This is a genomic window from Parviterribacter kavangonensis, from assembly GCF_056863335.1.
The window spans coordinates 2,099,841-2,153,572 of the sequence record NZ_JBXPJA010000001.1 but is presented as its reverse complement, the minus strand read 5'-3'; the positions used below and the strand labels follow the sequence as shown (position 1 = coordinate 2,153,572).

Sequence of the window (53,732 nt, the reverse complement as noted above, 5' to 3'; positions counted from 1 at the left end):
CACCTCGCGCTTGCCGTCGCCGAGGACAAGGGCTGGGAGCGCGCCGGCCTCGAGGCCGCCGCCCGCGACGCATACGCCGCCCGCCACGGCGCGACGCCCACGCGGCTCACCCTCGTGAAGGTCATCGACCGCCCCGGCGTCGACGAGGACGAAGCGGTCTTCGACGCCGACGGCAGCGAGATCGTCCTCGCGCGCCGCGGCGGCGCCTGGGCCGCCGTCTAGACGGCCCCGCGCGTATCCGACGCGCGTCTTCGCGCCCGCCGTCCAGCGCCGCCGCGCGACCCGACGCACGCTTTCGCGCCCGCCGCCGTGACCGAAGCCGGTCTCCCGGGAAGGCCCTCCCCATGGTTCGTCCCTTCACGCGCGCCGGCCAAGCGGCGGCAGGCCTCGTCTTCGGCACGCTCGCGCACGCGTTCGGCACGCGGCCGCTGCACCCGGCGGGCGTCGCGTTCGAGGCGGAGCTCGTGGTCGAGCAGCCGCGGCTGCGCGGCGCGCGGCTCTTCTCGCGGCCGGGCCGGCGGCCCGCGACCGTCCGGTTCTCCCGCGGTTTCGGCGTGCCGCGCCCCGCTCCCGATCTCGTCGCGATGGCGATCAAGGTGCCCGACGCCTACGGGCCCGGCCGCGACCAGGACCTGCTGCTTGCCGCGGCGGGGGAGCGGCCGGTGCTGCGCCACGTCTTCGCCTTCGGCGGCACGCACGGCGAGCGCTCGTACTCGACCGTCCTGCCCTTCGGCGTCGGCGGCCGGACGATGCTGATCGGCGCCGTCCCCGCGCCGGGCGTGCGCGGGCGGCACGTCGACCTCGACGAGCTGCCGGATCTCGCCGCCGCCGGCGAGCTGACGTTCTTCCTGCGCGTCGCCACGCCGCTCGGCCGCTGGCACGACGTCGCGCGGCTCGAGATCGGCGCACGCCTCGCCCCCGAGCGCGCCGAGCAGCTCGACTTCAACTCGAGCCGGACCGGCGGCGGCATCGAGGCGATCGGCCTGATCAACCGGATCCGGGACGCCGCCTACGAGGCGGCGGCCACCGGCCGGGACGCCCGACAGGACGCCGTCGCGCCGCAGCGCCGCGTCGCCTGAACCGGTCCCGGCCCGCCCAGCGTCGTCGCGCCGCGCACGACCGTCTCCGCGGGCCGCCCCGCCGGGCGCCGTCTCGCCGCGCACTACCGTCTCCGCGCGTGGAGTGGCAGGAGGCCATCGGGGTGCTCATCGACTGGGAAGGACGCGAGGTCGTCGTCGTGCCGTTCCTCGGCCCGGGCATCTCGCTCGAGCCGCAGCGCGGCCCGTTGACGCTCGAGCACCCGCGACGCGGCGTCGTCCGGCTCGTCTTCCCCGACATGGCGATCGCGCTGCCGAAGGCGACGTTCATCGAGGCTGACTGGGTCACCGGCCGCACCGAGCGCGGGCTCTCGATCGTCCAGGGCGGCGCGCGGATCGACGTCTTCGTCGATGGTGACCACCCATGATCCTCGTCATCGGCGCGGGCGGCCTGACCGGCGGGTTCGTGCTGCGCGAACTGCTTGAGCGGGGGACGCAGGTGCGGGCGCTCGCGCACACGGAGGAGTCGGCCGAGGCCCTTCGAGCGCTGGGAGCGGACGTCGCGGTCGGCGATCTCGGCGATCCGGCTTCGATGATCCGGGCGATGCGCGGCGTCATGCGCGTCTACCTCGCGCAGCCTCCATCGGACCACCAGCTGCAGGACGAGCTCAACGCGATCGCTCTCGCCGAGCAGTCGGGCGCCTACCACGTGGTCAAGCTCGGCGTGGCCGGCCAGTCGGAGCTCGCGCCCGACCGCCACGCGCGCGTCCACGCGGAGATCACGACCGCGCTGCAGGCCAGCTCCCTGCGCTGGACGATCCTCAAGGCGGCGGGCTTCATGCAGGACCTCCTCGGCCCGCTGGCCACCACGCGCGCCGACGTCCCCGTCGCCCGCGTCGACGCCCGCGACGTCGCCGCCGTCGCGGTGCGCGCGCTGACCGAAGAGGGCCACGAGGGAGCCAGCTACACGCTCACCGGCCCCGAGGCCCTCACGGACCGAGAGGCGCTCGCGATGCTCGCCGAGGTGACAGGCACCCCGGTGCCTGGTACCGAGGGGGGAGACGACCGCGTCGAGGGGTCAGGCACCCCGGTGCCTGGTACCGAGGGGGGAGACGACCGCACAAGGGGGTCAGGCACCCCGGTGCCTGGTACCGAGGGGGAGGCGACCGCGTCGACGACGATCTCGATGCGCTGTGGCACGCGGGGCCGGAGGTCACGCAGGACGTCGAGGCGCTGCTCGGGCGGCCCGCGACGTCGTTGCGGGCGTTCGCGGAGTCGCTGCGCTAGCGCGCCGCGAAGCGGCGGTGGCGCAGGCCGGCCCGCAGGGCGCGGGACGCGGCGGGGTAGTGGCGCAGGCGGAACGGGCCGTCGGTGCGCTTGCCCTGGTTGTAGATGAGCATCCGCGTGCGCGGGTGCGCCGCCGTCCACGACAGGAGCGACCGGACGAAGCCGGGGTCGCCGTTCACCCACATGCCCCATTCGGCGAACATGAAGGGAAGCCGCGTCCGCGCCGAGAAGCGCTGGTAGAACGGCGTCAGGAACCGGAAGTTCGGGAACTTCGAGTAGAAGCTCGTCGCGACCCAGTCCGTCCACGAGCGGCCCGGCCAGAAACGGCCCGGGTCCAACGCGCTGACCATCGGCGAGCCGCCGGTCATCGGCGACCACACCATCGCGATCGGCGCACGCGGGAGCGACTCGTCGCGGACCCCGCGCAGCACCGGCAGGTGCAGCGCGCGCAGGCGGCGGTCGATCGCCGCGACCGACCCGCCGCGCATGATCAGCGTGGTCCGGCGGAACGCGGCGACGAACGCGGCCGCGCTGTACGCCGAGCCGCGCGAGGCGCCCGAGCACGACAGCGGCGCGTACGCGTTGTGGCAGTTGTTCATCTCGCCGAGGAAGCGCACGTACGACGCCCGCCCGAAGCCGGCGAGCGACGAGCGCAGCGACAGCAGCCACCGGTCCGCCCGGCCTGAGGCGATCGCGCGCGGCGTGATCGACCCCGCGCGGTCCTGGCCCGGCGCCGTCGAGACGTGCAGCACGAGCCGCGTCCCCGCGCCGCGAGCCAGCCGGATCGCCCACTCGTACGACCCGTTCACCGCGACGAAGTGCTCCCACACCGCCGGCTTGCGGCCGACCCGGCGCGTGAAGTCGCCGAGCTCGTAGCCCATGGCGACGCCCGTCAGCACCTGGCCGCGCGCGGGCAGCAGCGGCTTGGCCGACGCGGCGGTGGGCGCGGCGCAGCAGGCGACGAGCAGGAGAAGGACGAGGCGGCGGAGCACTGCGCCTCATGCATCGGCTCTTCGGCGCCGATGTTGAACGGGTCCGCATCGGCCGTTCGACCCTTTCCCGGTCACATGTACGGTTCTCCGCGCGACTGTCCCCGCACGTTCAGAACGGAAGCCCCTGCCCGCATGAAGCTCCGCCTCACCGCATCCCTCGTCGCTGCCGCCGCGCTGCTCGCGCTGCCGGCCGCGTCGAGCGCCGCGATCCCCAACGCGATCCCGCACGTCGAGTACGCGGGGATGCAGAAGCTCCACTACTCGATGGGGCCGTTCAAGATCGAGCCGGGGCAGAACAAGATCGCGTTCCGGGGGATGCCGGACCGGTTCAAGCCGGGCGTGCCGGGCTACATCACCCGCTTCGAGCCGAACATCGAGCGCCCCGACGGCACCGTCCCCGGCGTCGACGTCATCCATCTGCACCACGCGGTGTGGCTCATGCGCGGGCTGCCGAACTTCGCCGCCGGCGAGGAGAAGACGATCTTCCAGGCGCCGCAGGGCTACGGGTACAAGTACGACCCGTCGGACAACTGGGGCATGACGGACATGATCCACAACCTCATGCCCAACGAAGACGCGATCTCGATCACGTGGGACATCGACTTCGTGCCGCTCGACGCGCCCGGCGCGCAGGGCATGGTCCCGATCGAGCAGCAGTGGATGGACGTCGCGGGCATGAAGGCGTACCCCGTGTTCGACGTCAAGCGCGGCCGCGGGACCAACGGCGAGTACACGTTCCCCGACGACGCGAAGGGCAAGGAGCGCACGAAGATCGGCCCGGCGCAGTCGTGGACGGTGCCGGAGGACATGACGCTCGTCGGCACCGCCGGCCACCTGCATCCGGGCGGCCTGTGGACCGACCTGAAGGTGACGCGCAACGGGCAGACGCGCGACCTCTTCCGATCCGAGGCGAAGTACTGGGAGCCGGCCGGCGCCGTCTCCTGGGACGTCGCGATGACGGTGACCAAGCCGGAGTGGCGCGTGCTGCTGCGCAAGGGCGACGTCGTCACGGTCCACGCCACCTACGACGCCAAGCGCGCCTCCTGGTACGAGTCGATGGGGATCATGAACGTGTGGTGGGCGGCGGGCGAGCGGCCCGGCGCGGTCGACCCGTTCGCCGGCACCGTCGACGCGCGCGGGATCATCTCCCACGGCCACCTGGCCGAGAACGACAACCACGGCGGCAAGCGCGCGATCCTGCCGAACCCGGTGAAGCTCCTCTCGGGCCGCACCGCGACGAACGTCGCGATCAAGGACTTCATCTACGCGCGCGGCGACCTCAGCGGCGCCGGCGCCGCGGGCCGCCCGCCGGTGGTCCGGCCCGGCCAGGCGCTGAAGTTCAAGAACGTCGACGCGAGCGCGGACATCTACCACACGATCACCGCGTGCCGGGCGCCCTGCAACCGCGAGACGGGCATCGCGTACCCGCTCGCCGACGGGCCGGTGGACTTCGACTCGGGGGAGCTCGGCTACGGCCCGTCGTTCGCGACGCCGACCGAGAACACCGACACGTGGCAGACGCCGAAGACGCTGAAGGCGGGCACGTACACGTACTTCTGCCGCGTCCACCCGTTCATGCGCGGCGCGTTCCGCGTCGCGGGGGCGAAGGACGCGAAGAAGCGGGCCAAGCGGCGCGCCTGAGGCGCGCCGCCGGGCGGCCGGGTTCAGCAGCCGAAGCGCGGGTTGTACTGCGCGAAGACCCCGCGCGGGTTCGTCTTGAAGACCCACACGTGGAGGTCGAAGTGCGACGGCGCCGTGCCCTCGTGCGTCATCGGGCCGTCGAAGCGCTCGCCGAAGAGCCTCGGCGCCCGCTGGCCGTTCTCGAGCTGGAACCACTCGATGCCGGCGAGCTCGACCCCGCCGCTCTTCTTCGGGGCGTAGAGCAGGATCTCCGGCTTGGCCGGATCGAGCTTCGGGTCGACGATGAGGTCGAGGTTGATCCAGTGCTGGCCCATCGCGCCGTCCTTCGTCTCGACGCACTCGTCGGTCGGCTTGTAGCCGGCGGCCTCGGCGGCCTTCGGGTCCTTGAACTTCACCGCTGCGAGCTTCGCCTGCTTCAGCTGCTTGGCGACCTTCTTGGAGACCGGCTTCGGGTGGGCCGAGCCGGTGTGGTGGACCTGGTCCTTCATCAGCGCCGCCGCGGCGCCGGTGAACGCGAGGATCAGCAGGAGGGGGAGGAGGCTCATGATCCGCTTCATGGCCGGGACCCTCGCCGACGGCGCTTGCCGCGGCCACGGGGGAACCCCTCGCGGATCCCCCGATCCTGTCGGCCGGCGCCGCTAGGGTCGCTGCGCGATGACCGACGTCGAGCTGTGGACCGACGGCGCCTGCTCCGGCAACCCCGGGCCGGGCGGCTGGGCGTGCCTCTTGCTGAGCGGGTCGCATGAGCGCGAGCTCTCCGGCCACGACCCCGCCACCACGAACAACCGGATGGAGCTGATGGCGGTCATCGAGGGCCTTGCCGCGCTGAACCGCCCGTGCCGCGTGACCGTGAACATCGACTCGACCTACGTCATGCACGCCGTGACGAAGGGATGGATCCCGGCGTGGGAGAAGCGCGGCTGGAAGACGGCCGCGAAGACGCCAGTGGCGAATCGCGACCTGTGGGAGCGGCTCGTCGCCGAGCTCGCCCGCCACGAGGTCGCGTGGAAGAAAGTCCGCGGGCACGCCGGCGTCGAGCTCAACGAGCGCGTCGACCGGCTCGCCGTCGCCGCGTGCCGCGGAGGGATGGCGGCCTAGAGACCGCCGCGGAGGCCCTCCCGGCCGCTGCGCTCAGCAGGCCTTGAAGCGGCGGGTGACGGAGACGGTGCGGGCCGGCTTGCCGCTCGTCTTCATCACGAGCCGGATCCGCTTCGCGCGGGTGGTCTTGACCGACTTGAGGTCGCGGCCGCGGACGCGCTTGACGACCTTTCCGCCGCGCACGACGCGCACCTCGACGATCCTTCGGCCGCGGACGCGCGGCAGCTTCACGCCGACGGTCCGCGCGCATGCCTTCTTCGGCTGCGAGCACGCGATGCGCAGGTCGAGCGGACCGTCGCTCTGCAGGTCGACCACCGGTGCGCAGCTGAGGCCGGCGCGCGCGGCGTCGACGGTCGCGCTCGCGACGTTCGTCGCCTTGACGACGAGCGCGTCGCGCTTCGCGGTCGCCGGCTCCTTGCCCCACGCCTGCTCGCGGCGGTGGTAGGGCAGCGGCCCGCGCACGCCGCCATCGACCGTCCCGTCCGACGACGCAACCGGCTGCACGTCGGCGTCGCCAGTCCCGAACGCCTCGGACCGCGCGTCGATCGTCCCGGTTCCCTTCGCGCCGTCGCGCACGCGCAGGCCCGAGACCCAGTACGCGTGGTCGCCGATCGCCTGCGCCGCCGCGTTGTCCTCGGTCGGGTCGACGACGTACGTGACGTGCGGCGGGTTGCGGTCGGCGCGCGCGTCGCCGAGGAACTCCGCGCCGGGGCCGTACTCGTCGTTCGTCGCGATCGTCAGGTGGTCGGCCGCCGGGAAGAGGTCCTCGATGAAGCGCACGCCGGCCTTCGTCAGGTCGGCGACGGCCTGCTCGCTCTCGTCGATGCGGACGAGCTCGTCCGCCGCCGCGTTCCACGCGAGGATCGGCGTGTTGCGCAGCGACGCGAGCTGGTCGTCGACGCTGCCCGGGATGCCGACGACGGAGAAGCCGCGGCCGAAGAGGTCCGGCCAGCGGGCGAGCAGCCGGTACGTGCCGAAGCCGCCCATCGAGTAGCCGGAGACCGCGGCCCACGACGGGTCCAGGTCGTAGTGGCGCGCGACGTCGGCCCACACCTCGAACGTGTCGGCCTCGGCGATGCCCTTGTAGAAGCCGTCGGGTCCGCGGCCGGCGGGCGTGGCGACGAGCGAGCCGCTCGCCCGCTCGCCCAGCTGCGACTGGTTCTTGCTGGCCGCGTACTGGTTGTAGTTGGCGCTCAGCGAGTGGAGCAGGAGCGTCATGCCCCAGCCGGCGGCCGGCTTCGGCTTGTCGGGGAGGTACAGCGCGTACGGCTGCAGCTGGCCGACGAAGCGGCCCTCGCACTTCGCGCCGAGGTCGAGGCTCGAGGCGATGTCGAAGCAGACCTTCGACGGGTCGATGCCCTGGCCGAGCACGTGGCGGCTGGCGAGGATCCGGTCGATCGGGCCCTTGCTCGGCACGCCGGACTCGTCGCCGGTCCCGCGCGCGAGCTTGCCGAAGTCGACCTCCGCCGCGAACGGCGTCACGTCGCCGAGGCGCAGCTGGTCGGCCTGCTTGCGCTCGCGCCACCACGCGCCGTCGACGGCCGCGCCGGCCGCCGCGTCGCCGATCGTCACGCCGCCGCCGAACTGGGTGACGTCCGGGTTCGGCTCGTCGAAGCGCGGGCCGACGTTGAAGAGCGCCGCGCGCGACGGCGCGGCGCCACCGGGCTGCGTCTCGCTCGCCTGCGCGCCGGGCACGAGGTACGAGCCGGCCTCCTTGTCCCACAGCCCGACGCCGATGCTGACGCGGACCTTGCGCTCGCCCGGGTCGAACGCCGCGTGCGGGACGCGGACGTCGACCTGCCGGCGCTCGAGGTCGACGGTCGCCGTCGCGCCGCCCGGCTGCGGGGCACCGGTCGCGGCGTCAGTCAGCTCCGCCGTGGTCCCGTGGACGGTCACGAACTTCTGCGCGGGCGAGGACACGCCGGCGCCGTGCGGCCACGCCTGCGCCGCGTCGCTCGCGCCGAGCGCGATCGTGAACGCCGTCCGCTCCGGGTCCTTCAGCGTGTTGAGCGTCACCCGGAACGCCGTCGCGTCCGCGAGCGGCTTGATCCGCAGCTCGACGAGGTCGGCGGCGTTGTACGCGAAGACCGGATCGGTCGGGTACGTCAGCGTGCCGGTCGTCGGGGAGAAGAGGTACGAGCCGACGTCATGCGGATCGCCCGGGTCCTTGACCCCGCCGGCGCCGTGGTCGTCGTAGAGGAAGTCCTGGTACAGCCACTCGCCGCCGCGGTACGCCTGCGCGCCGGAGACGAGGATCGGCTCGGCCTTCCACGGGGCGCGGTTCTCCAGCTGCGGAGCCCGGGGCGCATCGCCGTACAACGCGTCGGGCCCGGGGAGGGCGCCGGACGAGACGGTCGGAAGGCCGGGCGCCGGAGCGGCGGGCGCGAGCGAAGGAAGCAGCAGCGCGGCCAGGGTGGCCGCGGGCAGCACGAAGCGACGGGACACGAACATCCCAACGCACCGGGAGCCGGAGACTTGCGCGCGGTCCTACAAGTTCAGGCTGCAGAAGAGCGCGAGCTTCGCGTCAACGTCGCGGTTGCCGGTCGCCGCGAGCGATCGCCCGAGCATCGCCGGCTTCGCCGTCGCCTCGGACGGAACGAACGTGCGCGCCGCGCTGCTCGCCTTCGCCGCGATCACGCGCCGCATCGCAGCGCGGACGGCCTTGCGGCTGGACGCGAGCTTCGCGGTCGTCACGCCGAGCGCGCGGACCCGCCCGGCGCGCGTGGCGAACACGAACGCGCGCGTCCCGACGCGCCGCACGACGAGGCCGCCGCCGATCCGGCGTCCGGCGCCGATCAGGCGAGCGCTGTCGCCGATCGTCGCGCCGTGGTCGCCGAGCGTCCGGCCGGGGACCCACCGGCCTTCCGCCGACGAACCCACGAAGGTGACCTTCCCGGCTCGGCTCAGCAGCGCGACGTCGGCCTTCGTGCCGTTGCGCTTGCCCTTCACGCACCAGGTCCACGTCGTGTCGCGGCGCTGCGGCTGGCCGGCGCGCCGGAGCACCGCCGTCCAGTCGTCGCCGAGGCGGATGGGACCGCGGCCATTGCGGGAGAAGCCCTGCTCGCGCGCGAAGCAGCGCTTGTTCGGCACCCCGCTCGCGCGCTCCCACATCTCGAGGTACGCCTCGGCGCCGTGCCACATGTCGTCGGCGAGCTGCCGGCCGCCGACGCGCCGCAGGTCGGCGAGCCAGTCGGCGTACAGCCCGTAGTGCGACACGCCCTCCTTCGTGAAGTCGAACGTCCGGGTGCCGGTCTTCTGCTTGCCGAACGTGACCCTGCCGTCGTAGCTCTCGAACGGGTAGCTGATCGACCCCTTCGCCGACTTGTCCGGCTGGTGCGAGAGGCCGCCGAGGTCGGCGCCATAGCCCCACCCGAAGGCGTACGGCGTCTTGCGCGGGCGGTACTCCTGCCAGTCCTTCACGTACTCGTCGGTGGCCGAGTGGCCGGGGAACGCGAGGCCGCCGAGCTTCCAGATGCGCGGCCAGTTGCCGGGGTCCATCCAGCCATGCGGCGAGATCACGCCCGAGTAGCGCGCCGACTCGAGCAGCGTGAGGGTGTCGTCGACCGCGGCCTGGCTCATGTGGTCGGGGTTGACGATCCAGCCGAGCTGCATCATCCGGCGGATCGCGTGGCGGCCGAGCTCGGTCAGCCCGCGCGTGTTGCAGTGCGGCTTGGGGGGATACGTGGGGAACGTCCCGGCGGTGAACCCGACCGTCGTCAGCAGGCTGTTGGCGAAGGCCTGCGACTGCGGCTCGCCGATGTCGATGTTGTTGTCCTTGAGCTCGCCGGGCTTGCAGGTCCGCGCGCTCCAGAACGAGCCCGCGCTCTGCTTGTTGCCGGCGTTGATGAGGTAGCTCGCGGCGCCCGAGTCGAACCGCACGCCCGTGAGCGGGTTGTCGAACTTGTTGAGCAGCAGCGACGAGCGCACACCGATCTTGTGCATCTCGTCGATCTGGCGGTCGATCTGCGCCTCGTCGCAGGAGACCTGCTCCCACCCGCGGCAGTCGAACGGCTCGGACGTCTCGATCTCGAGCATGACCGCCAACCGCCCCTGGTTGATGACGCGGCGCGCCTCGAACGGATCGGTGACGACCTGGAAGAAGCCCTTGCCGGGGCCGCCCGCCTGGGCGTCGACGTAGTCCTCGAGGTCCTTGATCGCCTGGAACCCGCGCCGCATCGTGTCCATCTCGTTGCAGCTCTCGGTGCGGTTGGCCTGCAGCTCGCACAGGACGCGGTTCTCGTTGACGCCCATCACCATCAGGCGCAGGCCCATCTTCCAGACGCGCTCGACCCAGCGGTAGTACATCCCCTCGTAGTTGAGGTTGTCCTTGGACTGGTTCGGGAACCCGGGCCAGTTCTCCGTGCTGTGCGCCTGCGCCGGGTTGCCGTAGTTCAACGTGTTCTGCAGCGGCGCCGCCGTGCCCTGCGGACCCTCGTTGTCCGCGCAGTCCGGCAGCGCGTAGGTGATGCCGTACGGGTGCCACGGCGCGCCGCAGCGGAAGTGCCCGCCGAAGTACTGGTACGCCATCCAGTGCATGTGGCCCTCGAGGATCCCGCCGACCCGCCCGAACGGGATCGCGCCGCCGGAGGGCGTGCCGTCCGCGTCCAGGCTCGCCTCGGGGAACTCGGCACAGCCCTGCGCGGGGGTGAACCGCACGGTCGCGACCGGCGCCTTCGTCGACTGCGGCACGAGGCGGAACGTGTCGCCGCCCGCGTCCTCGACCGCGAAGTCGGCGGCGGGGCTCGGCGCGTCAGCCGGGGCGAGCTTCCCGTCGGCGCCGGCGGCGAGGAACTTCGCGTCCTTCGTGTAGAGCAGGTACCGCCCGAGCGCCGACGCCTTCAACCGCAGCTGCTCGCCGACGGTCGCGCCGGACGCATCGGTGGCGGAGTAGCACCCGTTCGCCAGCGCGTACCGATCCGCACCCTGCGCAGCGGCGGGCGCCGCGATCACGATGGCGCTGACGCACAGCGCGAGAAGTCCCCGGGACCACATGGCGCGCGAAAGTACACGCGCGCGGCGGCGCCCGCGCCGGCAGGCGAGTCCGGCGCGAAGCCGGCGAGGGGACTCGAACCCCTGACCTACGCTTTACAAGAGCGTTGCTCTACCAGCTGAGCTACACCGGCACCGGTGGCCGGAGTCTAGGCCGGTGACTAGTTGGAGGTGCCCTGCAGCGCCTTCTCGAGGTCGCCGTGGCCGTTGGTGGACACGACGTGCTCGTAGGCGGGGAGGTCGGTGTCGTCGGGAGCGTTGAGGCGGCGCTCGAGCTCGCCGAGGACGACTCCGAAGAGGAGGTGGCGCCACGTCGCCTGCGCGATCGCGCGGGGGTTGGCGAAGAGCGGCGGGAAGTCCTTGCCGGCCGGGTGGGCCGTGCCGATCGCGACGGTGAGCGGCCAGGTGGAGGCGTGCTCGGCGAGCGCGGCGGCCGGGCCCTTGGCCCACGAGGGGAGCGGGAGGCGCGGGGCGATCTGGCTGTAGAGGGCGCCGAAGAGCGCGCCGTTGGCGAGGTGCATCGCGATCCCGACGGGGCGCCAGGCGGGCCCGCGGGTCACGGACTTGCCGAGCAGCTCGGTGTCGTCGTACGCGACGCCGAAGACCCGGATGTCGAGTGGCTGCTGGGCGGCCCAGACGCCTGCCGCGACGGCGCCGGCGAGGGCGCCCCGTGTGGTCTTCGCTCGGTCGATCGCCATCAGGAGGCGCACTGTAACGCCGCGCACAGCGCGGAGTACCCGAAGGTGACCCATGGACGCCCACGCTCTCCATCACCGCGCCCGCACGAGCGGCGTCAACCCGTTCGTGTACTGGCCGGTCAGGTTCGCCCTGATCCCGTTCTTCCTCGTCTACTTCCGCATGAACCGGATCGGGCGTGAGCACATCCCCGCGAAGGGGCCGCTGCTGCTGGCGTCGAACCACCGCTCGTTCCTCGACCCGTTCGTGCTCGGGACGATGCTCGGCCGCCCCGTGTACTACGTCGCCAAGCGCGAGCTGTTCAAGAACCCGGTCTGCGCCTGGTTCCTCAACGCGCTCGGCGCCTTCCCCGTCGACCGCGGCGCCGGCGACCAGGAGATGCTCATCACCGCCAAGGCGATCATCGAGCGCGGCGACTGCGTCCTCATCTTCCCCGAGGGCACGCGCGTGCGCCCGGGCGGGCTGGGCAGCGCCAAGCGCGGCGTCGGCCGGCTCGCGCTCGAGACCGGCGCGCCGGTCGTGCCGCTCGCCATCATCGGGACCGAGCGCGTCCGGCGCGGCTGGCGCATCCGCCCGCACAAGGTGACGATCCGCGCCGGCCGCCCGCTCACGTTCCCGCGGGCCGAGCAGCCGACCAAGCAGCTCGCCCAGGCCGTCACCGACCGCATCTGGCCGTGCGTGCAGCTGCAGTGGGAGTGGCTCGGCGGCCTGCCTCCGCTGCGCCGCGCGACGATCATCGGCGCGGGTGCCCACGGGACGCGCATGGCCACCGCGCTGCGCGACGCGGGACTCGAGGTGCAGCTCGGCACGCGCACCGCCGAGCAGGCCGACCGCCTGCGCGCGCTGAACGAGAGCCCCCACCTGCCCGGCGCCTCGCTCGAGGGCCTGACGATCGCTCGCAGCGCCGACCTCGACTTCACGCGCACCGACGTCGTCCTGCTCGCCGTCCCGAGCCGCGCGCTGCCGCACGTCCTCGCCGCCCACGGGGAGCGGATCCCCGCGTCGGCCGGCCTCGTCGTGACGGGCAAGGGGCTCGTGGCGCCGCTCGGCGCGCTGCCCACCGCGTTCGCGGCCGAGCGCGTGCCCTGCCGCGCGATCGCGCACCTCGGCGGCCCCGACGAGGCGATGGTGGTCGCCAGCACCGACCGCGCGTTCGCCGCCCAGCTCGTCCAGACGCTGGCCGCGGCGGGCATCGACGCCCGCCGCACCGACGACCTCACCGGCGCGGAGCTCGCGGGGCTCGCGACGACCGCCGCGTCGCTGGCCGCCCGCGCCGCCCGCCGGGCCGGCCCGCAGGCCGCCGGCGCCGCCGCCGGGAAGGTCTTCGCCGAGGTCGGCGCCTACGCGCTGACCGCCGGCGCGCGCCCCACGACGCTCGACGGGCTCGCCGGTGTCGGCGACCTCGTGGCGAGCGTGCTGCGCGAGGGCGACGAGACGCTCGGCCGGCACGTCGAGGCGCTCGACACCCTGCCGCTGCTCGCCGAGCGATTGCGCGCCGAGCGCGCCGAGCGCCGCGCCGTCGAGGGCCTCGCCGCGCTCGTCAGCGGCGACAAGACGGAGGACGAGTGGCTCGCCGACATCACGACCCCGGCCGGGAGGCCTCACGCGGCGGCGGCGTAGCGCCTACGCTGCGGAACGTGGCCGCGACGAAGCCGAAGGAGCAGCTCGACCGTGACTTCGAGGAGCTCTACCAGGCGCATCTGCGCGACGTGTACTCGTACGCGTACTACCGCGTCGGCAACCACCACGACGCCGAGGACCTCACGACGCAGACGTTCCTGCAGGCCTACCGGCACTTCGAGCGCGCGCAGCGGGAGAGCAAGGGCCGCCCGCTGCGCCCGTGGCTGATCCGCATCGCCCACAACCTCGCCGCGAACCTCTACCGAGACCGCTCCCGCAAGCCGCAGACGAACCTCGACCTCCACACGCCAGTGCTGAGCGCCACCCACACCACCGAGGACCTCGTCGAGGGACGCGACGAGCTCGCGCGCATCCTCGCCGGCGTGCAGGAGCTGCCCGGCGACCGCCGCGAGGCGCTGATCATGCGGTTCGCGCTCGGCATGGACAACCGCGAGATCGCCCGCGCGCTCGGCCGCACCGACGGCGCGACGAAGGTGCTGCTGCACCGCGCGGTCAAGCAGCTGGAGGAGATCGTGCGCCCGGAGGGGAAGGAGGGGGACGGATGAGCGAAGCCGCGGACTTCGAGACCCTGCTGAAGGAGGCGTTCGCCCCGATCGAGCCGCCGGCCGACCTGGCCGTCGAGCTCGAGACCCGGCTGCAGCGCCTCAGCGACCTGGCGCGCGACGAGCTCGAGTCGTGGGAGCTCGAGGCGCTGCGCGACCCGCGCAACTGGACCCGCATCGCGCGGCCGGTCGTCGCGGGCGTCGTCGCCGGTGGCGCGGGCGCCGCGCTCGTCGTGCTGCGCATGCGCCGCGACGCGAAGCGCAGCGGCCTGAGGAAGCTGCTGCCGAAGCGCTGATCCGATCGCCGCGGCACGGCGTAAGCAGGTGCGATGGCCCCCTTCCGCCGCTCCCACAAGGATCGCAGCGTCGCCGTGCGCGACCTCGCCGACGAGGAGCTCATGGACCTCGCGGGCCGCGGCGACAGCAACGCGTTCGACGTGATCTACGACCGCCACGGCACGGTCGCGTACTCGCTCGCGTACCGCATGTGCGGCAAGCGCGGCGTCGCCGAGGACGTCGTGCAGGAGGCGTTCCTCTCGCTGTGGCGCGCGGGCACGCGCTACGACGCGCGGCGCGGCAGCGTCCGCACCTGGCTCCTCGGCATCGTGCACAACCGGGCGATCGACGCGCTGCGCCGGTCGACGGTCCATGACTCGCGCCGCGCCAGCGACGAGGGGATCGAGGAGCGCTTCGAGGCGCGCGAGCGCACCGACGTCGAGGCGGTCCGCCGCAGCGACGCCGAGCTCGTGCGCAGCGCGATGGGAACCCTGCCGCCCGACCAGCTCCAGGTCATCGAGCTCGCGTACTTCGGCGGGTTCACCCACAGCGAGATCGCTGCCATGCTCGACATCCCGCTGGGGACGATCAAGGGCCGCATGCGGCTTGGGCTGGAGAAGATGCGAGCGGTGCTCGGAGATGGCGCGGCGGAGGCGTGGACGTGAGCCGGCCGAAGGGCTGCGGCGAGGACGTCGCCGCCTACGCGCTCGGCGCGCTTCCCGAGGAGGACGCGCGCGCGTTCCGCGCGCACCTCGAGGAGTGCGAGCTGTGCCGTGCCGACCTCGCCGCGCTGCAGCCCGTCGTCGACCGGCTGCCGGGGACGGTGGAGACGGTCCCGCCGCCGCCCGAGCTGAAGAAGCGGATCATGGCCGTCGTCGAGGCCGAGGCACGCGAGCGCCGCCGGGCCGAGGAGCCGCCGCGCGAGCGCTGGTTCGACCGCGTCTTCCTCCGCCATCCCGTGCCGGCGTTCGCCGCCGCCGCGGTCCTCCTGCTCGCCGGCATCGGCGTGGGCATCGTCGCCACCCGCGATCAGACCGAGACGTTCACCGCCTCAGTCGCCGGCGCGCCGGGCGCGCTCGCCAAGCTCGAGCTGAAGGGCGACCATGGGACGCTCGTTGTCACCGGCATGCCACGGCCGCCCGCGGGGCGGGTCTGGCAGGTGTGGACGAAGCACGACGGCGAGGCTCCGAAGCCGACCGACGCGCTCTTCCGCCCGTCAAGCGACGGCCACGCGTCGGTGGTCGTCCCCGGCGACCTGGAGGGGGTCGACGAGGTGCTCGTCACCCACGAGCCCGACGGCGGGAGCAAGGCGCCGACGGTGGCGCCGAGCATCGACATCCCGACTTGATCTGCGGCTGAGAACCCCCTGCTAGCTTGGCCCGCCGTGGCCACCTGCTACCGCCATCCCGACCGCGAGACGGGCGTCTCGTGCTCGCGGTGCGGCAACCCGATCTGCCCAGACTGCATGCGGCCCTCACCGGTCGGGATGCACTGCCCGGACTGCTCGCGCCAGCCGTCCGGCATCCGCCGCCCGCGGGCGGTCGCGATCGGGACGCCGGTCGTCACCTACGCGCTGATCGCCATCAACGTCGCGTTCTTCCTCCTCCAGGTCATGACCGGCGAGGGCGGCGGCGCCCGCGCGCGATCGGGATCGTTCTACGAGAACCTCGTCCTCTTCGGCCCGTTCGTCGACCAGGGCGACTGGTGGCGGCTGCTGACGGCGGGATTTCTGCACGCCGACCCGATCCACCTGATCCTCAACATGGTCGTCCTGTACTTCCTCGGCCAGCTCGTCGAGCCGGCCGTCGGCCACGTCCGCTTCGCGGCGATCTACCTGACGTCGCTCTTCGCCGGGTCGTTCGGCGCGCTGCTCATCTCACCGGAGGCGGCGACCGTCGGCGCCTCGGGCGCGGTGTACGGGCTGATGGGTGCGGCGTTCATGATCATGCGCCAGCGCGGGATCAACCCGATGGAGACGTTCGTCGGCCCGCTCATCCTCATCAACCTGCTGTTCACGTTCGCGTTCGCGAGCGCCGGCATCAGCATCGGCGGCCACCTCGGCGGCCTCGCGGGCGGCTTCCTCGCCGCGTTCGCGATCGGGCTGGGGGAGCGGCACCGCTCGCGCCTCCTCGCGATCGCGGGCTGCCTGCTCGTCGCCGCGATCGCGGTCGCCGGCGGCATCGCCGCGGCCGGCACGCCGAGCCTGTATCCGTAGCGCTAGGCGAGCAGCCGGTCGTAGAGGTCCTGGACGCCCGCGAGCAGCCGCGCGTCGTCGAACCGCTCCGTCACGTCCGCCCGCGCGGCGGCGCCGAGCCGCGCCGCCCGGTCGCCGTCGGACGCCAGCTCGCGCAGCGCGGACGCGAGCGCGCTCGGGTCGCCGGGCGTCACGAGCAGGCCGGTCTCGCCGTCGCGGACGATCTCCGGCAGCCCGCCGTGGTCGCACGCGACGAGGCAGCAGCCCGCGGCGGCGGCCTCGAGCGCCGCGTTCGGCAGCGGGTCGGGCTGCGACGACGCGACGCACACGGCGTCGGCGGCGCCGAGCACGGTGCCGACGTCGTCGCGGAAGCCGAGGAACCGGACGCGGTCGGCGACGCCGAGCCGCGACGCCAGCTCGTGCAGCTCGCGCTCGACGCGCTCCTCGCCGCGCCACGGCGCGCCGGCCAGCAGCGCGACGGCATCGGGCAGCTCGGCGAGCGCGCGGATGAGCACGTCCTGGCCCTTCCACGGCGAGATCCGCCCGAGCAGCGCCACGCAGAACGCGCCGCCGGGGACGCGCAGCTCGGCCCGCGCGGCGGCGCGGTCGGCGAGCACCGGCACCTGCGCGAGCCCGTCGGGCAGCACGTGCACCGGTCCGCCGTCGAACTGCTGCGCGGTCGCCGCCGAGACGCACGGCAGCGCGTCGGCGGTGACGAGCAGCCGCCGGTAGGCCGGCCACCAGCGCTCGAAGCCGGCGTAGATCTCGCGCACGTGCCAGACGTGGGGGACGCGCGCGATGCGCGCCGCGGCCGCGCCGCCGAGCGTCACGGACGTGTTCGTGTGGACGAGCCCGACGCCGCGCGTGCGCGCGAGGCGGCCGAGCCCGCCCGCGTCCGCCGCCCACGCCGCCGCCACGCGCCCCATCCCCGACGGCGACATGAGCGACCGGCGCATCACGGCGAGCGGCCGCACGTGCACCTCGACGCCCGCGCGCGCGAGGTCGCCGGCCAGCGGTCCGTCCTGCGCGAGCACGACGATCGCCTCGTAGCGGTCCGCGTCGAGCCCGGTCGCGAGCAGGAGCAGCTGGCGGTCGGCGCCGTAGCGGCCCGCGGAGGAGTGGAGGAAGAGGACGCGGCGGCTCAGAGGTCCACCGTGAGCGCGTCGCCGGCGGGCGCGGGCACGCGATCGGGGTGCAGCACGTGGGCGAGCACCTCGAGCCCGTCGACCAGGCGCGGGCCGGGCCGGGAGAACGTCGCGGCGGCATCGACGGCGACGACCTGCCCCGCGCCGACCGACCGCAGCTCGCCCGCGAACTTGAGCGCCTCGGCGTGCGCGCGCGGCGCGTCGTAGCCGCACGGCATCGCGACGACGACGTCCGGCTCGGCGGCGGCGACGAGCTCCCACGTCGACTGCTCGGAGTGCTCGCCGGCGAAGCCGAGCACGTCGATGCCGCCCGCCATCTCGATGAGCTGCGGCGTCCAGTGCCCGGCGACGAACACCGGGTCGAACCACTCGATCGCGGCGACCCGCGGCCGGTGCTCGACGTCGCGCACCGCGGCCTCGATGCGGTCGACGCGCCGCGCGGTCGACGCCACGAGCGCCACGCCCTCGACGGTCGCGTCGGTCGCCGTCGCGACGGTCCGCACGTCCGCGAGCGTCTCGCCGTAGGTCCGCGGGTCGAGCGACAGCACGCGCGGGCGCGTCTCGAGCCGCTCGGCGATCCCGCGCACGTCGTCGTAGGACACCGCGCAGACCGGGCACAGCGCCTGGGTGACGATGAGGTCGGGCCGCAGCTCGGCGAGCGCCGCCTCGTCGAGCGTGTAGATCGCCTCGCCGCGCTCCGTGTACTCGCGCACGGCGGCGTCGATCGCGCCGGAGTCGAGCCCCGGGGGTAGCCTGTCGGCGGTCACGTGCCGGCGCTGCAGGGCCTCGGCGGGGTGGTCGCATTCGTGGGTGACGCCCACGACCTGCTCGCCCAGCCCGAGGGCGAACAGCAGCTCGGTCGCATGCGGGACGAGGGAGACGATGCGCATGGCTGGTGAGCAGGATAAGAGCGGGTGGCACGAGGACTCGGGGGCGCTCGTGCTCGACCGTCAGTTCAAGGACTTCGCCGAGGCGCTGGCCTGGGTCAACCGGGTGGGCGAGGCCGCCGAGGAGGCCAACCACCACCCGGACATCCTCCTGCACGGTTGGAACAAGGTGCGGCTGACGCTCTTCACCCATTCCGAAGGCAAGATCACCGATGCGGACCACGCGATGGCGGAGAAGATCACCGCACTGACGTGAGCGCCCGCTACGCTTCGCGCGTCGATCCATGAGCGACGACCTGCCTCGAAGTCGCGGCTCACAACGCCGCGGCCCTGACCCCGCCGCGTGACCGCGTTCTTCCTCATCGCGGTCGTCGTCCTCGTGCTGCTGAACGGGTTCTTCGTCGCAGCCGAGTTCGCGCTCGTCCGCGCGCGCCGCGCCCGCATCGAGGAGCTCGCGAAGCAGGGCGACCGCCGCGCGACGATCGTGCTGCCGATGCTCGACGACCTCAGCGAGTACCTGTCGGCCTGCCAGTTCGGCATCACGCTCGCCTCGCTCGGCATCGGCTTCCTCGGCGAGCCCGCCATCGCCGAGCTGATCGAGCCGCTGTTCGGCGACGCGATCTCCCACGGCCTGGCCGCGTTCATCTCGGTGTCGATCGCCTACCTGCTCGTCACGAGCCTGCACATCACGACCGGCGAGCAGGTCCCGAAGATCTACGCGATCGTCAAGGCCGAGCCGGTCGCGCTGCGCATCGCGCGGCCGCTGAAGCTCTTCGACACGATGATGCGCCCGTTCATCGCGGCGCTCAACGCCGCCTCCAACTGGATCCTCCGCGTCGCGTTCGGCATCCGCGCCGACACCGCCGACTTCGAGGAGGGCTCGAGCCCGAAGGAGCTGCGCGCGCTCATCGCCCAGGCGCGGGCCGGCGGCCAGCTCGACCCCGGCGAGGCGGGGATGCTGTCCGGCGTCTTCCACCTGCACGAGCAGGAGGCCCGCAACGTCATGACGCCGATCCCGGCGGTCGTGACCGTCGACGTCAGCGAGGACGTCGAGACCGCGCTGCGGCGCTGCATCTCCTCGGGCCACACGCGCCTGCTCGTCACCGAGGACGACAACCGCGACCGTGTGCGCGGCATCGTCCACGCCAACTCGCTCGCGCGCCTGCTCATGACCGAGGGCGGCGACGCGACGTTCGAGAACGCGATCCGCGACGCGCCGATCGTCCCCGAGACCAAGCCGCTGGACGACCTGCTCGCCGACCTGCAGCGCGCGCGGTCGAGCATGGCGGTCGTCGTCGACGAGTACGGCCGCGTCGCCGGCATCGTCACGGTCGAGGACATCATCGAGGAGGTCGTCGGCGAGATCGACGACGAGACCGATCCCGCGGGCGGCGAGATCCGGCGCCTCGCGAACGGCGACTGGTACGTCCGCGGCCACGTCGCGGTGACCGACCTGCAGGACTACGGCCTCGACCTCCCGGTGGACACCGACGCCTACAACTCGGTCGGCGGCTTCGTGTTCGCCGAGCTCGGCCGGCTGCCGCGCCGCGGCGACACCGTGCAGGCCGACGGCTACTCGATCCGCGTCGAGTCGGTGCGCGAGAACCGCGTCGAGGCGGTGCGCATCCGGGACCGCCGCGCGCTCGCGCAGCAATAGGCGCAAGTTCTCGTCCGCGGGCGCGTTGGGAGTGGTACCTCGCCCGTGGGACGGCGGGGGACATACAGCGCGTCAGGCGGGCAGCCGGCGCGCGACATCAGGAGAAGGTGGATCGGGGTGGGTCCACCGACAGGCAAACAGACGACCGGCCCGCGACGGCGGGCCGGTCGTCTGCTTCTGGGAGGAGGTGCGGTTGCGAAGACTGCCCCCGCACGGACGATGTTCCACCCGTTCCTGAATCGAAGCTAAAGAGGGCGTGACGAGGCCGTGAACCTCGTTGGAGCCCCCTACAGGAGCGCTCTAGACGGTCAGGCCGCGGCCCGACTTCTTGCCCAGCGCGCCCTCGTCGACGAGCCGCCGGATGGTGTCCGGGATCTCGGCGCCGATCTCCTCGCCGATGGCGAGCGAGACGTCCAGCCCGACGAAGTCGAGCAGCGCCAGCGGGCCCATCGGATGCCCGGCGCCGAGCACCATGCAGGTGTCGACGTCGGCGGCCGGCATCCCGGTCTCCTCCATGAAGCGCACGGCGCTGAAGAGGAACGGGAACAGCAGCCGGTTGACGACGAAGCCGGGGACGTCCGGCACCTCGACCGCCGTCTTGCCGAGGTCGGCGCAGAGCAGCTTCGCGCGCTCGCGCGTCTCGGTCGACGCGGCCTCCGGGAAGACGAGCTCGACGAGCTTCATCCGGGGGACCGGGTTGAAGACGTGCAGCCCGACGAACCGGTCGGCCCGGCCGCTCGCGTCGGCGAGCGACTCGATCGACAGCGACGACGTCGTCGTCGCGAGGATCCGCTCGTCGCCATCCGGGATCGACGTGTAGATCTGCCGCTTGAGCTCGAGGTCCTCGGCGATGGCCTCCACGACCACCGTCGCCTCGCCCAGCTCCTCCAGGTCGCTGACGACCTTGACGTGTTGCGCGTTCACCTCGCCGGACAGGCGCCCGCAGGCCTTGTCCACGCCTGCTCGCGCCTTGTCGGGCGAACGGGCCCATAGCAGGACGTCACCGTGTCTGGCGGCGGTGGCGGCGAGGCCGCAGGCGATCGCTCCACCACCGACGATTCCTAGTTTCTCTCTCACAAGGGGGCGGCAGACTAACCTCTCGACGTGACGCACGCGTCACCACCCGAGCCGTCGGAGGAAGCCCAGTGAGCCAGCAGGGTCGAGAGGTCGTCATCGTCGAAGCGGTCCGCACGCCGGTGGGCCGCGGCCACCCGGAGAAGGGCTACTACAAGGACGTCCACCCGGCGGATCTCCTTGGCAAGACGTACTCCGAGGTGATCGCCCGCTCGGGCATCGACGCGAGCGAGGTCGAGGACGTCATCGCCGGCTGCGTGCAGCAGTTCGGCGAGCAGGGCTTCAACATCGGGCGCAACGCCTGGCTGCAGGAGGGGCTGCCGATCGAGGCCGCCGCGACCACCGTCGACCGCCAGTGCGGCTCGGCCCAGCAGGCCGTCAACTTCGGCGCCGCGCTCGTCGCCGCCGGGATCCACGACGTGGTCATCGGCTCGGGCGTCGAGCACATGGGCCACATCTCGTTCGCCGACGGCATGGACGTCATGCGCGAGCACGGCCAGGCCTTCACGCAGAAGCTGCTCGACAAGCACAACATCGTCGGCCAGGGCCTCGGCGCCGAGATGATCGCCGACCAGTGGGAGATCCCCCGGTCCGAGCTCGACGAGCTCGCCGTGCGCTCGCACCGCCTCGCCCATCAGGCGACCGAGGAGGGCCGCTTCGAGCGCGAGATCGTCCCGTTCCAGGTCAACGGCGACACGTACGTCACCGACCAGGGCATCCGGCCGGACACGAACCTCGAGACGCTCGCCCAGCTCAAGCCGGCGTTCAAGCCCGACGGCAAGATCACCGCGGGCAACTCGTCGCAGATCTCCGACGGCGCGGCCGCCGTGCTGCTGATGAGCCGCGAGAAGGCCGAGCAGCTCGGGCTGAAGGCGCGCGCGCGGATCGTCGACCAGACGACGGTCGGCTGCGACCCGGTGAAGATGCTCGAGGGCCCGATCCCGGCCACGCGCAAGCTCCTCAGCCGCAACAAGATGTCGATCGGCGACATCGACCTGTTCGAGGTCAACGAGGCGTTCGCGCCCGTCGTCGCCGCCTGGCGCCGCGAGCTCGAGCCGGACATGGACCGCGTCAACGTCAACGGCGGCGCGATGGCCCTCGGCCACCCGCTCGGCTCGACGGGCGCGCGGCTCATCACCACGCTGCTGCACGAGCTCGAGCGCTCCGACAAGGAGGTCGGGCTCGTGACGATGTGCTGCGGCGGCGGCCTCGGGACCGGCACCATCATCCAGCGCGTTTAGCGCCCGTTGAGACCACCGACAGGCTCTCCTCATCCGGAGGGCCTACGGTGGTCTCCATGCCGGAGGACGTGACCGAGAAGCGCTATCGCCGCGGCCCCGCGCCGGGCCGCCTGTGGAGCGGGTTCGAGCTCGAGGGCGGACCGCGCCCCGAGAAGCCGCGCGACCCGCTCCCGCCGCAGCCCGATCCCGTCGAGCCGCCGCCGGAGGAGCCTCAAGCGCCCAAGCGCACCGGCGCCAGCACGCGCCGCGCGACGCTCGCCGGCGCGCTCGCCGGCCTCGTCGTCGCGGGCGGCGCGCTGGGCATCGGCGCGCTGGTCGACGACGACGGCGGATCGGCGGGCAGCGGCGCGCTGCCGCCCGCCGTCGCGCAGAGCCCGGGCGCGAAGGCGTCGAACTCCGCCGTCGGGCGGATCTACGCCGCCGCCAGCCCCGCGGTCGCGTCGGTCCAGACCGGTCAGGGCAGCGGCACCGGGTTCCTCGTCGACTCCGACGGCACGCTCGTGACGAACGCGCACGTCGTCGGCACGTCCGCGCAGGTCGCCGTCCGCTTCGGCGACGACGGCAAGCCCGTGCAGGCCCGAGTCGTCGGTCGCGACGAGGGCTCCGACCTCGCCGTCCTGAAGGTCGACCCCGGCGCGGTCAGCGGCATCCGCCCGCTCGCGTTCGCGAACTCCGACGACGTCAAGGTCGGCGACCTCGCCGTCGCGATCGGCAACCCGCTCGGGCTGCCGCGCACCGCGACCGCGGGCATCATCTCCGGCCTCAAGCGCGAGATCCAAGCGCCCGACGGCTTCCAGATCGACGAGGTCATCCAGACCGACGCGCCGATCAACCCCGGCAACTCCGGCGGCCCGCTGCTCAACCAGAAGGCCGAGGTGATCGGCGTCAACTCGCAGATCGCGACGTCCGGCGGGGGCGGCGGCAACATCGGCATCGGGTTCTCGGTGCCGTCGAACACCGTCAAGGAGATCGTCCCGAAGCTGCGCACCGGCCAGCCGATCGAGCGGCCGTGGCTGGGCGTCAGCACGGCGCCGTCGACGAGCGGCGGGGCGCAGGTCGGGCAGGTCGTGCCCGGCTCGCCGGCCGAGCGCGCCGGCATCGCGCCCGGCGACGTGATCACGAAGGTCGACGGCAAGGCGGTCGACCAGCCGGACGACATCGCATCCGCGGTGAACGCGCTCAAGCCGGGCGACCGCGTGTCGGTCGAGGTCCGGCGCGGCACGCGGGCCGACCCCGTCGAGGTGGAGCTCGGGCAGCGCCCGAACAAGGCCGTCGGGGGATGAGCTTCGGCGCGCCCGCGTACCTCGCGGGCCTGCTTCTCCTTCCGCTCGCCGTGCTCGCCTACGTCCAGGCGGCACGGCGCAGCCGTGCGCGGGCGGCGCGCTTCGCCAACCCGGTGCTCATGCCGGCGCTCGTCCGCCGGCGGCCCGGCTGGCGGGCGCACCTCCCGGCCGTCCTGTGGGGGGCGGCGCTCGCCGTGCTCCTCGTCGCGCTCGCCAAGCCGCAGCGCACGGTGGCCGTCCCCGTCGAGCAGGCGACGGTCATGCTCACCACCGACGTCTCCGGCTCGATGCTGGCGACCGACGTCCGGCCTGACCGGCTGACCGCGGCGCGCGTGGCCGCCGACCGGATGGTCGCCGACCTGCCGAGCCGCATCCGCGCCGGCCTCGTGGCGTTCAACCACAAGGCCGAGGTGGTCACGCCGCCCACGGCCGATCACGCGCTCGTCCGCGCGAGCATCGCGTCGCTGCGCGCGAGCGGCAGCACGGCGACCGGCGACGCGCTCGACCTCACGCTGCAGGCGATCCGCGCGAGCGCGCGCCCGGGGCAGTCCGCGCCGCCCGCCGCGATCGTGCTGCTGTCCGACGGCGAGTCCAAGCGCGGGCGCGACGCGCTGGAGGTCGCGCGCCGCGCGCGGCAGATGAAGGTGCCGATCTACACGATCGCGCTCGGGACGCAGTCCGGCACGATCCAGCGCCCGCGCGCCGACGGCACGCTGCGCAGCGAGCCGGTCCCGCCCGACACCGAGGCGATGGCGGAGATCGCGCGCATCACCGGCGGGCGCACGTTCACCGCGACGCAGGCCGACGAGCTCAGCGCGATCTACAAGCGGCTCGGGTCGCAGGTGGCGACCAGGCACGAGAAGCGCGAGGTCACCTCGGCGCTCGCCGGCGGCGCGCTGCTGCTCGTGCTGGTCGGCGCCGCGCTCGGGCTGCGCTGGTTCGCGCGGCCGCTGTAGCTAGACGAGCTCGCCGGCTTCCTGGCGGCGCAGCAGCTCGTCGACCGCGCTCGGGTGCGCGGGGCGGGCGAAGTGGTAGCCCTGGGCCATCTTGCAGTCCAGGTCGCGCAGCGCCTCGGCGTGGTCGGCGGTCTCGACGCCCTCGGCGACCGTCTCGAGGCCCAGCGACTGCGCGAGGCGGACGACCGCCTCGACGATCGCGCGATCCTCGGGGTCGGCGAGCACGCCGCTGACGAACGAGCGGTCGACCTTCAGCACGTCGATCGGCGGGAGCGCCTTGAGCTGGCTGAGCGAGGCGTAACCGACGCCGAAGTCGTCGATGGCCATCCGGACGCCGAGCGCGCGCAGGCGCTCGAGCGTGTGGGTCGCGTGCTCGATGTCGGCGACGAACGCGCTCTCGGTGACCTCGAGGCAGAGGCGCCCGGGGCGCAGGCCCGTCTCGGCGAGCGTCGCGGCGACGTCGTCGGGGAAGCGGACGGAGGAGAGCTGGCGCGGCGAGACGTTGACGGCGACCTCGAGGTCGTCGGGCCACTGCACCGCCTGGGCGCACGCCGTCTGCAGGACCCAGTCGCCGATCTCGTTGATGAGCCCGCTCTGCTCGGCGATCGTGATGAACCGCAGCGGCGGCACGAGGCCCAGGCGCGGATGCGCCCAGCGGACGAGCGCCTCGACGCCGGTGACGCGCCCGGTCGCCAGGTCGACGAAGGGCTGGTACTCGAGGACCAGCTCGCCGCGGGCGGCGGCGCCGCGCAGGTCGTGCTCGAGGGCGACGCGCTCGACGACCTGGTCGCGCAGCGACCGGTCGAACACCTCGGCGCGCGCCTTGCCGCGCTCCTTCGCGCGATACATGGCCGCGTCGGCGTCGCGCAGGAGCTCATCGGAGGTTGCGGTGCCGTCCGGGTCGGCGAGGCAGATGCCGATCGAGGCGGTGACGAAGCGCTGCTCCTCGTCGACGACGACCGGGGCGCGCAGCGCGCTCAGCAGCCGGTCGGCGATGCGGTCGGTGTCGCGCTCGTCGCGGACGCTGCGCAGCAGCACCGCGAACTCGTCACCGCCGAAGCGGGCCACGAGGTCGTCGGGGCGCAGCGCGCGGCGCAGCCGCTCGGCGACCGCGACGAGCAGGCGGTCGCCGGGGCCGTGGCCCATCGAGTCGTTGACGAGCTTGAAGTTGTCGAGGTCGACGAAGAGCACCGCGGGGCGCCGGCCGTCGGCGGCGGCCGCCAGCGCGAGGTCGAGCTGCTCGGAGAAGAGCGTGCGGTTCGGGAGGCCCGTCAGCGCGTCGTGGTGGGCCTGGTAGTCCAGCTCGGACTCCGCGCGCTTGCGGACCGAGATGTCGAGCATGTGGCTGACGAAGGTCGGTTCCTCGCCCTCGTGGCCCGGCATGAGCGAGTGCTGCCACAGCGCCCAGCCGATGGTCCCGTCGCCGCGGACGAACCGCCGCTCCTCGGAGCGGCCGTCGGTCGGCTCGGGCCAGCTGCGCACGCGCTCGCGCTCGTCGGCGGGGAGCAGCTCGGCGAGCGGCATGCCCACCAGCGCGTCGGCGTCGTGGCCGGTACGGGCGGCGAGCGCGGCGTTGACGCGGGTGATGCGGCCATCCGGTGAGACGAGCGCCATCCCGCTGGGGGCGTCGTCGAACGCCGACCGAAAGCGGTCCTCGGTGCGGCGCATCTCGGCGCGCACGTCCTCGTTGAGGCGCCACGAGACGACGTTCGCCAGCGCGAGCGCGGTGATGAAGCCGCCGTGGATCGCGGCCCAGCCCCACGGGTGCTGCTCGGCGCCGAGATGCGCGTAGACCGAGTGCGCCTCGAGCACGCCGGTGATCCCGTGGTGCAGGACGACGAAGCCGATCGCCAGGAGGTACGGCCGCCACTCCTCGTACGTGGCGAGCAGCGTGACCATCACGAAGAAGTGGAAGTGGGCCTCGATGACGCCGCCCCACAGGTGCACGAGCATCGCCGACGAGGTCAGCAGCCCGAGCGAGACGCACGCCGCGCGGATCGTGCGCGACGGATGGGACCACGCGCCGAGGAGGCCCAGGAGCGCGATCGGGGCGATGTCGAGCAGGACGTGCGGCGCGGCGTACCCGCGCGCGAGCCCGAAGACGAGCAGCGCCGGCACGTGCGCGAGCACGATCCCGACCATGACGCGATGGCGGACCGCCCACACGCGCGGCGGCAGCGTGTGGCCGCGCGGGAGCTTCTCCAGGAGGCGATCCATCGCTCCCGGTCATCGGCCCCGCGCGCCGAGCCTTGATCACCCCCAGCGGAAGCCCACCGGCGCCGTCGCGACGGGCAGCGGGCTCGTGGGCAGGCCGGGCGGCGGGTCCGGCACGTGGAACCCGGACGGCGAGACGTCGTTCGGGCCGTCGGGGTGGTAGAGCGACGCCAGGTACTGGATCTGGCCGCGGCCGGGGCCGAGCTCGAACTGCCCGCCGCCGTACATCCGGATCCCGCGCTCCTCGCAGTAGGCGTACGTGGCGAACAGCGCCTGCAGCGGCCCGACCCGCGAGGGCTTGACGTTGACCATCTTCGGCGCGAAGGGCAGCGCCTCGATGTCGTCGATGCCGTGGATGTTCGCGTCCCACGTGATGCGGTCGCGGTGGGGCTCGAGGAGCCGCTGGATCCCGTCGTCGAGGTGCGGGTCCTCGATCCAGGCGTCCGGCAGCGCGGCGAGCACGCGGCGGTAGAGCTCGGGGTCGGCCGGGACGTCGACGACCGTGCCGGTGTAGAGGCCCTTGAAGTCGACGGAGTCTACGGAGCCCGTCGCGGCCAGGCCGTCGACGACCTCCTGCGTCCACGAGACGGTCGGGTCGAGCTTGAAGCGCAGCTCGGGGTAGTGCGCGAGCCGGCTCGTGACCGGGTCCAGCGAGGCCGGCTCGCCGAGGCGCAGCGAGACGACGAACGTCACGGGCTTCGCCTCGCGGCCCACCGCCTCGTGCAGCGTCGTGCCGGCCTGCCGCAGCGCGAGGTCGAGCGCGGCGGACTCGTACGCGTAGCGGCGGTACAGCCGGCTGACGTCGCGGACGGGCGGCCGGGGGAAGAGGTCGAGCGTCCCCAGGTGCTCGGCGAACGTCCCGAGCGTCCAGGCGCCGTCGAGCGGCAGCACGGCGCCCTGCTCCTGCGCGGCGTCGTGGTCCTCGGCGTCGTAGACGACGTCCTCGCCGACGCCCTCCTCGCCGTCGCCGTGGAGGTGGATCACGGTGCACACGCGCGAGAACCCGCTCGACACCTCCTCCTCGAGGCGCTCGAGCGCGTAGCCGTCGATGCGTAGCGGCAGGTCCTTCAGGCGGTCCCAGTCGGTCACCCCGGGGAACCTACGCGTAACCGCGAGCGGCGAGGCGCGTACTTCTTGTAGACCAACGGTCAACAAGGAGAGGAAGATGTCCACCACCACGCCATCCGCCCACGCTCCGCGCGCCAAGCGGTTCCTCCTCGCGGACGCCGAGCAGCGGGTGCTGCACTGGCTCGCGCCGCGCCTGCCCCGGCGGGTCCTGCCGGACCACCTGACCGCGCTCGGCGTCGTCGCCGCGCTCGGGATCGCCGCCGCGTACGTGCTCGCCAACGAGAACCCGGTGTGGCTGCTCGTCGCCAGCGGCCTGCTCGTCGTGCACTGGCTCGGCGACTCGCTCGACGGGACGCTCGCGCGGGTGCGCAAGATCGAGCGGCCGACCTACGGCTACTACCTCGACCACCTCGTCGACGGCTTCGCGACCGCGGCGATCGGCATCGGCCTCGGGCTGTCGCCGCACATGCTGCTCGCCACCGGCCTGGCGATCGTCGTCGCCTACCTGCTGCTGTCGATCAACACGTACCTCGAGACCAGCGCGTTCGGCGTGTTCAGCCTCGGCTACGGCAGCATCGGCCCGACCGAGGCGCGGCTGGCGCTCGTCGCGCTGAACGTGGCGCTGTTCCTCGGCGCGCCGCTGGGCACCACGATCGCGGGCGTCGGCGTCTCGGTGCTCGACGCGGCCGGCCTGGCCATCGCCGGCGGCATGCTCGCTGCGCTCGTGGCCCGCGCGGCGAAGAACCTCAAGGTCCTCGCCGAACGTGAGCCCGCCGGGAAGGTGCGCGCCGCCTGATCAGCCCGCGTGGCCGTTCGACGAGCTCGCGCCCGCCGCGACCCTGCGGTGCCCGTCGGACGGCCCGCCCCGCTTCCTCGGCTTCGGGCTGCTCTCGGCCGTCGTGGGCAGGCCCGCGGCGGCCTTGAGCTCGTCGAGCGAGGCGCGCAGGTCGTCGCCGAGGTGCTCGATGTCCTCGAGCGCGTCGCGCTCGCCGAGCAGGCCGATGACGAGCCGGCCGTTGTAGGACATGATCGCGAAGAAGACGGCGTGGCCGTCCGGCAGGAAGCCGAGCGGGACCATCTCGTCGAGCTTGCGGCCGGCGAGCCACAGCGGGAACTGCGGGCCCGGCACGTTCGTCACGATCGTGTTGAACAGGCGGGTCGAGAAGTTGATCCGCGCGCCCATCGCGAGCAGCGTCGGCGGCGCGAAGCCCTGGAGGTCGGCGAGCACCTCGGCGCCCAGCGCCTGCTTGGACTCCTTGAGCCCCTGCATCGTCCCGCGGACGGCGGCGAGCCGCTCGACCGGGTCCTCGGCCCACACGGGCAGCGGCCCGCGCATCGCCGCGACGCGGTTCCCGAACGTGTGGCGCTGGTCCTCGGTGCGGATCGAGACCGGCACCATCGCGCGCAGCTCGAGCCCCTCGGTGCGCGTCCCGTGCCGGCGCAGCCAGCGCCGCAGCGCGCCGGCGACCGTCGCGAGCACGACGTCGTTGACCGTGCCGCCGAGCGCGTTCTTGACCGCCTTGAAGTCGTCGAGGTCGAAGCCGACCCACTCGACGCGCCGGTGCGGCCCGATCGACGTGTTGAGCGGCACGTCCGGGGCGGGGGAGAGCATCGGCCCGACGAGCAGGTCGTTGATGCCCCGGGCGCCGTCGGCGACCGTCTTCGCGGTGCGCTGCGGCGTCGCGACCGCGCGCAGCGCTTTGCGCGCCATCCGCCACGGGCGCGTCGCGAGCTCGCCGACCGCCTCGGCCTTGAGCTCGAGGCCGCTCGGGCGCGGCTTCGGCTGCCATGCCCGCTCCGGCGGCTCGATCTCGCGGCCCTCGGGCGACAGGTCGAAGAGCGTCGAGAGGATGTCGACGCCGCTCATGCCGTCGATGAGCGCGTGGTGCGTCTTGGAGACGATCGCGAAGCGGTCGTCCTCGAGCCCGTCGACGAGCCACATCTCCCACAGCGGCTTGTCGCGGTCGAGCTGCTGGGAGAACACGCGCGCGGCGAGCTTGCGCAGCTGGTCGCGCGTGCCGGGCCGGGGCAGCGCGGTGTGGCGCACGTGGTAGTCGAGCGTGAAGCACGGGTCGTCGATCCACATCGGCCGGCCGAGCTCGAGCCCCGGCCAGACGACCTTCTGGCGGTAGCGCGGGACGAGGTGCAGCCGCTCCTCGACGTGGGCGAAGAGGTCCGTGCAGTCCAGCGCCGGCCCCTCGAAGATCGTGATGGCGCCGACGTGCATGTGCGTGGAGCCCTGCTCGAGGTTCAGGAAGCTCGTGTCGACGACCGAAAGCGTGTCCTTGTGCTGTGGCGACCCCATTTGGGGTGTGTCGCCGATCACACGGCCGGTGAAACACGACCTCGCACCTCGCCGAACGGCGCGGCGCGCATCACCACCTCGTCGCCGTCCTCCAGCCAGCGCCCGCCGCGCTCGCTCTCGAGCAGGCAGCCGAGCGTCCCGGGCTCCGTCCCCGAGATCGTCCCCGTGCCGAAGAGGTCGCCCGCGGTCAGGGTCGCGCCGTTGACCGTCGCGTGCGCGAGCATCTGCGGGGGCGTCCAGTACAGGCCGCGCGGGTTGCAGCGCGCGACGACCTCGTCGTTGATCAGCACCTCGATGTCGACGTCGACCGCCCAGCGCCCCGCCCCGCGGAGGTAGGGCAGCGGCTGCGGGTCCTGCACGCGCGGCTCGACCAGCTCGAGCTCCGACGGCGGCACGATCCACGGCGAGACCGACGTCGCGAACGACTTGCCGAGGAACGGGCCCAGCGGCTGGTACTCCCACGACTGGATGTCGCGCGCGCTCCAGTCGTTGAGCAGCACGAAGCCGAAGATCCGCTCGCCCGCCCGCTCCACCGGCACCTGCTCGCCGAGCGCGGTCGTCGGGCCGCAGACGAACCCCAGCTCGCACTCGAAGTCGAGCGCCATCGTCGCGCGCAGCTCCGGCCTCGGCCCGTTCATCGCCTGGCCGTGGGGGCGGCGGACCGGCGTGCCGCTGACGACCACCGTCGACGCGCGGCCGTGGTAGCCGACGGGCAGGTGGCGCCAGTTCGGCTGCAGCGGCTGGTCGGGGCGGAACATGCGCCCGACGTTCGTCGCGTGCTCGAGCGACGCGTAGAAGTCGACGTAGTCGGTCACGCGAACGGGGAGGACCGGCTCGCAGTCGCTCAACGCGATCCGCGAGCCGGACCCCTCCGCTCGCTCCCGGACCTCCTCCCAGAGGCGCGGGCCGCCCTCGATGAGCGCGTTGAGATCGCGCACGCCGTCGAGGACGACGACTTCGTCACCAATTCGCGCCGCCGGCTGCGGGAGGCTCCCGGCGACGCGAACGGTGCCCCAAGCGAAGGCTGTCAGGTCGCCACCGGCTCCTCGCGCGGCGTGAACCAGCTGTACGCGTACTCCGGCTTGTCGAGATCGCGCGCCAGCGTGGTCAGCTTGAGCGGCCTGAAGGTGTCGCACATGACGGCGAGCTCGTTCGTCTCGCGCATCCCGAGCGCCTTCTCGACGGCGCCCGGCTGCGGCCCGTGCGGAAGGCCGCTCGGATGGAGCGTGAAGCAGCCGACGTCGACGCCCTTGCGCGCCGCGTAGTCGCCCGCCGAGTAGAACATGACCTCCTCGGACTGCAGGTTGGAGTGGTGGTACGGCAGCGGGACCGCGAGGGGATCCCACTCGAGCTGCCGGGGACAGAACGAGCAGATCACGAAGTTCGGGCCCTGGAACGTCTGGTGCGCGGGCGGCGGCTGGTGCAGGCGGCCGGCCTTGGGCTCGAAGTCGTGGATGTTGAACGTGTACGGGTAGACGTAGCCGTCCCACCCGACGACGTCGAGGGGGTGGTAGTCGAGCGTGTAGCGCTGGTAGCCGTTGCGCACGCGCACGACGACCTCGAACTCGCCGTGCTCGGCGTGGGTGACGAGCTCGGCGGGCGGATGGAAGTCGCGCTGGCTGAACGGCGCGTGCTCGAGCAGCTGGCCGTACCGGTTGCGGTAGCGGTTCGGCGTCTCGATCTCGCCCGGCGTGAAGAACGTCAGCCACGAGTGCGGGCCGTCGTGCAGGCGGACGCGGTACGTGGTGGCGCGCGGGATGACGACGTAGTCGTGCTGGCGGAACGGCAGCGTGCCGAACGTCGTCTCGATCTCGCCGGACCCCTCCTGGACGTAGAGGACCTCGTCGCCCTCGCCGCAGCGGTAGAAGGCGTCGAGCTCCTCGACCGGCTTGCAGATCCCGATCTCGACGTCGCCGTTGTACATGAGCACCTTGCGGCCGAACACCGGGTCGCCCTCGGCTTGCACGGGGGCGGTGTCGGTCAGCCGGTGCACGTGCGCGTCGGGCACCCACTCCTCGAGGTGGATCGGCGTGAACTCGCCGGCCTCGACGATGCGGCAGGGCGACTCGAGGTGCAGCAGGATCGACTCGTTCCCGCTGAAGCCCTCGTAGCCGACGACCTCCTCGACGAGCAGCCGGCCGTCCTCGCCGCGCACTTGCGTGTGGCGCTTGGGCGGGACCTCGCCCATCTGGACGTAGCGCATGGCTCCAGTCTCCCTGATCAGAGGTTGCCGCGCCGCTCCTGCTCGCGCTCGATCGCCTCGAACAGGGCCTTGAAGTTGCCTTCGCCGAAGCCGCGGGCGCCGTGGCGCTCGATGATCTCGAAGAAGATCGTCGGGCGGTCGCCGAGCGGCTTCGTGAAGATCTGCAGGAGGTAGCCCTCGTCGTCGCTGTCGACGAGGATCCCGAGCCGGCGCAGGTCCTCGAGGTCCTCGCTGATCTCGCCGACGCGGTCCGGGACCTCGTCGTAGTACGCCTCGGGGGTGGTGAGGAACTCGACGCCGCGCGCCTTGAGCTCGGCCACCGTGCCGATGATGTCGCGCGTGGCGAGCGCGATGTGCTGCGCGCCGGCGCCCTCGTAGAACTCGAGGTACTCGTCGATCTGCGACTTGCGCTTGCCCTGCGCGGGCTCGTTGATCGGGAACTTCACGCGCCCGTCGCCGCTCGTGACGACCTTCGACATGAGCGCGCTGTACTCCGTCGAGATCGCCTCGTCGGAGAAGTGGATCATCTCGGTCATCCCGAAGACGTCCTCGTAGTACTTGACCCACTGCTCCATCGCGCCGAGCTCGACGTTGCCGACGATGTGGTCGATCGCGATGAGCATGCCGCCGGCCTTCGGATCGCCGTCGTGCCCGACGGTCTCGTAGCCCGGAAGGAACTCGCCCTTGTAGTTCGAGCGGTCGACGAAGCGGTGGATCGTCTCGCCGTAGGTGGCGATGTCGGCGACCACGACGGTGCCGTGGTCGTCGGTGATCTCGCGCGGCTCGGTGAGGCCGGTCGCGCCGCGCTCGAGCGCGTGCTTGTACGCGTGGTGGACGTCGGGGACGGAGAGCGCGATGACCTTCACGCCGTCGCCGTGCTTGTGGTGGTGGGCGGCGATCTCGTGGTCGGAGCGCAGGGCGCCGGTGAGGACGAGGCGGACGCGGCCCTGCTGGAGCACGTGGCTCGTGCGGTCGCGCGTGCCGGTCTCGAGGCCGGCGTAGGCGACCTCGGTGAAGCCGTAGGCGCGGCAGAAGAAGTACGCCGCCTGCTTCGCGTTCCCGACCCAGAGCTCGACGTGGTCGATGCCGTGCAGCGGCATCTTGTCGTCGTCGCGGACGGGCGGGGTGACGGTCTTCAGGTCAGGCGAGAGCGTGCTCACGGCGCATCTCCTCGATCGATTCGTCGGTGCAAGTGGTCAGGAAGCCGCCGACGACCTCGCGTACCTCGTCGAGGGACTCGGCGCGGTAGAGGACCGGCTGGTAGTGCGTGATGTCGTAGTCCGCGGTGCCCATCTCGACGAGGTCGAGCGGCCGCAGCTCCATGTGGCGGAACTCGTCGATCTCGCCGTACGAGCTGAGGATCCCGGCGCCGTACGCGCGCAGCTCGCCGTCCTCGACGACGACGCCGAACTCGACGGTGAACCAGAAGACCCGCGAGAGGAAGCGGAGGTTCTCCTCGTCGCGGAGGCGGTGCGTGGCCTCGCCCGTCATGCGGTGCAGCTCGGAGAACGTCGGCGTGGCGAGCAGGTGCCCGTGGCCGATGACCTCGTGGATGATGTCCGGCTCGGGGGTGTAGAGCGGCTGGGCGGCATGCCGGACGTACTGGGTCGAGTGGAAGATCCGGTCCTTCAGCGAGCCGTAGAACTCGCGGAGGGGGACGAGCCCGGGGGCGGGGACGTAGCGGAAGCCGGTGATCGGCTCGACGCGGTCGGAGACCTCGTCGAGGTTCGGGACGCGGTCGGTCGGCAGGCCGACCCGGTCGATGGCCTCGACGTACTCGCGGATGGCGAGCTTCTCGTGCTTGGGGCGCAGCTCGCGGCAGACGGTGCGCCAGACCTCGTGCTCCTCGTCGGAGTAGCGGACGTCGGGGGACGGCTCGCCGGGCCGCCACCGCAGCGCCATCTGCGCGATCTCGTTGCGCCGGGCGCGGTAGGCGTCGTCGGCGAAGCCCGGGTGGTCGGGCGCGAGGTGGACGGTGACCTGCCCGTCCTCGCTCTCGCTCACGGGCGAGTAGAGCTGTCCTTCTTCGAACACGTGTGATCCCTCCCGGCAGGGCCTGCCTTGCCTGGAAGCACAGCGAACGGCGGTCGCGCTGGCAACTCCGACCAGCTCGAGTGGGCGAATTGCGCACTTCCGTCCAGTTCTGTGACAAGATCACTGGTCAGGTTGACCAGTGAGATCGACGAGCTCGACGCCCGGCTGATCGCCGAGCTCCGCGCGAACCCCCGGGTGGGGCTGCTCGAGATCGCCCGGCGGCTCGGCGTCGCGCGCGGAACCGTCCAGGCGCGGCTCTCCAAGCTCGAGCAGCGCGGCGTCGTCACCGGCTACGGCCCGGAGATCGAGCCGGCCGCGATGGGCTATCCGATCCAGGCCTTCGTCCTCATGGAGCTCGCCCAGGGCCGGCTGACCGACGCGGTCCGGATCCTCGAGTCCGTCCCCGAGGTCATCGAGGCCGACGCGATCTCGGGCCCCCAGGACCTCATGTGCCGGATCGTCGCCCGCGACACCGAGCACCTCCAGGAGCTCATCAACCGCCTCCTGACCTCCGCCGCGATCCGCCGCGCGACGTCCTACATCGTCCTGACCCGCCAGGTCCCGCCCCGCACCGCCCCCCTCGTCGCCGCCGCCGGAGAACGAGCGGCTCGCGCGAAGAGGAGGAAGGCGAACAACGCCTGAGGTCGCGGCGCCCCGCGGTCTCCGCGCCGCCGTCCCCGCGGTCTACGCGGCGGCGCGCTGGCCCTCGAGGCGGGCGACGAGGTCGTCGAGCTTCAGCTCCTCGAGGCCCTTGCCGACGGCGTCGAGCTCGTTCGCGCAGAGCTCGACGAGCGTCCGCCCCTCCTTGCAGAGTTCGAGGGTCTCCCGCAGCCCGGCCTCGCCGGAATCCAGCCGCCGGATGATCGCCTCGATCCGGCCGGTCGCGGTCTCGTAGGTGTGCTCGGTCTGCTCCATCACTGCTCCTCGAAGAGGGTCGGGGTCGTTGCCAAAGAGGTGTCCGCGGTGCGGGCGTCGACGACGCCGTCGGCGAACCGCAGCCGGATGTCGCCGGCATCGCGGGCGGCGGCGGCGCCGGTGATCGTCTCGCCGCCGGTCGTCTCCACCAGCGCGTAGCCGCGCTCGAGCGTCCGCTGCGGATCGTGGGCGGTCAGCGCGAGAAGGAGGCGGTCGAGGTCCCGGCGCCGGTCGGCCGTCGCCTCGCCGGCCGCGCGGCGCAGCGTGTCGCCGTCGGTCCGCAGCTCGCGCGCCCGCGCCGCCAGCGACGTCTCCGTCGCCGCGCCCTTGCGCGCGACGACGAGCGCCCGGCGCTGCGTATGCGCGCCCTCGAGCTCGAACCGCCGCGCCGTCGCCGCCCGGATCTCGCGCAGCTGCTGGTGCAGCCGCGCCCGCTCGCGCTTGACGTGGTCCATCGGGGCACGCGAGAGCGCGGCGAGCGTCCGCGCCCGCTCGACCACCGCGCGCTGCGCGTGCCGCTCCAGCCGGGCGGCGAGGTCCCATGTCGTGGTCCTCGCGGTCTCGACCCGCGCGCCATGGCGGCGGAGGCGGGCGGCTGCGGTGTGCAGCGACGCGCGGGCCTCGGTGAGGTCGAAGGCGACGGCGGCTTCGGCGGCGTGGGTGGGGGTCGAGCACGAGACGGCGGCGACGTCGTCGATGAGCGTCCGGTCGGTGTGGTGGCCGACCGACGCGATCACCGGGACCGGGAGCATCGCGACGGTGCGGCAGAGGGTCTCGTCGCAGAAGCAGAAGAGGTCGGCGAGGGAGCCGCCGCCGCGGGCGACGATGATCACGTCGACCGCGCGGGTCGCGGCCAGGTCCTGGAGGACGGCGGTGACGCGCGGGGCGGCGTTGCGGTCCTGGACGGGCGCGAACGCCCAGACGAGCCGCCCGCGCCAGCCGCGGCGGGTCAGCCCGGCGAGGACGTCGTCGCGCGCCTTGCCGCCCTCGGCGCAGACGACGCCGATCGACTTCGGCAGCGCCGCGCGCTCGAGGCGCTTCTGCGGTGCGAAGAGGCCCTCGGCGTCGAGCAGCTTGCGCAGCCGGTCGAGCTGGGCAAGGAGGTCGCCCTCGCCCGCGATCCGCAGCGCTGTGACCGCGAACGAGAACGACGGCGACGCCGTGCGCGAGCCGGGGTAGTAGTCGAGCCCGCCGGCGACCACGACCTGCGACCCGTTCGCGAGCGCGCCCTCGCCCAGCTGCAGCGCCTCGAAGTCGTCGCGCCACATCGCGCACGGCAGCGCGCCGGTCGCGTCGCGCAGCTCGAACCACACGCGCGTCTTCGTGACGCGGAGGTTCCACACCTCGCCGAACAGCTGCACCCGCGCGCGCTCGCGCAGCCAGCCGCGGAGCTTCGCGGCGTAGACCCCGACCGCGAAGGGCCCGGAGAGCTCGGATCCGGGGATCCCCGCCGGCCGCTCCGTCAAGGGCGCAGACATGGACGCAGCAGCATCCCGCGCGCCGCGGACGGAAAGGGATTCAGGCGGGGACGGCCGCGGCGGCGAGGGCGCGGACCGTCGCGTCGCGGTCGCCGGCGGGGATCGCGAGGAGGGTGGTGACGCCGGCGCGCTCGTACTCGGCGAGGCGGTCGTCGAGGGTGGCGGGCGTGCAGGCCAGCGCGGTGGCGTCGATGAGGTCTGTGGTCAACGCGCCGGCGGCGCCCATGCGGTCGCCGTCGAGGACGCGCGTCTGGACCTCGCGGGCGACGTCGCCGTGTCCGTAGCGGTCGGCGAGGTCGACGTAGAAGTTCTTCTCGCGCGCGCCCATCGCGCCGAGGTAGAAGGCGAGCCACGGACGCACCGCGTCGCGCGCCGCGTCGAGGTCGTCGGCGATGGCGACCGGCACCGCGGCGGCGACGTCGAAGTCGTCGCCGGTCCGGCCGGCGGCCTCGAGCCCCGCCCGCATCGGGCCGAGCAGCACGTCCGGGTTGCGCGGATCGAGGAAGGCGGGAAGCCACCCGTCGGCGATCCGCGCGGTCTGCTCGATCGACTTCGGGCCGATCGCGCCGAGGTAGATCGGGATCCGCTCCTGCACCGGCTTGGCCAGCAGGCGCAGCGGCTTGCCGAGCCCCATGCCCGGCTGGCCCTCCGGCATCGGCACCTGCACCTTCTCGCCCGCGAGGATCCGCCGCACCACGTCGACGTACTCGCGGGTGCGGCGCAGCCCGTGGGTGAACGGCTCGCCGTACCAGCCCTCGGAGACCTGCGGCCCGGACAGGCCGAGGCCGAGCCTGAACCGCCCGCCGCTCAGCACGTCGAGCGTCGCCGCCGCCATCGCCGCGGCCGCCGGCTTGCGCGCGGGGATCTGCATGATCGCGGTGCCCAGCCCGACGCGCTCCGTCTTCCCGGCCAGCAGCCCGAGCACCGAGACGACGTCCTGGCCCCACGCCTCGGCGATCCACACCGAGTCGAACCCGAGATCGTCGGCGAGCACGGACAGCGAGACCTGCTCCTCGGGGGAGAACCACGGCCAGTAGGCGAGGAAGAGCCCGGCGCGCATCGCGGCCCGCGACCCTACCGGCGGCATGCAACCCATGCCGCCCGGGCAGGACCCGGGCCATGACCCTTCGAGGCAGGAGGACCGCGATGGCGCTCGCCGCGCTGGCTCTGGCGATCACTGCGCCCGCGTGCGGCGACGACGGGGACGACGACGGCGGCGGCGGGCAGAGCGACGCCCCCGTCAACACCGACACCCCCGCCCAGAACCAGGAGACGACGCCCGCCCCCGAGCAGTCGGAGCGCGGCGAAGAGGGCAAGTAGGAGGCGGGCTCAGTCCGCCTGCAGCGAGGGCAGCGGCTCGATGCCGTCCTCGTGCGGCGTGCCGCGGACCTCGCCGGAGAACCCGAGGGCGGTGAGCCGGCGGATCTCGCGCTCGCCCTCGATGCGCGCCGGGTGGTCCTCGGGGAGCCCGCGGATCAGCTTGGCGATCCGGTTGCGGATCTGCAGCGCGAAGTGCGGGGTCGACGCGCCCATGAGCTGACGGACGTCGTCGATGGTGACGTCGCGCTCGCGACGGACGGGATGCTCGGCTTCGCTCACGATGAGGGCGACGTGGAGTCGGTGTCTTCCGGGGAGATCTCGAGGAGGGCGTCGATGCGGGACTGGGTCACGATCGGCATCGCCGTCTCGTCCCCGATCACCCAGCCGCGATTGTAGACCCCGCGCACCGGATCCCGCCGGTAGCCCGGCTGGATGTCGAGCAGGTAGCTCTCGAGCGCGCGCGGCACCTTCGACGAGCCGTCGTGCAGCAGCAGCGGGCCGTACGTGCCGCTGGCCGACAGCGGCGACGCGGCGACCGCGTCCATCGGCCGCTTCGCGTCGACGAACACGAGCCCGTGCCCGGGGTCGATGACGCCCCAGCCGAACGCTCCGTCGAGGTAGCGCGCGAACGCGATCGAGTTGGCGGTGGCGTCGCCGCCCGTCCCGTCGATCCGCTTGACCGTTCCGAGCCGCCGCAACTGCTTCTCGACGCTCGCCGACACGATCTTCTCGTCGCCGAGCACGTAGATCTTCGGCTGCTGGTGGCGGCCGAGCGCCTGGCGCGTCGCGGGCGGGAGGCTGTCGCGCTCGGTGAAGAGGACCGGGTCGCCGGACTTCGCCGCGTAGCCCGCGGCGGGCACCGCGAGGTCGGGCCGGTCGGTACCGGTGACGACGACCGCGTCGCTCGTGCGCCCGCGCGCGGCCGAGAGGAATGCGTCGATCGCCGCCGCCTGCGCGATCCCGTTGCCGCCCTTCACGTCGCTGGACTTCAGGCCCTCCGGCTGCGCGACGTCGCCGATGCGGACGACCTGCGCGCCGCCCGCCGCGCGCGAGCCCGTCGGCGCGAGCGCGTCCAGAGCATCCTTCGTGGCGGCCGGGAGGTCGGTGCCGTCGGTGAGCAGCACCGGCGCGCCGATCGGCTGCGCCATCAGCGCCGCGGCCGCCACGCCGCCCTGCCAGTTGTCCCCGTCGACCAGGACGACCGCCTGCGGGCGGGTCTTCGACTCGGTGCCGGGGTACACGGCGCGCGCGACGGCGGCGGCCGTCGCGACCGGGTCCGCCGAGCCGACCCGCGTCGTGTTCTTCGTGGCGAACGCCGGGAAGCCGAGGTCCTGCGCGGCCTCCTTCTCCTCGCCCTTGACGCTCGCCTTCGGCGTGATCGGGTTGGCGTCGCCCGCGTCGTCGTCCTTCTTGCCGCAGCCGGCGAGGAGCGCGACGAGGGCGAGCAGGAGCAGTGGCCGGCGCACGCGGGACAACGTACTCGGCAGGCTTCCCACCCATCGTCGCTTCCGAACCGCCCCCGATCGAGATGCCGAGAGCCGTCGCGGCGCAGACGCGCGGTGGCGCGGTCCCGGCGCCCACCCTCTTCTACGACGCCCGCGAGGGCGACCGCGCGACGGCGGTCGAGGCGCTCACCGCCCGCGTCGCCGGCGACCGCATCGCGCTGCGCCCGCGCGTCGACCCCCTTCCCGACGTCGTCTACCGCCGCGTCGTCCGAGGCACCGACGGGCGGACGTGGACGCAGTTCTGGCTCCTCTACGCGGACAACCCGCAGGACCGCGGGATCCTGCGGACCGGGCGGCACGAGGGCGACTGGGAGCTCGTGCAGGTGGGCACCGGCCGCGGGCCCGCCGTGGCGACGTTCTCGCAGCACAAGTGGGCCGAGGCGTGCCCGTGGCGGGGCCGGATCTACGTGGCGAACGGCTCCCACGCCTCGTATCCGACCCCGGGCGAGCACGGCCGCCCGTGGCCAGATCCCGACGACGAGGCGCGCGGAGATGGACGCGTGGTCATGCCGTTGGTGCGCCAACTCGGGCCGTGGGTGCGCTGGCCGGGCAGATGGGGACGCGCCAAGGCGCGCTGGTGGAACCCGGCGGAAGCGTCGAGCCCGCGCGGCCCCGCCTTCCAGGACCGCGATCCCCCGACGGCATGGGCGGATCCGGCCGGGTTCCACGCGTCCGCACGCGCGTGCGGCAGCGGCGCGCCGCCTCTTCCCCTCGGCCTGCGGATGGGCGCCGCAACGCTGCTCGCGGCGCTTCTGGCGGCCGTCGCGCTCAAGGTGCACAGGCGCAAACCGATGTAACGGAGGACAACCGCGGCGCATGTTCTCGTGCAGATCGGGTACGGTGCCGCACCGATGCCGAATCCCTGGCAACAGGCCAGGGAGCGGGGGACCCACGTTGTTTGGGGCGAGTCGCGTCCAGAGTGACGCGAGGCGCAGGCTTTCTCAGCGCCAGCCCGTCAGCTAACCCCGCAGGCCGACGAGAGAGGTGTTGGTTTTGCGGGGTTCCCGCGTTGCTGCGTCCATCGTGAGCTGTGCCGTGCTGCTGGGGCTTGCCCCCGCCGCAGCGTCGGCTGCCAGCACCGGTGGCGCGACGTACAAGGATCCGGTCAAGGCGCAGCGCGCCACGTGGAACGGCGCGAAGGCGATCATCGGCAAGGACGGCCTCGCGGTCGCTCCCGCCGGCGCGCCGGCCGAGGTGCGCGAGGCGATCGCGTCGGCGAACCGCCTCATCGGCAAGCCCTACAAGTACGGTGGCGGCCACGCCAAGGTCGAGGACTTCGGCTACGACTGCTCCGGCACGGTCTCCTACGCGCTCATCGGCGCCGAGCTGCTGAAGTCGCCGCTCGACTCCGGCTCGTTCATGCGCTGGGGAGAGGCCGGCCCGGGCGAGTGGATCACCATCTACACGAACCCCGGTCACGCGTTCGTCGTCATCGCCGGGCTGCGGCTCGACACGAGCGCCGCGGGCGACCCGCGCGGCGGCAAGGGCCCCCGCTGGCGCCCGACGCTGCGCTCGACGCGCGGCTTCCGCGCGCGCCACCCCGAAGGCTTCTAGACCACCCGCAGGAACCCGCCGGAAGCCAGCGCCCGCGCGCTGGTACGGTGCCCGCATGCCCGGGATGAGCGGACGGTTCTCCACCATCGTCAAGGCGAAGGTCTCCAAGCTCCTCGATCGCGCCGAGGACCCGCAGGAGACCCTCGACTACTCGTACGAGAAGCAGCTCGAGCTGCTGCAGAACGTCAAGAAGGGCATCGCCGACGTGGTGACGTCCAAGAAGCGCCTGCAGATGCAGAGCGGCAAGCTCGAGCAGCAGGTCGTCAAGCTCGACACCCAGGCGCGCCAGGCGCTCGCCGCCGGGAACGAGGAGCTCGCGCGCGCGGCGCTCGAGCGCAAGCAGCTCGCGCAGACCGAGCTGCAGTCGCTCGACCAGCAGGTCGGCGAGCTCGAGGACCAGCAGCAACGGCTCGTCGAGAACGAGGCGAAGCTGCGCGCGAAGATCGAGGCCTTCCGCACCAAGAAGGAGGTCATCAAGGCGCAGTACTCCGCCGCCGAGGCCCAGGTGCAGATCTCCGAGGCCGCGACCGGCGTGGGCGAGCAGATGGCCGACGTGGGCCTCGCGATGCAGCGCGCGATGGACAAGACCGAGCAGATGCGCGCCCGCGCGTCGGCGGTCGAGGAGCTGGAGGCGGCCGGGACGTTCGAGGACCTCACCGCGCTCGGCTCGGGCGAGGACGACATCGACAAGCAGCTGCGCGAGCTCACGAGCGCCAGCGCGGTCGACGACGAGCTGTCGAAGATGCGCGCGGAGCTCGGCTCGGGCGAGAGCCCCAAGCCGGCCGGCGAGCTCGGCCAGGGGGGCAACCAGTGATCGTCCGCATTGCGACCGAGGACCAGTTCGAGCTGTCGGACGACGCGCTCGAGGAGATCAACGACCTCGACAACCGCGTCGTCGAGGCGGTCGAGGCGGGCGACGAGGCCCGGTACCGCGAGCTGTTCGATCAGCTGCTCGAGCTCGTCCGCTCGCGCGGCACGAAGCTCGCCGACGACGACCTCCGCGAGTCCGACGTCATCCTGCCGCCGCAGGACACCGACCTCGAAGAGGCCAAGCGGGACTTCAGCGGCGACGGCGTGATCCCGGACTCACTGCTGCCGGGCAGCGCGTAGCCACCGCGTCTCCCACTCGCTGACCTCGTACGCCCGGCCGGGCACGTTGCCGACCGCGAGCACGGTCGTGCCCGGCTCGAGCGCGTGCGCCACGCGCTGCGACGGGGGCGTCACGAGGACGAGCGCGCCCTGCGGCGCGTCGAACGTCTCGCCGTCGACCGTGAACCGCGCGGCCCCGCGCACGACGACGTAGAGCTCCTCGAACTCGTCCTCGTCGTGCGGCTCGACGACCAGGTCGCCGGCCGCGTCGGCGACGTACGCGTTCGTGCCGAACGAGCGCACGCCGAGGTGGTCCCGCACGGGGTGCCACCACAGCTGCCCGTCGACGACGCGGTGGCGTTCGATCTCGTCGATCCGCGCGACGCGATGGCTCATCGCAGCTGCGCGGCGCGGATGCGCAGGAGGTCGAGCAGCTTGGCGCTCGGCGTGAACGGGTCCGCGATGCCGCGGCCCGTGCGCAGCTCGAGCGCGGCGACGGGCGCGCCCTCGACCTCGGCGACGAGCGCGTCGCCGGCGAACGGACGCGCGCTGTCGAGGGCGGCGAGGTCGGCCAGCCGGCCACGGTCCTCGGGGCCTGCGGGCCGGATCGTCATGGCGTTCCACTGCGAGGGGGTGAGCACGATGGCCTCCGATCGATTCGTAACTACCTACATGGTATGACCGGTTACGTAACCAGTCAAGCGCTTTTGGTAGTGTGGTTCGTGATGGCTTGCCATCAGAGAACGTTGGAGGACGGTGGAACGTGAGCAGCCAGGCGGCGCCCGGACGGCTCGAGGTGGTCCGCGAGTTCGTCAACTCGGTGGACTTGGAGAAGCCGGAGGGCGATGAGCTGGGGACGCCGGAGGCGCTCGCCGCGTGGGCCGCGGAGAAGGGCCTCGGAGGCGCGGACGCCGCGGAGCTTCGCGTCACCGCGGCGGAGCTGAAGCGGGCGGTCGCGCTGCGCGAGGCGCTGCGCGAGCTGCTGCTCGGCCACCACGGCGGCGACTACGCGGTCGATCCCGAGGCGGCGCGCGTCGTCGACGCGACGGCGCGGCGGGCGGCGCTGGCGGTGCGCTTCGACGCGCACGGCGTCGCGGCCCTCGCGCCCGCGGCGGCCGGCGTCGACGCCGTGCTCGGCGAGCTGCTCGCGATCGTCGCCGCGGCGCAGGCCGACGGGACGTGGGACCGGCTGAAGGCGTGCCCGTGGGAGACGTGCAAGTGGGCGTTCTACGACCACTCCAAGAACCGCTCGGGCGTGTGGTGCAACATGGCCGTCTGCGGCAACCGCGCGAAGGCGCGCGCGCACCGCGAGCGCCAGCGTGCCGCCAGGAAGCGCTCGAGCGCCCGGCGCTAGCCGAGCTGCTCGCGCGCCCAGCGCCAGGCGGCGTCCTTGCTCGCGAACGCGCCGGTCGCGTGCCAGTGCCACGTCCGCGCCGCGGCGAGGACGAGCGACTCGCCCGGCTCGTGGCGCGCCGCCCACGCGAGGCCCTCGGCGAGCGCCTCGCGCACGAGCGGGGCGGGCACGGGGCCGATGAGCTGCCGCACCGACGGGCCGGTCAGGGTGATCGCGTGCTCGCGGGCCTGCGCGAGATCGAGCACGAACCAGTGCCAGGACTCGAGCCGCGGGTCGGTCTCGGCGACCTGCTCGCTCGCCCCGCTGTTGAGGTTGATCTCCCAGCGCTGCTCACGCTCCGGCGCCGCCACCTGCGCCCGCGTGTAGACGACGAGCTCGAGCTTGCGCGCCGGGCACGGGAGGCTGCGATGCGAGCAGCGGTCGATGACGATCGACCGCCGCTCGTCGTCGAGGTGGTCGTCGACGACCACGAGGACGTCGACGTCGCTCGCGCCATCCACGTAGGCGTCGAACGCGACGCTGCCGATGACCGCGGCGCTGACCAGCCGGTCGCCGAGCACCCCACGCAGCCGGGGAACCAGCTCCTCGAGGTAGGCCCGGACGTCCTCCGGCATGTCTCTAGAGGGGCACGCCCCAGAGGGGGAACCAGCGCTCGAGCTCCGGCTCCATGGGCAGCTCGCCGCCGAGCATCGCCTTGAGCTGCAGCTCGCGCTCGGTGTTGCGCTGCTGCGTCCCCGGCGCGGGGACGAACGGGTACCACGACCCGCGCTTGACGTTGTAGATGAAGTACACCGGCCGGTCCTGCTCGCGGAACGAGAAGACGCACGCGAGCACGCGGTCGCCGTAGCCGCTCGTGTCGAGCCCGTCCTTGACCGCGTTGACGCCGACCACGAGGTCCTCGACGTCGGGATCGCTCAGCACGACCCAGCGGTAGCCGTACGAGTCCTCGCTCGTCTGCACGGTCGTCCCGGTCTCGTCGCCCGTCGCGCGCAGGATCTCCTCGGTCTCGCTCACGATCCGGTTGAAGTCGCTCGTCGGGTCGGACTGGAAGACGATCCCGGCCTTGCCCGCGGTCGTGATCCCGTGCTCGGTCTCGAGCGTCACGTACGCGGTGGTCAGCGCGAAGAGCCGGTCCTTCTTGGCCGGCTGCGCGACGCGCGAGCGGCCGAGGAAGGCGTCGAGGAAGCCCATCGCCTACGCCGCGCCCTGGAGCTGCTGCTCGAGGCGGGCGAGCGCCGCGATCCGCTTCTCCATCGGCGGGTGGGTCGAGAACAGCGCGAACACCGACTGCTTCGTCGGCGGCGAGATGTAGAACGCGGCCAGCTCGGAGTGCGCGCGCAGGTCCTGCTGCGGGATGCGGTCCATCGTGCCGTTGATCTTCATGAGCGCCGAGGCGAGCGCGCTCGGCCGGCGGGTGATCTCCGCGGCGCCGCGGTCGGCCGCGTACTCGCGGTAGCGCGACAGCGCCTGCATCAGGAAGAACGAGACGACGTAGACGGCCAGCGCGACCGCGATGAGCGCGAAGAAGCTCGGGTTGTCGTCGTCGTCGCCCCCGCCGAAGAAGAACCCGAACTGCAGGATCATCGACGCGATCGAGGCGAAGAAGGCGACGATCGTCATGATCACGACGTCGCGGTGGCGGATATGCGCGAGCTCGTGCGCGAGCACGCCCTCCAGCTCGGCGGGGGAGAGCAGCTCCATGATCCCCGTCGTCACGCAGACGGTGGAGTGCTTCTGCGAGCGGCCCATCGCGAAGGCGTTCGGCATCGACGTGCGCGCGACTGCGATCCGCGGCTTGGGTAGGTCGGACTGGACGCACAGCCGCTCGACCATCGCGTGCAGCTCCGGCGCCTCGGCGGGCGAGACCTCGTGCGCGCCCATGGCGGCCAGGCCCAGCTTCTCCGCCGCGAAGAGCTGGAAGAGGAACAGGCCGCCTGCGACGACGGCGATCGTGACGCCGGACGCGCCGGCGGCGAACAGGGCGCCGACGAGCACGACGTAGACGGCGCCGAGGAGGAAGATGGTGAGGACCATCCGGGTCTGGAGGCCCGGATCGGCCTTGAGCCGAGCGGTGCGGGGAGTCGCCATTGCCCGTTCCAGTGTAGGGATCGGGTGCAACCCGATTTGCAGGACAAAGGCACCGGGCCTCGTACCATCGCGCGCCGTCGATGCGCCTCCGCGTCCTCGTCGCCTGCGTCCTGCTTCCGCTCGTCCTGTGGATGGGACTGCCCCTGGTCGGACACGGCCAGCAGCTGCAGGAGCGCATCGACGCGACGAAGACGAAGATCGGCCGCAAGAAGGGCGCCGAGCGCGTCCTCTCGTCCGACATCGCGGCCTACTCCCGCCGCATCCGCAGCCTCCAGGGCCGCATCGGCGGGCTGCAGCAGCGCGAGTCCGCGCTGCAGGCCGACCTCTACCGCAAGCGCGCGGCGCTGATCGAGACGCAGACGAAGCTGCGCGACGAGCGCGCCCGGCTCGCGCGGCTGAAGGCGCGCCTCGTCGTCGTCCGCCGCGCGCTCGCCCAGCGGCTCGTCGAGATGTACGAGGCCGACAAGCCCGACTGGCTGAGCGTGATCCTCAACTCCAACGGCTTCGCGGCGCTGCTCGAGCGCGGCGAGTTCATCCAGCGCATCGCCGACCAGGACAAGCGCATCCTCGACGACGTCCGCGAGGCGAAGCGCGACGCGGTGGCGACCGAGAAGCGCCTCGACGTGCTCGAGCGCCGCCAGCAGAAGATCACCGCCGAGGTGCTCGTGCGCCGCAACGAGGTCTCCCGCGTGAAGAACGACCTCATCGGCACGCGCGTCGGCCTCGATCGCACGCGGGCCGGCAAGTCGGCGGCGCTGCACAAGGTCCGCACCGACCGGGAGGGTCTCGAGAAGCACCTCGACGACCTCGAGGCCGAGCAGGCCCGCGTCCAGGCGAAGCTCGCCTCCGTGTCGGGCACCGCGGCCGGGCCGATCCGCCACGGAAGCGGCCAGCTCATCTGGCCGGCGAACGGCCCGATCACCGGCGTCTTCGGCGAGTCGCGCCCCGGCCACATCCACGCGGGCATCGACCTCGCGATCCCCGTCGGCACGCCGCTGCGCGCGGCCGACGGCGGGCGCGTCGTGATCGCGGGCTGGGTCGGCGGCTACGGCAACTACACGTGCATCCAGCACACCGCGTCGCTGTCGACGTGCTACGGCCACCAGTCGAGCATCCGCGTCTCGGTCGGCCAGCAGGTGACGCGTGGGCAGATCATCGGGCTGTCCGGGAACACCGGTCACTCGACCGGCCCGCACCTGCACTTCGAGACGCGCGTGAACGGCACGCCCGTCAACCCGATGGGGTACCTCTAGCCCGGGGAGTAGCCTGCACGTCCCGTGCAGGTCGACATCTCCATCTTCGGGCTGGACATCAAGACGTTCGGCCTCCTCTTCGCGCTCAACTTCGTCGCCTGGGGCGTCGTCGTCGCGCACCGGCTCAGAGAGCTCCGCAAGCCGCCCGACTGGGCGTGGGAGATGGTCATGGTCGCCCTCGTCGGCGGCTTCCTCGGCGCGCGCCTGTACTGGGTCGCGCAGAACTGGGGCGACGCGTCCGACGACCTCTTCGGGTCGCTGTTCAACGGGTCGGGGCTCATCTGGTACGGCGGCCTGCTCGGCGGCGCGATCGCGATGGTCATCTGGGCCAAGTGGCGCGGCTTCCTCGGGCCGCAGCTGCTCGACCTCGCCGGGTTCGGCCTGCCGCTCGGCTACGCGATCGGCCGGATCGGCTGCCAGCTCTCCGGCGACGGCGACTACGGCAGGGCGTCGGACCTGCCGTGGGCGATGCCGTACCCCGACGGAACCGTGCCGACGACCGACGACGTCCATCCGACGCCGATCTACGAGACGCTCACGATGGGCCTGCTCGCGCTGTGGCTGTGGTCGCTCCGCGACCGCGTCCGCCCCGGCGGCCTCTTCGCGCTCTACCTCGTCCTCGGCGGGCTCGAGCGCTTCCTCGTCGAGTTCGTCCGGCGCAACGAGGACGTCGCGCTCGGCCTCACCGCCGCCCAGCTCGAGTCGCTCGGCCTCATGATCGCCGGCGCGATCTACATCTCCGTGCTGCAGCGGCGCGGCGGGCTGTTCCTCACGGGCGGCCGCTCAGCTGCTCGAGCGGCGACCGCCTGAGCCCCGGCTCGGCGCCGCCGCCGCGCACGACGAGCACGACCAGCGCGACGCCGCACGCGACGAGCGCGACCGACGCGCCGGCGGCGACGTCGACGCGGTCGGAGAGCAGCACGCCCGCCGCGCCGCTCGCGGCGCCCAGCAGCGCCGCGGCCGCGAGCTGGTGGGCGAGCCGGCCGGCGAGCCGGGCCGCGGCGATCGCGGGAGCGAGCAGCAGCGCGACCACGAGCAGGTTGCCGAGCCCCTGCACCGCCACGACGACGGCGAGCCCGAGCAGCGCGAGCAGCCCGGCGAGCGCCCGTTCGGGCGAGGCGCCGAGGCTCGGCGCGGCGAGCGGGTCGTGCGCGGTCGCGGTCAGCGGCCGGTGCGCGGCCGCCAGCAGCGCCGGGACCGCGACGGCGAGCACGGCCGCGGCGACGAGGTCGGCGTCGGTGACGCCGAGCAGGTCGCCGAAGAGCAGGTCGCTCAGCCGCGCCGGGACGTCGGGCGACAGCGCGATGAGCGCGCCGGTGCCGAACGCGGCGGTGACGACGACGGCGATCGCCAGCTCGCCGCCGATGCGCCGGTCGCGCGCCGCGAGCGCGACGACGACCGCCGCGAGCAGGACGCCGGCCGCGGCGCCGAGCAGCAGCGGCGCGCCGGCGACCGCGGCGACGGCGAGGCCGGGCAGCATCGCGTGGGCGAGCGACTCGGCGGCGTAGGCCTGGCGGTAGGCGAGGACCCAGACGCCGAGCGGCCCGCAGGCCGCGCCGAGGAGGACCGCCTCAAGGAGCGCTCGGGTGGTGATGCTCATGCTCGTTGTCGTGCTCGCCCTCGCACCCGTGCTGCACGCTGATGACGCGATCGCCGTCGCCGACGACGATGAGCTCGTCGCCGTAGGTCTCCTGCAGCGTGCGCGCGCCGAGGACGTCGTCGGGGACGCCGAACGCGATCTGGCAGCCGTGCAGGCACAGGACGCGGTCCCAGCCGCGCGCCTGCTCGACGTCGTGCGTGGCGATGAGCAGCGTCCGGCCCTCGGCCGCGAGGTCGTCGAGCACGCCGAGGATCCGCTCCTCGCTGGCCGCGTCGACGCCCGCGAACGGCTCATCGAGCAGCAGCACGCGCGCGTCCTGGACGAGCGCGCGGGCGATCATCACGCGCCGCCGCTGGCCGCCGCTGAGCGTGCCGTAGCGGTGGTCGGCGCGGTCGTCGAGGCCGACGCGCGCCAGCGCCTCCCGCGCCGCCTCGCGGTCGTCGTGCGACACGCGGCGGTACCACGGCGTCCGCGCGTACGCGCCCATCAGCGCGACGTCGAACGCCGACACGGGGAAGTCGAGACGCGCGTGGTCGCCCTGCGGCACCGACGCCACGGTCGCGTCGAGGTGGAAGGAGCCCGCCGACGGCGCCAGCTCGCCGAGCAGGACGCGGAAGAGCGTCGTCTTGCCGCCGCCGTTCGGGCCGAGGACGCCGACGCGCTGGCCCGCGGCGGCCGCGAAGGAGACGTCGGTCAGCGCCGGCCGCCCCGGCACGTAGCCGGCGGAGAGCTGGTCGGCCGTGACCACCGTCATGACGACGTCCTTCCCGCCAGGGCAGCGACGGCGAAGCCGGCGCCGCCGAGCGCGGCGATGACGGGGCCGGGCGGCAGGTCGAGCTCGTAGGCGAGCAGGAGGCCGCCGATGCCCTCGGCGAGCGCGAGGCCGACCGCAAGCGCCAGCAGCCGCGGGAGGTGATCGCTCAGCAGCCGGGCGGTGGCGGCGGGCACGACGACGAGCGTTCCCACGAGCAGCGCGCCGACCGCCGGCAGCATCGCGACGACGGCCACCGCCAGCGCGGCGAGCAGCAACGCGTCGCCGAGCGCCGCGGGGACGCCGAGCCGCCGGGCGGTCGCCGGCTCGAACCCGCTCGCCAGCCACGTCCGGCCGAGCGTCGCCGTCGCGACGACGGCGAGCACCGCGACGGCGGCCGACCACACGAGGTCGTCGTCGCCGATCCCGAGCAGCGTCCCGAAGAGGAGCCGGTCCGCCCGCGGCGCCTCGCCGGGGTAGACGTCGCTGGCCAGCACCGTCCCGAGCGCGAGCGCGGTGACGAGCAGCAGGCCGGTCGCCGCGTCGGGCGCGACGCGGCGGCGGGCGACGAGCCGCTCGAGCCCCGTTGCGTAGACGAGCCCGGCGCCGAGCGCCGTCAGCTGCGCGGGGAGGCCCCACGGCCCCGCGACGACCAGGCCGGGGAACGTGGCCGAGCCGGCGGCGTGCGTGAAGAAGGCCAGCCGGCGCAGGACGACCCATGTCCCGAGCAGGCCGCCCGCGATCGCGAGCAGGCCGACCTCGAGGAGCGCGCGCTGGAGGAACGTGGGCATAAGTGAGAACCATTCTCACATACCGGCGCCCGCGAAGCGGCCAGCCAGGAACCGGACGCTCAGCGCCTGGTACTCGCCGTCGTGCTGGATCGAGCGGTGGTGGCCGCCCGGCGCGACCACGAGGCGGCTCGCCGGCGCCAGCTCGTGCAGTCGCCGCGAGACCTCGACGGGCACCGTCTCGTCGCCCTCGGCGTGCAGCAGCAGGAGGCGCTCGCCGAGGTCGGCGGCGGCGACCTCGGGGTCCTGCTCGGCGAGGACGCGGTCGAGCGCCGGCCGCTCGGCGCGGAAGTCGAAGCGCCCCTGACGCAGGCCCCGCAGCAGGCCGTCGCTCGTCGCCGGGCAGATCGCCACGACCGCCGCCGCGGCGACGCGGGCGGCCGCGACCAGGGCGAGCCAGCCGCCCATCGACGATCCGCGCAGCCCCACCGGCCGGTCGCCGGGCAGCAGCGAGCGGATGACGGCGACGTCGTCGACGGCGCGGTCGTCCAGCGCGCCCTCGCTCTCGCCGTGGCCGCGCTGGTCGAAGCACACGGCCGCAAGGCCGGAGGCGCGGCACAGGCGGGCGAAGTCGAAGTGGCTCTCCTTCGACGAGCCGGCGCCGTGGAGCACGATGACGCCGCCCCGCGGCGGCTCGGCGGGGAGGAAGCGGGCGTAGGCCAGCCCCTCGATCGAGCCGAGCTCCGGCGGCTCGACGGTCACGACGCGGGAAGGTCCTCCGGGCACGACTCGCCATACTGCCTGCTCCCCGTGGCCGTCGCCTCGCAGCAGCTCTCGCACGTCTACCCCCGCGGCTCGTTCCTCGACGAGCGCGGGCGCCTGCACGTGGGCGGCTGCGACGTCATCGAGCTGGCCCGCGAGTTCGGCACGCCCGCCTACGTGGTCGCCGAGGACGACCTGCGCTGGCGCGCCCGCGAGTTCAAGGGCGCGTTCGAGGCGCTGCACGAGCGCAGCGAGCTCGTGTTCGCCACGAAGGCGTTCCCCTGCACCGCGGTGCTGCGGCTCTTCGCCGAGGAGGGCCTGGGCTGCGACGTTGCGAGCGGCGGCGAGCTGGCGCTGGCGCTGCGCGCGGGAGTCGACCCGGCGCGGATCCACCTGCACGGCAACGCCAAGAGCGACGAGGAGCTGCGCCAGGCGATCGACGCCGGCATCGGCGATGTCGTCATCGACAACTTCGACGACATCGAGAAGCTCGAGCGGCTCGTCGACGGCACGCAGACCGTGCAGATCCGCATCACGCCGGACGTCGCCGGCGACACGCACGCGGCGATCTCGACGGGCCAGGCCGACTCGAAGTTCGGGTTCGGGCTCGACGACGCCCGCGACGCCATCGCGCGCATCGAGCGCTCACAGAAGCTCGACTTGACCGGTCTGCACGCCCACATCGGCTCGCAGCTGCTCGCGCTGCAGCCGTTCCGTCTCGCCGTCGCCGCGATGGCGTCGCTCGGCCACTTCACGACGGTCAACCTCGGCGGCGGGCTCGGCGTCGCGTACACGCGCGAGCAGGAGCCGCCTCGCATCGCCGACTACGCCCGCGCGAAGGTCGAGGCGGCGCAGGAGCACTTCGGCACCGACGTGACGATCATGGACGAGCCCGGCCGCGCGCTCGTCGGCAACGGCTGCGTGACGCTCTACACGGTGCAGTCGGTCAAGCGGAACGTCTCGACGTGGGTGGGTGTCGACGGCGGGATGTCCGACAACCTGCGGCCGATGCTGTACGGCGCCCGCTACGAGGCCGAGATCGCCGACCGCTTCGGCCACGGCACGCACTGCCACCTCGTCGGCAAGCACTGCGAGTCCGGCGACGTGCTCATCGGCGGCGCCGACCTGCGCGACCCGGCGCCCGGCGACGTCGTCGTCACGCCCGCGACGGGCGGCTACGGGCATTCGATGGCCAACAACTACAACGGCCAGCCGCGCCCGCCGGTGATCTTCTGCTCGGACGGCGACGCCCGCGTGGTCGTGCGCCGCGAGACGTACGACGACCTGCTCGCCCGCGATGTCGACTGAGACCTTCCGCATCGGCCTGCTCGGCCACGGGACCGTCGGCAGCGCGTTCGCCGAGCTGCTGCCGTCGCGCGCGGACAACATCGCCGCGATCACCGGCATGCGCCCGGAGGTCGTCGGGGTCCTCACGCGATCGCGCGGCTCGTTCGACGAGATCCTCGAGAGCTCCGACCTCGTCGTCGAGGTCATGGGCGGCATCGATCCGGCGCGCGACTACGTGCTGCGGGCGATGCGCGCCGGCAAGCACGTCGTCACGGCGAACAAGCAGCTGCTGAGCCAGTACGGCGAGGAGCTGTGGGGCGTCGCGCGCGAGCACGGCGTGCAGCTGCGCTTCGAGGCGGCGGTCGCCGGCGTCGTGCCGGTCATCCGCGTGCTGCAGGAGTCGCTCGCCGCCGCGCGGGTGGAGCGGGTCCACGGCATCGTCAACGGGACGACGAACTACATCCTCACCCAGATGGCCGCGACCGGCGCGTCGTACGCCGACGCGCTCGCCGACGCACAGCGCCTCGGGTACGCCGAGGCCGACCCGACCGACGACGTCACGGGGCGCGACGCGGCGGCGAAGATGGCGATCCTCGCGCGCCTGGCGTTCGACACGCCCGTGCACCTCGACCAGGTGCCGTACGAGGGGATCGAGCACATCACCGCCGACGACCTCGCCTACGCACGCTCGCTCGGCCTGGGGCTGAAGCTCATCGGCACGGCGGAGCGGGTCAACGGCAAGCTCAGCGTCCGCGTGCACCCGGCGTTCCTCTACGCCGGCCACCCGCTGGCCTCGGTCCACGGGCCGTACAACGCGGTGACCGTCGAGTCGGACGCGATCACCGAGATCACGATGTCCGGCCCCGGCGCGGGCGGCCCGCAGACCGCGAGCGCCGTGCTCGGCGACGTCATCAGCGCGATGATCCCGCCCGCGTCGACGCCCGAGACGACCGACAGCCTGCAGATCGCCGAGGACGTGGAGTCCGCGTTCTACCTGCACCTCGAGGTGGCCGACCGCCCCGGCGTGCTCGCCCAGGTCGCCCAGATCCTGGGCCTGCAGGGCGCGTCGATCAAGTCGGTCGTGCAGAGCGGGCTGGGGGAGAAGGCCCGCCTCGTGATGGTCGTCCACCCGCTCCTCGAGTCGCGCTTCTTCGCCGCCCGCGACCTCATCGCCCGCCTCGACTTCGTCCGCAGCGCGCCGCGGTCGATCCGGGTGATCGAGGAGGAGTTCCTCTAGACCCCCTCACCGGGTACCCGTCCTGCACCGATGCGTGCGCGCCGGGTCCTCGCCGCCGTCGTGATCGCCGCCCTCGCGGCGCCGGCGGCCACGCGCGCCGCCGACGAGACGACGCAGGTGCTGGTCGACGTCGCGCACACGAACGCCGTGCCCGACAGCCCGCTGCGCCCGCCGCTCGCGCTGCGCTGGCGGTCCGGCGCGGGATCCGTCTGGTCGAACGTGCTGGTGAGCGGCGGGCGCGTCTTGTACGTCGCGCGGGGCGCGGACTTCCAGCCGGTCCTGACCGCGCTCTCGACGGCGGACGGGCACGTCCTCTGGTCCAAGCCGATGCGCACGGCGGCCGTGGCGCTC

59 protein-coding genes, 1 tRNA gene and 1 riboswitch (2 of these 61 cut by a window edge) are annotated in these 53,732 nt (G+C 73.1%); of the genes, 30 read left to right on the top strand and 30 right to left on the bottom strand.

The genetic code is table 11. The annotated features are described in order from the left end of the window. From AC1UE4_RS11060 to AC1UE4_RS11045, 4 genes are all read left to right on the top strand, one after another. On the top strand, positions 1 to 222 hold the 3' portion of the coding sequence (locus AC1UE4_RS11060) for a hypothetical protein (protein ID WP_482917282.1). The gene continues 138 nt to the left of window position 1, outside the view; 222 of the gene's 360 nt are visible here — the last part of the coding sequence; the start codon falls outside the window, past its left edge; it ends in the stop codon at positions 220 to 222. Positions 223 to 344: 122 nt separating this feature from the next. Next, positions 345 to 1,079 (top strand): catalase family protein, encoded by a 735-nt coding sequence (locus AC1UE4_RS11055; RefSeq protein WP_482917281.1) that lies wholly within the window; start codon positions 345 to 347, stop codon positions 1,077 to 1,079. 98 nt (positions 1,080 to 1,177) lie between these two features. After that, on the top strand, positions 1,178 to 1,465 hold the full coding sequence (locus AC1UE4_RS11050; protein ID WP_482917280.1) for a hypothetical protein: 288 nt from the start codon (positions 1,178 to 1,180) through the stop codon (positions 1,463 to 1,465). Continuing rightward, on the top strand, positions 1,462 to 2,433 hold the full coding sequence (locus tag AC1UE4_RS11045; RefSeq protein WP_482917279.1) for an SDR family oxidoreductase: 972 nt from the start codon (positions 1,462 to 1,464) through the stop codon (positions 2,431 to 2,433). The genes AC1UE4_RS11050 and AC1UE4_RS11045 overlap by 4 nt, the downstream gene beginning before the upstream one ends. Here AC1UE4_RS11045 and AC1UE4_RS11040 read toward each other — a convergent pair. Further along, a complete protein-coding gene (locus tag AC1UE4_RS11040) occupies positions 2,321 to 3,316 on the bottom strand; it encodes a glycoside hydrolase family 26 protein (RefSeq protein ID WP_482917278.1) in 996 nt (331 codons plus the stop codon). The two genes, AC1UE4_RS11045 and AC1UE4_RS11040, sit on opposite strands and share 113 nt — an antisense overlap. A 132-nt stretch (positions 3,317 to 3,448) precedes the next feature. Here AC1UE4_RS11040 and AC1UE4_RS11035 point away from each other — a divergent pair, with 132 nt between their 5' ends. Further along, a complete protein-coding gene (locus AC1UE4_RS11035) occupies positions 3,449 to 4,957 on the top strand; it encodes a cupredoxin domain-containing protein (protein WP_482917277.1) in 1,509 nt (502 codons plus the stop codon). A 23-nt stretch (positions 4,958 to 4,980) separates the two neighbouring features. Here AC1UE4_RS11035 and AC1UE4_RS11030 read toward each other — a convergent pair whose 3' ends face one another. Continuing rightward, the gene (locus AC1UE4_RS11030) at positions 4,981 to 5,514 is read right to left on the bottom strand and encodes a hypothetical protein (protein WP_482917276.1); all 534 of its coding nucleotides are present in this window, start codon (positions 5,512 to 5,514) and stop codon (positions 4,981 to 4,983) included. A gap of 97 nt (positions 5,515 to 5,611) precedes the next feature. Here AC1UE4_RS11030 and rnhA point away from each other — a divergent pair, with 97 nt between their 5' ends. Continuing rightward, positions 5,612 to 6,055 (top strand): ribonuclease HI, encoded by a 444-nt coding sequence (gene rnhA / locus AC1UE4_RS11025; RefSeq protein WP_482917275.1) that lies wholly within the window; start codon positions 5,612 to 5,614, stop codon positions 6,053 to 6,055. A gap of 33 nt (positions 6,056 to 6,088) precedes the next feature. On the opposite strand, the gene AC1UE4_RS11020 is transcribed toward rnhA, so the two are convergent. The 4 genes from AC1UE4_RS11020 to AC1UE4_RS11005 form a co-directional block, all read right to left on the bottom strand. Next, positions 6,089 to 8,500, bottom strand: a complete 2,412-nt coding sequence (locus tag AC1UE4_RS11020; RefSeq protein ID WP_482917274.1) for a hypothetical protein — start codon at positions 8,498 to 8,500, stop codon at positions 6,089 to 6,091. Between the two features lie 42 nt (positions 8,501 to 8,542). Continuing rightward, positions 8,543 to 11,047, bottom strand: coding sequence for a Coagulation factor 5/8 type domain-containing protein (locus AC1UE4_RS11015; protein WP_482917273.1), 2,505 nt, complete (start codon positions 11,045 to 11,047; stop codon positions 8,543 to 8,545). Positions 11,048 to 11,105: 58 nt separating this feature from the next. Beyond that, a tRNA-Thr gene (locus AC1UE4_RS11010) sits at positions 11,106 to 11,178 on the bottom strand. 27 nt (positions 11,179 to 11,205) lie between these two features. Continuing rightward, a complete protein-coding gene (locus AC1UE4_RS11005; protein WP_482917272.1) occupies positions 11,206 to 11,742 on the bottom strand; it encodes a hypothetical protein in 537 nt (178 codons plus the stop codon). A 52-nt stretch (positions 11,743 to 11,794) separates the two neighbouring features. Here AC1UE4_RS11005 and AC1UE4_RS11000 point away from each other — a divergent pair, with 52 nt between their 5' ends. From AC1UE4_RS11000 to AC1UE4_RS10975, 6 genes are read left to right on the top strand one after another with little or no spacing between them, the layout of a single operon-like run. Continuing rightward, positions 11,795 to 13,360: a 1-acyl-sn-glycerol-3-phosphate acyltransferase gene (locus AC1UE4_RS11000; protein WP_482917271.1), complete on the top strand. Its 1,566-nt coding sequence runs from the start codon at positions 11,795 to 11,797 to the stop codon at positions 13,358 to 13,360. 17 nt (positions 13,361 to 13,377) lie between these two features. Continuing rightward, positions 13,378 to 13,926: an RNA polymerase sigma factor gene (locus AC1UE4_RS10995; RefSeq protein WP_482917270.1), complete on the top strand. Its 549-nt coding sequence runs from the start codon at positions 13,378 to 13,380 to the stop codon at positions 13,924 to 13,926. Further along, the gene (locus tag AC1UE4_RS10990; protein ID WP_482917269.1) at positions 13,923 to 14,219 is read left to right on the top strand and encodes a hypothetical protein; all 297 of its coding nucleotides are present in this window, start codon (positions 13,923 to 13,925) and stop codon (positions 14,217 to 14,219) included. The genes AC1UE4_RS10995 and AC1UE4_RS10990 overlap by 4 nt, the downstream gene beginning before the upstream one ends. A gap of 33 nt (positions 14,220 to 14,252) precedes the next feature. Beyond that, positions 14,253 to 14,864 (top strand): sigma-70 family RNA polymerase sigma factor, encoded by a 612-nt coding sequence (locus AC1UE4_RS10985; protein ID WP_482917268.1) that lies wholly within the window; start codon positions 14,253 to 14,255, stop codon positions 14,862 to 14,864. Beyond that, entirely contained in the window at positions 14,861 to 15,547 is a 687-nt protein-coding gene (locus tag AC1UE4_RS10980) for an anti-sigma factor (protein WP_482917267.1), read from the top strand. The genes AC1UE4_RS10985 and AC1UE4_RS10980 overlap by 4 nt, the downstream gene beginning before the upstream one ends. Positions 15,548 to 15,583: 36 nt before the next feature. After that, positions 15,584 to 16,414, top strand: coding sequence for a rhomboid family intramembrane serine protease (locus AC1UE4_RS10975; protein ID WP_482917266.1), 831 nt, complete (start codon positions 15,584 to 15,586; stop codon positions 16,412 to 16,414). 2 nt (positions 16,415 to 16,416) lie between these two features. On the opposite strand, the gene AC1UE4_RS10970 is transcribed toward AC1UE4_RS10975, so the two are convergent. Then, positions 16,417 to 17,427 carry a glycosyltransferase family 4 protein gene (locus AC1UE4_RS10970; RefSeq protein WP_482917265.1) on the bottom strand — a complete coding sequence of 337 codons (1,011 nt, stop codon included), beginning with the start codon at positions 17,425 to 17,427 and terminating at the stop codon, positions 16,417 to 16,419. A gap of 107 nt (positions 17,428 to 17,534) precedes the next feature. Beyond that, on the bottom strand, positions 17,535 to 18,428 hold the full coding sequence (locus tag AC1UE4_RS10965; RefSeq protein ID WP_482917264.1) for a cobalamin-binding protein: 894 nt from the start codon (positions 18,426 to 18,428) through the stop codon (positions 17,535 to 17,537). On the opposite strand from AC1UE4_RS10965, the gene AC1UE4_RS10960 reads away from it, so the two are divergent. Together AC1UE4_RS10960 and AC1UE4_RS10955 are read left to right on the top strand one after the other, a co-directional pair. Next, positions 18,427 to 18,681, top strand: coding sequence for a 4a-hydroxytetrahydrobiopterin dehydratase (locus AC1UE4_RS10960; protein ID WP_482917263.1), 255 nt, complete (start codon positions 18,427 to 18,429; stop codon positions 18,679 to 18,681). The two genes, AC1UE4_RS10965 and AC1UE4_RS10960, sit on opposite strands and share 2 nt — an antisense overlap. 87 nt (positions 18,682 to 18,768) lie before the next feature. After that, complete coding sequence (locus AC1UE4_RS10955; RefSeq protein ID WP_482917262.1) at positions 18,769 to 20,082, top strand: hemolysin family protein; 1,314 nt, start codon at positions 18,769 to 18,771, stop codon at positions 20,080 to 20,082. A 300-nt stretch (positions 20,083 to 20,382) separates the two neighbouring features. Here the strand turns inward: AC1UE4_RS10955 and AC1UE4_RS10950 are convergent, their stop codons facing one another. Then, on the bottom strand, positions 20,383 to 21,159 hold the full coding sequence (locus tag AC1UE4_RS10950) for a 3-hydroxyacyl-CoA dehydrogenase family protein (RefSeq protein ID WP_482917261.1): 777 nt from the start codon (positions 21,157 to 21,159) through the stop codon (positions 20,383 to 20,385). A gap of 68 nt (positions 21,160 to 21,227) precedes the next feature. Here AC1UE4_RS10950 and AC1UE4_RS10945 point away from each other — a divergent pair, with 68 nt between their 5' ends. Genes AC1UE4_RS10945 through AC1UE4_RS10935 form a run of 3 tightly spaced genes read left to right on the top strand, consistent with a single transcriptional unit; the run spans position 21,228 to position 24,636 of the window. Then, the gene (locus AC1UE4_RS10945; protein ID WP_482917260.1) at positions 21,228 to 22,397 is read left to right on the top strand and encodes a thiolase family protein; all 1,170 of its coding nucleotides are present in this window, start codon (positions 21,228 to 21,230) and stop codon (positions 22,395 to 22,397) included. 56 nt (positions 22,398 to 22,453) lie between these two features. Beyond that, positions 22,454 to 23,680, top strand: coding sequence for a S1C family serine protease (locus tag AC1UE4_RS10940; RefSeq protein ID WP_482917259.1), 1,227 nt, complete (start codon positions 22,454 to 22,456; stop codon positions 23,678 to 23,680). Continuing rightward, positions 23,677 to 24,636, top strand: a complete 960-nt coding sequence (locus AC1UE4_RS10935; RefSeq protein WP_482917258.1) for a VWA domain-containing protein — start codon at positions 23,677 to 23,679, stop codon at positions 24,634 to 24,636. Before AC1UE4_RS10940 ends, AC1UE4_RS10935 begins: the two co-directional genes overlap by 4 nt. Here the strand turns inward: AC1UE4_RS10935 and AC1UE4_RS10930 are convergent, their stop codons facing one another. Both AC1UE4_RS10930 and AC1UE4_RS10925 read right to left on the bottom strand, forming a co-directional pair. Then, the gene (locus tag AC1UE4_RS10930) at positions 24,637 to 26,853 is read right to left on the bottom strand and encodes a putative bifunctional diguanylate cyclase/phosphodiesterase (RefSeq protein WP_482917257.1); all 2,217 of its coding nucleotides are present in this window, start codon (positions 26,851 to 26,853) and stop codon (positions 24,637 to 24,639) included. Positions 26,854 to 26,889: 36 nt separating this feature from the next. Next, complete coding sequence (locus AC1UE4_RS10925) at positions 26,890 to 27,939, bottom strand: enolase-like domain-containing protein (protein ID WP_482917256.1); 1,050 nt, start codon at positions 27,937 to 27,939, stop codon at positions 26,890 to 26,892. Positions 27,940 to 28,015: 76 nt separating this feature from the next. Here AC1UE4_RS10925 and AC1UE4_RS10920 point away from each other — a divergent pair, with 76 nt between their 5' ends. Continuing rightward, a complete protein-coding gene (locus AC1UE4_RS10920) occupies positions 28,016 to 28,714 on the top strand; it encodes a CDP-alcohol phosphatidyltransferase family protein (RefSeq protein ID WP_482917255.1) in 699 nt (232 codons plus the stop codon). Here the strand turns inward: AC1UE4_RS10920 and AC1UE4_RS10915 are convergent, their stop codons facing one another. From AC1UE4_RS10915 to AC1UE4_RS10895, 5 genes are read right to left on the bottom strand one after another with little or no spacing between them, the layout of a single operon-like run. After that, a complete protein-coding gene (locus AC1UE4_RS10915; protein ID WP_482917254.1) occupies positions 28,715 to 30,223 on the bottom strand; it encodes a WS/DGAT/MGAT family O-acyltransferase in 1,509 nt (502 codons plus the stop codon). Positions 30,224 to 30,240: 17 nt separating this feature from the next. Beyond that, entirely contained in the window at positions 30,241 to 31,287 is a 1,047-nt protein-coding gene (locus AC1UE4_RS10910) for a fumarylacetoacetate hydrolase family protein (protein ID WP_482918231.1), read from the bottom strand. Next, positions 31,251 to 32,426 (bottom strand): homogentisate 1,2-dioxygenase, encoded by a 1,176-nt coding sequence (locus AC1UE4_RS10905; RefSeq protein ID WP_482917253.1) that lies wholly within the window; start codon positions 32,424 to 32,426, stop codon positions 31,251 to 31,253. The genes AC1UE4_RS10910 and AC1UE4_RS10905 overlap by 37 nt, the downstream gene beginning before the upstream one ends. A gap of 17 nt (positions 32,427 to 32,443) precedes the next feature. After that, positions 32,444 to 33,526 (bottom strand): 4-hydroxyphenylpyruvate dioxygenase, encoded by a 1,083-nt coding sequence (gene hppD, locus AC1UE4_RS10900; RefSeq protein WP_482918230.1) that lies wholly within the window; start codon positions 33,524 to 33,526, stop codon positions 32,444 to 32,446. Between the two features lie 40 nt (positions 33,527 to 33,566). Beyond that, positions 33,567 to 34,460 carry a phenylalanine 4-monooxygenase gene (locus tag AC1UE4_RS10895; protein ID WP_482917252.1) on the bottom strand — a complete coding sequence of 298 codons (894 nt, stop codon included), beginning with the start codon at positions 34,458 to 34,460 and terminating at the stop codon, positions 33,567 to 33,569. A 132-nt stretch (positions 34,461 to 34,592) separates the two neighbouring features. Between AC1UE4_RS10895 and AC1UE4_RS10890 the strand changes: the two genes are divergently transcribed. Beyond that, positions 34,593 to 35,102, top strand: a complete 510-nt coding sequence (locus AC1UE4_RS10890; protein WP_482917251.1) for an Lrp/AsnC family transcriptional regulator — start codon at positions 34,593 to 34,595, stop codon at positions 35,100 to 35,102. 42 nt (positions 35,103 to 35,144) lie between these two features. On the opposite strand, the gene xseB is transcribed toward AC1UE4_RS10890, so the two are convergent. Genes xseB through AC1UE4_RS10875 form a run of 3 tightly spaced genes read right to left on the bottom strand, consistent with a single transcriptional unit; the run spans position 35,145 to position 37,913 of the window. Then, positions 35,145 to 35,375: an exodeoxyribonuclease VII small subunit gene (gene xseB, locus AC1UE4_RS10885; protein ID WP_482917250.1), complete on the bottom strand. Its 231-nt coding sequence runs from the start codon at positions 35,373 to 35,375 to the stop codon at positions 35,145 to 35,147. After that, a complete protein-coding gene (gene xseA / locus AC1UE4_RS10880; protein ID WP_482917249.1) occupies positions 35,375 to 36,853 on the bottom strand; it encodes an exodeoxyribonuclease VII large subunit in 1,479 nt (492 codons plus the stop codon). The genes xseB and xseA overlap by 1 nt, the downstream gene beginning before the upstream one ends. 40 nt (positions 36,854 to 36,893) lie before the next feature. After that, the gene (locus tag AC1UE4_RS10875) at positions 36,894 to 37,913 is read right to left on the bottom strand and encodes an LLM class flavin-dependent oxidoreductase (RefSeq protein WP_482917248.1); all 1,020 of its coding nucleotides are present in this window, start codon (positions 37,911 to 37,913) and stop codon (positions 36,894 to 36,896) included. Between the two features lie 86 nt (positions 37,914 to 37,999). On the opposite strand from AC1UE4_RS10875, the gene AC1UE4_RS10870 reads away from it, so the two are divergent. After that, positions 38,000 to 38,173 carry a hypothetical protein gene (locus tag AC1UE4_RS10870; protein WP_482917247.1) on the top strand — a complete coding sequence of 58 codons (174 nt, stop codon included), beginning with the start codon at positions 38,000 to 38,002 and terminating at the stop codon, positions 38,171 to 38,173. 9 nt (positions 38,174 to 38,182) lie between these two features. On the opposite strand, the gene AC1UE4_RS10865 is transcribed toward AC1UE4_RS10870, so the two are convergent. Both AC1UE4_RS10865 and AC1UE4_RS10860 read right to left on the bottom strand, forming a co-directional pair. Further along, positions 38,183 to 38,452, bottom strand: a complete 270-nt coding sequence (locus AC1UE4_RS10865; protein WP_482917246.1) for a hypothetical protein — start codon at positions 38,450 to 38,452, stop codon at positions 38,183 to 38,185. Further along, positions 38,449 to 39,639, bottom strand: a complete 1,191-nt coding sequence (locus tag AC1UE4_RS10860; protein WP_482917245.1) for a cell wall-binding repeat-containing protein — start codon at positions 39,637 to 39,639, stop codon at positions 38,449 to 38,451. Before AC1UE4_RS10860 ends, AC1UE4_RS10865 begins: the two co-directional genes overlap by 4 nt. 62 nt (positions 39,640 to 39,701) lie before the next feature. Between AC1UE4_RS10860 and AC1UE4_RS10855 the strand changes: the two genes are divergently transcribed. The 4 genes from AC1UE4_RS10855 to pspAA all read left to right on the top strand — a co-directional run bounded on the left by AC1UE4_RS10855 (position 39,702) and on the right by pspAA (position 42,342). After that, entirely contained in the window at positions 39,702 to 40,475 is a 774-nt protein-coding gene (locus AC1UE4_RS10855) for a hypothetical protein (RefSeq protein WP_482917244.1), read from the top strand. A gap of 45 nt (positions 40,476 to 40,520) precedes the next feature. After that, a riboswitch (cyclic di-AMP (ydaO/yuaA leader) is annotated at positions 40,521 to 40,667 on the top strand. A 34-nt stretch (positions 40,668 to 40,701) separates the two neighbouring features. Further along, positions 40,702 to 41,232, top strand: coding sequence for a DEAD/DEAH box helicase family protein (locus AC1UE4_RS10850; protein WP_482917243.1), 531 nt, complete (start codon positions 40,702 to 40,704; stop codon positions 41,230 to 41,232). Between the two features lie 55 nt (positions 41,233 to 41,287). Then, positions 41,288 to 42,046 (top strand): PspA/IM30 family protein, encoded by a 759-nt coding sequence (locus tag AC1UE4_RS10845; RefSeq protein ID WP_482917242.1) that lies wholly within the window; start codon positions 41,288 to 41,290, stop codon positions 42,044 to 42,046. Next, positions 42,043 to 42,342 carry a PspA-associated protein PspAA gene (gene pspAA / locus AC1UE4_RS10840; protein WP_482917241.1) on the top strand — a complete coding sequence of 100 codons (300 nt, stop codon included), beginning with the start codon at positions 42,043 to 42,045 and terminating at the stop codon, positions 42,340 to 42,342. The genes AC1UE4_RS10845 and pspAA overlap by 4 nt, the downstream gene beginning before the upstream one ends. Here pspAA and AC1UE4_RS10835 read toward each other — a convergent pair. Continuing rightward, positions 42,319 to 42,717, bottom strand: coding sequence for an AraC family ligand binding domain-containing protein (locus tag AC1UE4_RS10835; protein WP_482917240.1), 399 nt, complete (start codon positions 42,715 to 42,717; stop codon positions 42,319 to 42,321). The two genes, pspAA and AC1UE4_RS10835, sit on opposite strands and share 24 nt — an antisense overlap. Next, a complete protein-coding gene (locus AC1UE4_RS10830; protein ID WP_482917239.1) occupies positions 42,714 to 42,962 on the bottom strand; it encodes a GNAT family N-acetyltransferase in 249 nt (82 codons plus the stop codon). The genes AC1UE4_RS10835 and AC1UE4_RS10830 overlap by 4 nt, the downstream gene beginning before the upstream one ends. Positions 42,963 to 43,084: 122 nt before the next feature. Between AC1UE4_RS10830 and AC1UE4_RS10825 the strand changes: the two genes are divergently transcribed. Next, entirely contained in the window at positions 43,085 to 43,675 is a 591-nt protein-coding gene (locus tag AC1UE4_RS10825) for a CGNR zinc finger domain-containing protein (RefSeq protein ID WP_482917238.1), read from the top strand. Here the strand turns inward: AC1UE4_RS10825 and AC1UE4_RS10820 are convergent. Genes AC1UE4_RS10820 through htpX form a run of 3 tightly spaced genes read right to left on the bottom strand, consistent with a single transcriptional unit; the run spans position 43,672 to position 45,763 of the window. Beyond that, positions 43,672 to 44,289, bottom strand: coding sequence for an aminoglycoside adenylyltransferase domain-containing protein (locus AC1UE4_RS10820; RefSeq protein ID WP_482917237.1), 618 nt, complete (start codon positions 44,287 to 44,289; stop codon positions 43,672 to 43,674). The genes AC1UE4_RS10825 and AC1UE4_RS10820 overlap by 4 nt on opposite strands. Before the next feature lie 4 nt (positions 44,290 to 44,293). Then, a complete protein-coding gene (gene pspAB, locus AC1UE4_RS10815; RefSeq protein WP_482917236.1) occupies positions 44,294 to 44,866 on the bottom strand; it encodes a PspA-associated protein PspAB in 573 nt (190 codons plus the stop codon). 3 nt (positions 44,867 to 44,869) lie between these two features. Continuing rightward, complete coding sequence (gene htpX, locus AC1UE4_RS10810) at positions 44,870 to 45,763, bottom strand: zinc metalloprotease HtpX (protein WP_482917235.1); 894 nt, start codon at positions 45,761 to 45,763, stop codon at positions 44,870 to 44,872. 80 nt (positions 45,764 to 45,843) lie between these two features. Between htpX and AC1UE4_RS10805 the strand changes: the two genes are divergently transcribed. Continuing rightward, positions 45,844 to 47,016 (top strand): murein hydrolase activator EnvC family protein, encoded by a 1,173-nt coding sequence (locus tag AC1UE4_RS10805; RefSeq protein WP_482917234.1) that lies wholly within the window; start codon positions 45,844 to 45,846, stop codon positions 47,014 to 47,016. Positions 47,017 to 47,040: 24 nt separating this feature from the next. Next, entirely contained in the window at positions 47,041 to 47,826 is a 786-nt protein-coding gene (locus tag AC1UE4_RS10800) for a prolipoprotein diacylglyceryl transferase (RefSeq protein ID WP_482917233.1), read from the top strand. Here AC1UE4_RS10800 and AC1UE4_RS10795 read toward each other — a convergent pair. Genes AC1UE4_RS10795 through AC1UE4_RS10780 form a run of 4 tightly spaced genes read right to left on the bottom strand, consistent with a single transcriptional unit; the run spans position 47,786 to position 50,857 of the window. Next, the gene (locus AC1UE4_RS10795; RefSeq protein ID WP_482917232.1) at positions 47,786 to 48,616 is read right to left on the bottom strand and encodes a metal ABC transporter permease; all 831 of its coding nucleotides are present in this window, start codon (positions 48,614 to 48,616) and stop codon (positions 47,786 to 47,788) included. The two genes, AC1UE4_RS10800 and AC1UE4_RS10795, sit on opposite strands and share 41 nt — an antisense overlap. After that, positions 48,588 to 49,370, bottom strand: coding sequence for a metal ABC transporter ATP-binding protein (locus tag AC1UE4_RS10790; RefSeq protein WP_482917231.1), 783 nt, complete (start codon positions 49,368 to 49,370; stop codon positions 48,588 to 48,590). Before AC1UE4_RS10790 ends, AC1UE4_RS10795 begins: the two co-directional genes overlap by 29 nt. Then, positions 49,367 to 50,158, bottom strand: coding sequence for a metal ABC transporter permease (locus AC1UE4_RS10785; RefSeq protein ID WP_482917230.1), 792 nt, complete (start codon positions 50,156 to 50,158; stop codon positions 49,367 to 49,369). The genes AC1UE4_RS10790 and AC1UE4_RS10785 overlap by 4 nt, the downstream gene beginning before the upstream one ends. Positions 50,159 to 50,173: 15 nt before the next feature. Further along, positions 50,174 to 50,857: an alpha/beta hydrolase gene (locus AC1UE4_RS10780; RefSeq protein ID WP_482917229.1), complete on the bottom strand. Its 684-nt coding sequence runs from the start codon at positions 50,855 to 50,857 to the stop codon at positions 50,174 to 50,176. A 48-nt stretch (positions 50,858 to 50,905) separates the two neighbouring features. Here AC1UE4_RS10780 and lysA point away from each other — a divergent pair, with 48 nt between their 5' ends. The 3 genes in view from lysA to AC1UE4_RS10765 are tightly spaced (at most 30 nt apart) and all read left to right on the top strand, a layout consistent with a single transcriptional unit that may run on beyond the window. Further along, complete coding sequence (gene lysA / locus AC1UE4_RS10775) at positions 50,906 to 52,165, top strand: diaminopimelate decarboxylase (RefSeq protein ID WP_482917228.1); 1,260 nt, start codon at positions 50,906 to 50,908, stop codon at positions 52,163 to 52,165. Further along, positions 52,155 to 53,381 carry a homoserine dehydrogenase gene (locus AC1UE4_RS10770; protein ID WP_482917227.1) on the top strand — a complete coding sequence of 409 codons (1,227 nt, stop codon included), beginning with the start codon at positions 52,155 to 52,157 and terminating at the stop codon, positions 53,379 to 53,381. The genes lysA and AC1UE4_RS10770 overlap by 11 nt, the downstream gene beginning before the upstream one ends. Positions 53,382 to 53,411: 30 nt before the next feature. Next, positions 53,412 to 53,732, top strand: the beginning of a protein-coding gene (locus AC1UE4_RS10765) for an outer membrane protein assembly factor BamB family protein (RefSeq protein WP_482917226.1). Its footprint extends 1,545 nt past the window's final position; the window shows 321 of its 1,866 coding nt (coding positions 1-321); the start codon lies at positions 53,412 to 53,414; the stop codon falls past the right edge of the window.

Coding starts and splice junctions, on each gene's coding strand:
- AC1UE4_RS11055 (WP_482917281.1), top strand. CDS start 345: ATGGTTCGTCCCTTCACGCGCGCCGGCCAAGCGGCGGCAGGCCTCGTC.
- AC1UE4_RS11045 (WP_482917279.1), top strand. CDS start 1,462: ATGATCCTCGTCATCGGCGCGGGCGGCCTGACCGGCGGGTTCGTGCTG.
- AC1UE4_RS11035 (WP_482917277.1), top strand. CDS start 3,449: ATGAAGCTCCGCCTCACCGCATCCCTCGTCGCTGCCGCCGCGCTGCTC.
- AC1UE4_RS11030 (WP_482917276.1), bottom strand. CDS start 5,514: ATGAAGCGGATCATGAGCCTCCTCCCCCTCCTGCTGATCCTCGCGTTC.
- rnhA (WP_482917275.1), top strand. CDS start 5,612: ATGACCGACGTCGAGCTGTGGACCGACGGCGCCTGCTCCGGCAACCCC.
- AC1UE4_RS11015 (WP_482917273.1), bottom strand. CDS start 11,047: ATGTGGTCCCGGGGACTTCTCGCGCTGTGCGTCAGCGCCATCGTGATC.
- AC1UE4_RS11005 (WP_482917272.1), bottom strand. CDS start 11,742: ATGGCGATCGACCGAGCGAAGACCACACGGGGCGCCCTCGCCGGCGCC.
- AC1UE4_RS11000 (WP_482917271.1), top strand. CDS start 11,795: ATGGACGCCCACGCTCTCCATCACCGCGCCCGCACGAGCGGCGTCAAC.
- AC1UE4_RS10990 (WP_482917269.1), top strand. CDS start 13,923: ATGAGCGAAGCCGCGGACTTCGAGACCCTGCTGAAGGAGGCGTTCGCC.
- AC1UE4_RS10985 (WP_482917268.1), top strand. CDS start 14,253: ATGGCCCCCTTCCGCCGCTCCCACAAGGATCGCAGCGTCGCCGTGCGC.
- AC1UE4_RS10960 (WP_482917263.1), top strand. CDS start 18,427: ATGGCTGGTGAGCAGGATAAGAGCGGGTGGCACGAGGACTCGGGGGCG.
- AC1UE4_RS10965 (WP_482917264.1), bottom strand. CDS start 18,428: ATGCGCATCGTCTCCCTCGTCCCGCATGCGACCGAGCTGCTGTTCGCC.
- AC1UE4_RS10940 (WP_482917259.1), top strand. CDS start 22,454: ATGCCGGAGGACGTGACCGAGAAGCGCTATCGCCGCGGCCCCGCGCCG.
- AC1UE4_RS10935 (WP_482917258.1), top strand. CDS start 23,677: ATGAGCTTCGGCGCGCCCGCGTACCTCGCGGGCCTGCTTCTCCTTCCG.
- AC1UE4_RS10930 (WP_482917257.1), bottom strand. CDS start 26,853: ATGGATCGCCTCCTGGAGAAGCTCCCGCGCGGCCACACGCTGCCGCCG.
- AC1UE4_RS10920 (WP_482917255.1), top strand. CDS start 28,016: ATGTCCACCACCACGCCATCCGCCCACGCTCCGCGCGCCAAGCGGTTC.
- AC1UE4_RS10915 (WP_482917254.1), bottom strand. CDS start 30,223: ATGGGGTCGCCACAGCACAAGGACACGCTTTCGGTCGTCGACACGAGC.
- AC1UE4_RS10905 (WP_482917253.1), bottom strand. CDS start 32,426: ATGCGCTACGTCCAGATGGGCGAGGTCCCGCCCAAGCGCCACACGCAA.
- hppD (WP_482918230.1), bottom strand. CDS start 33,526: ATGCCGCTGCACGGCATCGACCACGTCGAGCTCTGGGTCGGGAACGCG.
- xseB (WP_482917250.1), bottom strand. CDS start 35,375: ATGGAGCAGACCGAGCACACCTACGAGACCGCGACCGGCCGGATCGAG.
- xseA (WP_482917249.1), bottom strand. CDS start 36,853: ATGTCTGCGCCCTTGACGGAGCGGCCGGCGGGGATCCCCGGATCCGAG.
- AC1UE4_RS10875 (WP_482917248.1), bottom strand. CDS start 37,913: ATGCGCGCCGGGCTCTTCCTCGCCTACTGGCCGTGGTTCTCCCCCGAG.
- AC1UE4_RS10870 (WP_482917247.1), top strand. CDS start 38,000: ATGGCGCTCGCCGCGCTGGCTCTGGCGATCACTGCGCCCGCGTGCGGC.
- AC1UE4_RS10855 (WP_482917244.1), top strand. CDS start 39,702: ATGCCGAGAGCCGTCGCGGCGCAGACGCGCGGTGGCGCGGTCCCGGCG.
- AC1UE4_RS10845 (WP_482917242.1), top strand. CDS start 41,288: ATGCCCGGGATGAGCGGACGGTTCTCCACCATCGTCAAGGCGAAGGTC.
- AC1UE4_RS10835 (WP_482917240.1), bottom strand. CDS start 42,717: ATGAGCCATCGCGTCGCGCGGATCGACGAGATCGAACGCCACCGCGTC.
- AC1UE4_RS10820 (WP_482917237.1), bottom strand. CDS start 44,289: ATGCCGGAGGACGTCCGGGCCTACCTCGAGGAGCTGGTTCCCCGGCTG.
- pspAB (WP_482917236.1), bottom strand. CDS start 44,866: ATGGGCTTCCTCGACGCCTTCCTCGGCCGCTCGCGCGTCGCGCAGCCG.
- htpX (WP_482917235.1), bottom strand. CDS start 45,763: ATGGCGACTCCCCGCACCGCTCGGCTCAAGGCCGATCCGGGCCTCCAG.
- AC1UE4_RS10805 (WP_482917234.1), top strand. CDS start 45,844: ATGCGCCTCCGCGTCCTCGTCGCCTGCGTCCTGCTTCCGCTCGTCCTG.
- AC1UE4_RS10795 (WP_482917232.1), bottom strand. CDS start 48,616: ATGAGCATCACCACCCGAGCGCTCCTTGAGGCGGTCCTCCTCGGCGCG.
- AC1UE4_RS10790 (WP_482917231.1), bottom strand. CDS start 49,370: ATGACGGTGGTCACGGCCGACCAGCTCTCCGCCGGCTACGTGCCGGGG.
- AC1UE4_RS10785 (WP_482917230.1), bottom strand. CDS start 50,158: ATGCCCACGTTCCTCCAGCGCGCGCTCCTCGAGGTCGGCCTGCTCGCG.
- AC1UE4_RS10770 (WP_482917227.1), top strand. CDS start 52,155: ATGTCGACTGAGACCTTCCGCATCGGCCTGCTCGGCCACGGGACCGTC.